Origin of the sequence: Coleofasciculus sp. B1-GNL1-01, from assembly GCF_040220235.1 — a bacterium.
Taxonomy (GTDB): Bacteria; Cyanobacteriota; Cyanobacteriia; order Cyanobacteriales; family Coleofasciculaceae; genus Coleofasciculus.
In genome coordinates this window covers 1-57,671 of the sequence record NZ_JAVJTO010000029.1, presented here as the reverse complement: position 1 = coordinate 57,671, position 57,671 = coordinate 1, and the positions used below count along the sequence as shown (strand labels likewise).

General features: G+C 46.7%; 45 protein-coding genes and 2 pseudogenes (1 of these 47 running past the window's edge). 25 read left to right on the top strand and 22 right to left on the bottom strand.

Annotation, left to right across the window (positions count from 1 at the left end):
- The 7 genes and pseudogenes from RID53_RS06735 to rsmH form a co-directional block, all read right to left on the bottom strand.
- Positions 1-629, bottom strand: partial view of a DUF928 domain-containing protein gene (locus RID53_RS06735; RefSeq protein ID WP_446387381.1) — the 5' portion only. 181 nt of this gene lie to the left of the window's left edge; 629 of the gene's 810 nt are visible here — the first part of the coding sequence; it begins with the start codon at positions 627-629; the stop codon falls past the left edge of the window.
- Positions 630-811: 182 nt separating this feature from the next.
- Positions 812-3,514, bottom strand: coding sequence for a CHAT domain-containing protein (locus RID53_RS06730; RefSeq protein ID WP_446387380.1), 2,703 nt, complete (start codon positions 3,512-3,514; stop codon positions 812-814).
- 132 nt (positions 3,515-3,646) lie between these two features.
- A complete protein-coding gene (locus RID53_RS06725; protein WP_446387379.1) occupies positions 3,647-10,153 on the bottom strand; it encodes a two-partner secretion domain-containing protein in 6,507 nt (2,168 codons plus the stop codon).
- 76 nt (positions 10,154-10,229) lie between these two features.
- Entirely contained in the window at positions 10,230-14,219 is a 3,990-nt protein-coding gene (locus RID53_RS06720; RefSeq protein WP_446387378.1) for a two-partner secretion domain-containing protein, read from the bottom strand.
- A 570-nt stretch (positions 14,220-14,789) separates the two neighbouring features.
- Positions 14,790-14,906, bottom strand: a pseudogene (locus RID53_RS06715) (glycine zipper domain-containing protein); the annotation flags it as partial.
- 157 nt (positions 14,907-15,063) lie between these two features.
- Positions 15,064-19,245, bottom strand: coding sequence for a PAS domain S-box protein (locus tag RID53_RS06710; RefSeq protein WP_446387377.1), 4,182 nt, complete (start codon positions 19,243-19,245; stop codon positions 15,064-15,066).
- A 481-nt stretch (positions 19,246-19,726) separates the two neighbouring features.
- Positions 19,727-20,602 carry a 16S rRNA (cytosine(1402)-N(4))-methyltransferase RsmH gene (rsmH, locus tag RID53_RS06705; RefSeq protein WP_446387376.1) on the bottom strand — a complete coding sequence of 292 codons (876 nt, stop codon included), beginning with the start codon at positions 20,600-20,602 and terminating at the stop codon, positions 19,727-19,729.
- A gap of 264 nt (positions 20,603-20,866) precedes the next feature.
- On the opposite strand from rsmH, the gene RID53_RS06700 reads away from it, so the two are divergent.
- Positions 20,867-22,051 (top strand): NAD(P)H-quinone oxidoreductase subunit H, encoded by a 1,185-nt coding sequence (locus tag RID53_RS06700; protein WP_446387375.1) that lies wholly within the window; start codon positions 20,867-20,869, stop codon positions 22,049-22,051.
- Positions 22,052-22,403: 352 nt separating this feature from the next.
- On the top strand, positions 22,404-23,693 hold the full coding sequence (locus tag RID53_RS06695; RefSeq protein WP_446387374.1) for an SUMF1/EgtB/PvdO family nonheme iron enzyme: 1,290 nt from the start codon (positions 22,404-22,406) through the stop codon (positions 23,691-23,693).
- Between the two features lie 333 nt (positions 23,694-24,026).
- On the opposite strand, the gene RID53_RS06690 is transcribed toward RID53_RS06695, so the two are convergent.
- On the bottom strand, positions 24,027-24,254 hold the full coding sequence (locus RID53_RS06690) for a hypothetical protein (protein ID WP_446387373.1): 228 nt from the start codon (positions 24,252-24,254) through the stop codon (positions 24,027-24,029).
- Between the two features lie 254 nt (positions 24,255-24,508).
- Between RID53_RS06690 and RID53_RS06685 the strand changes: the two genes are divergently transcribed.
- The 5 genes from RID53_RS06685 to RID53_RS06665 all read left to right on the top strand — a co-directional run bounded on the left by RID53_RS06685 (position 24,509) and on the right by RID53_RS06665 (position 27,788).
- Complete coding sequence (locus tag RID53_RS06685; RefSeq protein ID WP_446387372.1) at positions 24,509-25,144, top strand: hypothetical protein; 636 nt, start codon at positions 24,509-24,511, stop codon at positions 25,142-25,144.
- A 99-nt stretch (positions 25,145-25,243) separates the two neighbouring features.
- The gene (locus RID53_RS06680) at positions 25,244-25,594 is read left to right on the top strand and encodes a 4a-hydroxytetrahydrobiopterin dehydratase (protein ID WP_446387371.1); all 351 of its coding nucleotides are present in this window, start codon (positions 25,244-25,246) and stop codon (positions 25,592-25,594) included.
- Between the two features lie 170 nt (positions 25,595-25,764).
- Positions 25,765-26,730, top strand: a complete 966-nt coding sequence (locus RID53_RS06675) for a phosphoribulokinase (protein WP_446387370.1) — start codon at positions 25,765-25,767, stop codon at positions 26,728-26,730.
- Between the two features lie 328 nt (positions 26,731-27,058).
- Positions 27,059-27,535: a DUF6883 domain-containing protein gene (locus RID53_RS06670; RefSeq protein WP_446387369.1), complete on the top strand. Its 477-nt coding sequence runs from the start codon at positions 27,059-27,061 to the stop codon at positions 27,533-27,535.
- Positions 27,536-27,566: 31 nt separating this feature from the next.
- Positions 27,567-27,788: a DUF4926 domain-containing protein gene (locus tag RID53_RS06665; RefSeq protein ID WP_446387384.1), complete on the top strand. Its 222-nt coding sequence runs from the start codon at positions 27,567-27,569 to the stop codon at positions 27,786-27,788.
- 133 nt (positions 27,789-27,921) lie between these two features.
- Here the strand turns inward: RID53_RS06665 and RID53_RS06660 are convergent, their stop codons facing one another.
- The 3 genes from RID53_RS06660 to RID53_RS06650 all read right to left on the bottom strand — a co-directional run bounded on the left by RID53_RS06660 (position 27,922) and on the right by RID53_RS06650 (position 30,651).
- On the bottom strand, positions 27,922-28,929 hold the full coding sequence (locus RID53_RS06660; RefSeq protein ID WP_446387368.1) for a hypothetical protein: 1,008 nt from the start codon (positions 28,927-28,929) through the stop codon (positions 27,922-27,924).
- Between the two features lie 127 nt (positions 28,930-29,056).
- The gene (locus tag RID53_RS06655) at positions 29,057-29,614 is read right to left on the bottom strand and encodes a zinc ribbon domain-containing protein (protein WP_446387367.1); all 558 of its coding nucleotides are present in this window, start codon (positions 29,612-29,614) and stop codon (positions 29,057-29,059) included.
- Between the two features lie 92 nt (positions 29,615-29,706).
- Positions 29,707-30,651 (bottom strand): serine hydrolase, encoded by a 945-nt coding sequence (locus RID53_RS06650; RefSeq protein ID WP_446387366.1) that lies wholly within the window; start codon positions 30,649-30,651, stop codon positions 29,707-29,709.
- Positions 30,652-30,688: 37 nt separating this feature from the next.
- Here RID53_RS06650 and RID53_RS06645 point away from each other — a divergent pair, with 37 nt between their 5' ends.
- Positions 30,689-31,393 (top strand): C40 family peptidase, encoded by a 705-nt coding sequence (locus RID53_RS06645; RefSeq protein ID WP_446387383.1) that lies wholly within the window; start codon positions 30,689-30,691, stop codon positions 31,391-31,393.
- A gap of 157 nt (positions 31,394-31,550) precedes the next feature.
- Here RID53_RS06645 and RID53_RS06640 read toward each other — a convergent pair whose 3' ends face one another.
- The 4 genes from RID53_RS06640 to RID53_RS06625 all read right to left on the bottom strand — a co-directional run bounded on the left by RID53_RS06640 (position 31,551) and on the right by RID53_RS06625 (position 33,442).
- Positions 31,551-31,718, bottom strand: coding sequence for a metallophosphoesterase family protein (locus RID53_RS06640; protein ID WP_446387365.1), 168 nt, complete (start codon positions 31,716-31,718; stop codon positions 31,551-31,553).
- Positions 31,719-31,778: 60 nt separating this feature from the next.
- The gene (locus RID53_RS06635; RefSeq protein ID WP_446387364.1) at positions 31,779-32,504 is read right to left on the bottom strand and encodes a response regulator; all 726 of its coding nucleotides are present in this window, start codon (positions 32,502-32,504) and stop codon (positions 31,779-31,781) included.
- Positions 32,505-32,861: 357 nt separating this feature from the next.
- Complete coding sequence (locus tag RID53_RS06630; protein WP_446387363.1) at positions 32,862-33,206, bottom strand: type II toxin-antitoxin system PemK/MazF family toxin; 345 nt, start codon at positions 33,204-33,206, stop codon at positions 32,862-32,864.
- Positions 33,200-33,442 carry an AbrB/MazE/SpoVT family DNA-binding domain-containing protein gene (locus tag RID53_RS06625; protein ID WP_446387362.1) on the bottom strand — a complete coding sequence of 81 codons (243 nt, stop codon included), beginning with the start codon at positions 33,440-33,442 and terminating at the stop codon, positions 33,200-33,202. The genes RID53_RS06630 and RID53_RS06625 overlap by 7 nt, the downstream gene beginning before the upstream one ends.
- A 195-nt stretch (positions 33,443-33,637) precedes the next feature.
- Here RID53_RS06625 and RID53_RS06620 point away from each other — a divergent pair, with 195 nt between their 5' ends.
- Together RID53_RS06620 and RID53_RS06615 are read left to right on the top strand one after the other, a co-directional pair.
- Entirely contained in the window at positions 33,638-34,261 is a 624-nt protein-coding gene (locus RID53_RS06620) for a J domain-containing protein (RefSeq protein WP_446387361.1), read from the top strand.
- Positions 34,262-34,269: 8 nt separating this feature from the next.
- Complete coding sequence (locus RID53_RS06615; protein ID WP_446373421.1) at positions 34,270-34,542, top strand: DUF3143 domain-containing protein; 273 nt, start codon at positions 34,270-34,272, stop codon at positions 34,540-34,542.
- A 157-nt stretch (positions 34,543-34,699) separates the two neighbouring features.
- On the opposite strand, the gene RID53_RS06610 is transcribed toward RID53_RS06615, so the two are convergent.
- The 3 genes from RID53_RS06610 to lysA form a co-directional block, all read right to left on the bottom strand.
- Positions 34,700-35,440 (bottom strand): isoprenyl transferase, encoded by a 741-nt coding sequence (locus RID53_RS06610; protein WP_446387360.1) that lies wholly within the window; start codon positions 35,438-35,440, stop codon positions 34,700-34,702.
- Between the two features lie 19 nt (positions 35,441-35,459).
- Positions 35,460-36,383 carry a diadenylate cyclase CdaA gene (gene cdaA, locus RID53_RS06605; RefSeq protein WP_446387359.1) on the bottom strand — a complete coding sequence of 308 codons (924 nt, stop codon included), beginning with the start codon at positions 36,381-36,383 and terminating at the stop codon, positions 35,460-35,462.
- A gap of 188 nt (positions 36,384-36,571) precedes the next feature.
- Entirely contained in the window at positions 36,572-37,984 is a 1,413-nt protein-coding gene (lysA, locus tag RID53_RS06600) for a diaminopimelate decarboxylase (RefSeq protein ID WP_446387358.1), read from the bottom strand.
- Between the two features lie 77 nt (positions 37,985-38,061).
- Between lysA and rimI the strand changes: the two genes are divergently transcribed.
- The 3 genes from rimI to RID53_RS06585 all read left to right on the top strand — a co-directional run bounded on the left by rimI (position 38,062) and on the right by RID53_RS06585 (position 41,971).
- Positions 38,062-38,697, top strand: coding sequence for a ribosomal protein S18-alanine N-acetyltransferase (gene rimI / locus RID53_RS06595; protein ID WP_446387357.1), 636 nt, complete (start codon positions 38,062-38,064; stop codon positions 38,695-38,697).
- Positions 38,698-38,998: 301 nt separating this feature from the next.
- A complete protein-coding gene (locus RID53_RS06590; protein ID WP_446387356.1) occupies positions 38,999-41,473 on the top strand; it encodes an ATP-dependent Clp protease ATP-binding subunit in 2,475 nt (824 codons plus the stop codon).
- A 99-nt stretch (positions 41,474-41,572) separates the two neighbouring features.
- On the top strand, positions 41,573-41,971 hold the full coding sequence (locus RID53_RS06585) for an ExbD/TolR family protein (protein ID WP_446387355.1): 399 nt from the start codon (positions 41,573-41,575) through the stop codon (positions 41,969-41,971).
- Between the two features lie 1,016 nt (positions 41,972-42,987).
- Here the strand turns inward: RID53_RS06585 and RID53_RS06580 are convergent.
- Positions 42,988-43,491, bottom strand: a pseudogene (locus tag RID53_RS06580) (CIS tube protein); the annotation flags it as partial.
- Positions 43,492-43,872: 381 nt separating this feature from the next.
- On the opposite strand from RID53_RS06580, the gene RID53_RS06575 reads away from it, so the two are divergent.
- The 9 genes from RID53_RS06575 to RID53_RS06535 all read left to right on the top strand — a co-directional run bounded on the left by RID53_RS06575 (position 43,873) and on the right by RID53_RS06535 (position 51,118).
- Positions 43,873-44,148, top strand: coding sequence for a hypothetical protein (locus RID53_RS06575; protein WP_446387354.1), 276 nt, complete (start codon positions 43,873-43,875; stop codon positions 44,146-44,148).
- Between the two features lie 587 nt (positions 44,149-44,735).
- Positions 44,736-45,857 (top strand): RRXRR domain-containing protein, encoded by a 1,122-nt coding sequence (locus RID53_RS06570; RefSeq protein ID WP_446387353.1) that lies wholly within the window; start codon positions 44,736-44,738, stop codon positions 45,855-45,857.
- Positions 45,858-45,929: 72 nt separating this feature from the next.
- On the top strand, positions 45,930-47,651 hold the full coding sequence (locus RID53_RS06565) for a phage tail sheath family protein (RefSeq protein WP_446387352.1): 1,722 nt from the start codon (positions 45,930-45,932) through the stop codon (positions 47,649-47,651).
- Positions 47,652-48,460: 809 nt separating this feature from the next.
- The gene (locus RID53_RS06560; RefSeq protein ID WP_446387351.1) at positions 48,461-48,955 is read left to right on the top strand and encodes a phage tail protein; all 495 of its coding nucleotides are present in this window, start codon (positions 48,461-48,463) and stop codon (positions 48,953-48,955) included.
- 68 nt (positions 48,956-49,023) lie between these two features.
- On the top strand, positions 49,024-49,512 hold the full coding sequence (locus RID53_RS06555) for a phage tail protein (protein ID WP_446387350.1): 489 nt from the start codon (positions 49,024-49,026) through the stop codon (positions 49,510-49,512).
- A gap of 127 nt (positions 49,513-49,639) precedes the next feature.
- The gene (locus RID53_RS06550) at positions 49,640-50,134 is read left to right on the top strand and encodes a phage tail protein (RefSeq protein WP_446387349.1); all 495 of its coding nucleotides are present in this window, start codon (positions 49,640-49,642) and stop codon (positions 50,132-50,134) included.
- Positions 50,131-50,490 (top strand): hypothetical protein, encoded by a 360-nt coding sequence (locus RID53_RS06545; protein ID WP_446387348.1) that lies wholly within the window; start codon positions 50,131-50,133, stop codon positions 50,488-50,490. Before RID53_RS06550 ends, RID53_RS06545 begins: the two co-directional genes overlap by 4 nt.
- Before the next feature lie 173 nt (positions 50,491-50,663).
- Positions 50,664-50,981: a hypothetical protein gene (locus RID53_RS06540; RefSeq protein ID WP_446387347.1), complete on the top strand. Its 318-nt coding sequence runs from the start codon at positions 50,664-50,666 to the stop codon at positions 50,979-50,981.
- A gap of 8 nt (positions 50,982-50,989) precedes the next feature.
- Positions 50,990-51,118 (top strand): DUF6760 family protein, encoded by a 129-nt coding sequence (locus RID53_RS06535; protein WP_446387346.1) that lies wholly within the window; start codon positions 50,990-50,992, stop codon positions 51,116-51,118.
- A 95-nt stretch (positions 51,119-51,213) separates the two neighbouring features.
- On the opposite strand, the gene surE is transcribed toward RID53_RS06535, so the two are convergent.
- A complete protein-coding gene (gene surE / locus RID53_RS06530; protein ID WP_446387345.1) occupies positions 51,214-51,891 on the bottom strand; it encodes a 5'/3'-nucleotidase SurE in 678 nt (225 codons plus the stop codon).
- A gap of 284 nt (positions 51,892-52,175) precedes the next feature.
- On the opposite strand from surE, the gene RID53_RS06525 reads away from it, so the two are divergent.
- Entirely contained in the window at positions 52,176-52,799 is a 624-nt protein-coding gene (locus RID53_RS06525; protein WP_446387344.1) for an alpha-ketoglutarate-dependent dioxygenase AlkB, read from the top strand.
- A gap of 149 nt (positions 52,800-52,948) precedes the next feature.
- On the opposite strand, the gene RID53_RS06520 is transcribed toward RID53_RS06525, so the two are convergent.
- A complete protein-coding gene (locus RID53_RS06520) occupies positions 52,949-53,644 on the bottom strand; it encodes a sigma-70 family RNA polymerase sigma factor (RefSeq protein ID WP_446387343.1) in 696 nt (231 codons plus the stop codon).
- A gap of 457 nt (positions 53,645-54,101) precedes the next feature.
- On the opposite strand from RID53_RS06520, the gene RID53_RS06515 reads away from it, so the two are divergent.
- A complete protein-coding gene (locus tag RID53_RS06515; RefSeq protein ID WP_446387342.1) occupies positions 54,102-54,320 on the top strand; it encodes a hypothetical protein in 219 nt (72 codons plus the stop codon).
- A gap of 90 nt (positions 54,321-54,410) precedes the next feature.
- On the opposite strand, the gene RID53_RS06510 is transcribed toward RID53_RS06515, so the two are convergent.
- Positions 54,411-55,865 carry a YcjF family protein gene (locus RID53_RS06510; RefSeq protein ID WP_446387341.1) on the bottom strand — a complete coding sequence of 485 codons (1,455 nt, stop codon included), beginning with the start codon at positions 55,863-55,865 and terminating at the stop codon, positions 54,411-54,413.
- Positions 55,866-56,263: 398 nt separating this feature from the next.
- On the opposite strand from RID53_RS06510, the gene RID53_RS06505 reads away from it, so the two are divergent.
- A complete protein-coding gene (locus RID53_RS06505) occupies positions 56,264-57,505 on the top strand; it encodes a tetratricopeptide repeat protein (RefSeq protein WP_446387340.1) in 1,242 nt (413 codons plus the stop codon).
- Positions 57,506-57,671: the final 166 nt, after the last annotated feature.

Below are 57,671 nucleotides of genomic sequence, written 5' to 3'. Positions count from 1 at the left end.
GCAACCTGTTCTAGTGGTGTCGCTGTTTCTAATTGTTGAACTTGTTCTGGCTGCAGTTCAATGAATTGAACCTGTTCTTGTGCAAAAACATCTTCTGTTCGGGATTGGCGATCGCATATTATCGCGACTTTCCAGGTATAGGTTTTGTTGGGTTCTAGAGGCGGGGCTTCGGGGGGGAGTTGGAAGCTAATAATTCCAGCGGTTTGTTTCAGCGGAAATGTGGTTTGATAACTATACTCTTCCTCTTGATCCACCAGTGTAAATTCCGCTGCTTCAGCCTGGGTTGGTGGTAGGTAGATTAAGAAGGTTGGATACTCAACAGATGTTAATCGGGGGCGATTTGGGCTAATACTGGGTGTGAGTAGCGTCAGTCTTGAATGATTAGACGCACTGGATTGGGAATCCAGAGTTGAGCAATTGCCACGGGTAGCCCCCCCAGCGCTGGAACGCCCATCAGGTGCGCCAGGTGTTTCGGGTGGCGGGATAAAGGATAAGGTTGGTTCGGGTGTCACGGGGGACGGTTCAGCCAAAACAGGAGTCTGTAGCTGAGAAACGAAAGCCAGTCCCAAACTAAACGCGATCGCTAGATTTATCAGATTCAGAGATTGAGGGGTACTTTTTCTAGTCATGGTGTCTAGAGTCCTTCTGATCAAAAAGATGAAAAGCAGTTGTTCAGGAAATAACACGCTAAAGCATTATCTTTTTCCCATTGCCTCTGTATCAAACTATAGTAATTAAATGCATTGAGTGTCACTCAGTTAGCCTTACTTTTGCTATAAGAGTCCAATTTATTGTGAAGACAGAAAAAAAATTACAACCAATTGCCGACTAAGATAAACGGTGCCCAGTAGTAGGGATGGTTATAGCCTTGTTGCAATAAACTTAATTGGGCATAGCGCAAGGCAGTCGCTTTATTGAGAGTTCCCTGGTTCAGTTCTTTGTAAAACTCTACCATGAGTTGAGCGGTGGAATCATCTTGTACAGACCAGAGTGTAGCCAGGGTGCTGCGTGCCCCTGAGCGAGTGGCAATTCCAGCTAAACCGAGAGCCGCTCGTTGATCCCCTGTAGCAGTTTGGCAGGCACTCAGAACCAGTAATTCAATCGGATAGTCAGGTTCAGCTTGAGTGGAACGTAGGAGAGTCTCGAAGTCTTTGGCTTTAATTTTTTTATCCCACGCCAGAATAAATGTTTCCTCTGGATCAGAACTAAACTGACCATGAGTGGCTAAATGAACCACTGAAAATGGCTGGGTTTGGAGGTTATCAGTCAGGTTGACACTGGTAAAGTTCTGATTTAAAAGTTTTAAGGCGGAAACCTTATTGGTAATTTGCGACAATTCCCACTCAACGGCGGGTAGGGGCGAAAACCCGGAAATGGACTGACTCACGCCTGCGGTTAAGACTTGCAGCCGCTCTGAGATTAGGGGTTGCGGTGAGAGCAGGTGTAAACTGGGGGCGATGGCTAGACTATAGGTTTCTACCAGATAATGTTCACCATCGTATAAAGCTGCCATGGGTAGATTCCGCAAGGAACCATCTAGAACAAAGACTAACGTGGTGATGTCGCTTTGGGTTAATTCAGTCTCCGCCGGACGGATGAGCCAGTCGTAGAGGTTTTGCGCCAAGGTCAAACGCTCTTTTTTTAAAGAGGTGGGTCTAAAGGATTGGCGCATTTGGTGAATGATTTGTTCAACTTGGACAGAGGAAGCCTGAGTCGCATAGTGGCGTAGGGGTTGCCCCGGTAAGGACAAGATCACTTCTAGTCGGTCAGGTAAAATAATCGGATAGAAAACGGCGGCGGTGGGATCAATGTGATCAATTTGTTGGGGTTGACTGGTTAAACAGGCTTCTTGGAAGAAGTTATCCAGTTCTGCCAGTTGCAGGGATTCAATCACCTCACGGGCTTGTTTAAGGTGGGCTTGGCTGACTTCTTTTTCACCGGGAAGGGGTTGCAGGAGTAAGCCGACGAACTCCCGATAGACGGGTTCTACACTCTCGCGGAAGGAAAATTGAACGGTGTCGTTAATGGCGACTAAATCAGTACGGAGTGCTTGCAAAGTGTTCACGGCTTGGTCATAAGCTGCGATCGCACTTTGGGCATTGCTTTGAGCCTTGAGTAATCGCCCCAGTTGCCATTGCCAGCGATAGGCAAGTTCTGGCGCCTTGATGGATTGAGCTAAGGTTAAAGCCTGTTCGGTGAGGGTTTGGGCGTTAGCGAGTTGCTGAGTTTGTTCGTAGAGTTGACCCAGATAACCGAGGGCGTAGGCTTCCACCTGTCGATCTTTCAGGGTTCTGGCTTGTTGGGTAATGGTGGCGAGTAACTGGGCAATTTCTGGGGCGTTCCCAGATGCATCATGGCTCATCTGCATCAGGCTGCGGGCGACGTTAATCTGGGCATAGAGGGTTTGGCGACTGGCGGGGAGTTGGGCGAGTTGGGGTTGCAGTTGAGTCCACAACTGGCGGGCGGCTTGTTGCTGCTGGGTTTCGACGAATAAACTAAGCTGATTGGCTTGAGCCTGGAATTGGAGAGTTGGGGAAACCGTGGTGGCGGCGGCTTGTTGGTAAAATTGGATGGCGTCTTCGATTTGGTTTTGAGAACGGGCGGTATTGCCGAGACTAAAGAGGATGGCGGTACTATCTGGAGAGGAGGGTAAGGCTTTCGCGATCGCCAAACTTTGGTCTAGGATTTGTCGAGATTGGTTTAAGTCACCCGTAATCCGCAGCAGATCACCGAGCGATCGCAATCCGGCTATCTTAGTTAGGGAATCTGGCTGGGCGGCTAAGGTTTGCCGGATTTGGTCTAACAGGTTTCTCGCCCGCAGGTAAAGCCCTAAGGCTCTCATGGCGTGGGTTTGGTTGATTAAGCTGCGTGTGACGCCTGTTTCATCTCCGACTTGTTGATAGGTTTTCGTGGCTTGTTCCCAGGTAGCGAGGGCGAGTTCGGCTTGTCCTTGTGCCAGTTGCAGATGACCTTGGGTATTTAAGGCTTGAGCTAATATTTTTAAGGGGTTTTGGGATGTGTTTGGGTTTGGGGTGGAAAGTAAGTTAAGGCTGGTTTCAATCGCTTGATTGGCTTCATGCCATTGTCCCAACTGGCGATAGGCTAATGCCAGATTACTCAGCACCATCGCTTGATTTAAGGTATCACCTTGAGTTGTAAAGGCGTCTAGGGCTTGTTTCCAGACGGTTATCGCCGCCGCATAGTGTCCCGTTTGATAATCATTTTTACCTTGTTGTACGAGTTGGGACGTAGTTACTGTTAGGGACTCAATAACGGGTGAAGTTTGGGCAGTTGTCTCTACGTCAGTTACGGTTGCTACGGTTGGGGATATAGTCAGATTCAACAATAGCGTCATCAGAGTAACGCTGATTGCCAAACCCAAATACTTGAGGAATTTAGGTTTAAACCATAATGTCAAGAATTGCGAAATCCTTGTAGTGCGAGCATCTTGCTCGCTACCCATTCCCAATTTAAATGCGTGACAGCTTAAGCTTTTGTCTTCACTATTGCCCATTCCCCATTCCCGCTGCGCGTAGCGCTATAGTGTTTTCATTTGATTTGTGAACCCCACCCCTGCCCTCCCCTTAGCAAGGGGAGGGTTTGGGAGGGGTAATATTTTCACGTACAGCTTGGAACTGCTATATCCCTAGTAATCTGAACAATTCGCCGGGTTATTCCAGTTTCCAGAAGGTGTAGCTGTAGGAAATTCAGCCACTAAAATAATCTGTCCATCCGCCGTTTTCACCCAACCTTGAGCCTCAATAATTCGATTGGGGGAATCATTTTGTCCCCTCTCCGTTTCCCCCTGTACCTGCATCTGTGTCTCCTCTGACAGAGTTCCTAAATCATCTAAAACAGTATCCAAAGTAAGCACATCATCCGGAGTGGGTGGCACACCGCCTCGCCCTGTCACCACAAATCGACTACCACCATTCTTACCCATTGCGGGACAGCCTTGGATAATTTGTCCCGTCGGATCAACAAAATTGCTGGGTAATTCCGTCAATCCCCGACTAGGATCAAGGGGACTATTGAGGGTAACATTACCCGGAGAACCAAATTGGGAACTAGCATCAAGATCATTGCTGCGATTTCCCTCAATCGCTGGACGTTCTTGAATCCCGAAAATCCCTTGACCTGAGATAGTAATATTACCGCCGTCACCCTGATCAGCTTTGGCAATAATATCGCTACCATTCGCGCCGTCTGGGGGTAGGACAATTAAGTAGCGAGTATCAATATTGATATTACCGCCATCAGCATTACTAAAGGCTTCGGCAGAAATTAGGCTTTCGTTGCTCATCAGCAACACATCCGATAGATTTAGGTTGATATTTGCCCCTTCCTGGGCGTTAGTGCCTCCAGTTTCTGCTGTCAGCTTGCCTTGGTTGAGGCGTAAAAAATTGGTAGTAATTAGCAGATTTCCGGCTTGTCCAGAGGGACTACTAACGGTTACGGCGGCTTGATCCTGAACAGACAGTCGTCCTGTTTTAATGGTTAAGTTTCCTGCTGTACCGCCTTGAGTGGCTTCTACCGATAAACCTCCGTCTCCATTTAAGTCTACAGATTCGGTGGCATTGATGGTTAAGCTGCCAGCTTTCCCCGTTTGAGTCGATGCCGCAATCAGACTATTGTTGACATCTAAGGTGTCTAAACCTTGTAGGGTAATATCTTCACTTTCACCAGAGATATTGGAGGCGGAAACTTGCGAATTTTCCGTTAGGGTTAACTGTTGAGTATTTAGGGTGACACCGCCTGCTTTCCCACCTGCTTCTGTGGCTTCCACCGATAGGCGACTATTACTTAAAGATACCGACTCAACCGGATTTTCGGCTGAATTAATCCTGACACTTCCGGCTGTTCCGGTTTGGGTGGATGCGGAGAGTTCACTATTGTCCGTTAGCTCTACGTTCTCTAAGCCAGAAAGAATAATATCTTGGCTTTCACCAGAGATGTTGGAGGCGGAAACTTGCGAGTTCTCTGTTAGGGTTAACTGTTGAGTATTTAGGGTTACACCGCCTGCTTTCCCGCCTGCTTCTGTGGCTTCCACCGATAGGCGACTATTATTTAAAGATACCGACTCAACCGGATTTTCTGCTGAATTAATCCTGACACTTCCGGCTGTTCCGGTTTGGGTTGATGCTGAGAGTTCACTCTCGTCAGTTAGCTGTACGTTCTCTAAGCTAGAAAGAATAATATCTTGGCTTTCACCAGAGATGTTAGAGGCGGAAACTTGCGAGTTCTCTGTTAGGGTTAACTGTTGAGTATTTAGGGTTACACCGCCTGCTTTCCCACCTTCTGTAGTCGCGGCGACGGAGAGGCGACTATTATCACTCACTTGCACTAAATTAGCCGGATTGGAGTTAGTATTAATGGTTAAACTTCCCGCTTCACCCGTTTGAGTCGAGGCGGATATAGCACTATTGTTGCTAATTGTCAAAGTATCCAACCCTTCTAGGATAATCCCCTGACTGCGACTAAAGACATTAGATGCTAATATCTGTGCCTCATTCTCCAGAGTCAACTGCTGCGTATTAAGACGAACTTCTCCCGCATCGCCACTGCTTGTCGCCGCCGCCGACAGTTCCACGCCATCAGTGAGGGTAAGTTGGGGAGTCGTCACCTCTACATTCCCCGCATCCCCTGTACTCCGGCTTTCTACCGCTAACCGTCCCTGTCCCGTAATAGTAATCGCTTGGGGCGCACTGAGGATTAAATCGCCCCCTTTGCCACTTCCAGAGGTAGAAGCCGACACTTGGGAATCAGGCGCTAGGGTAATATCTAGGGTTGATTGATCCTGATAGGGTTTCAGGGTTAAGGTTCCAGCGGGAGTTGGTCCCTCAGTTTCAGCAAAGACACCCACAATTCCGGCTAAATTCATCGTGGAGGCATTTAACCTGATACTACCCCCTCCCTCTGTATTGGTGGCAGTTTCAGTAGCCGTGGCAGTGATACGGGCAGTATCAGAGAGGGTTAAAGTTGGAGTATTGATAATAATGCTGCCAGCTTGACCTGCGTCACGGGTTTCGACAGACAAAATCGGGGAAAAATCATCCACACCAATACCCAGATTCACCGCCGTGGGAGCATTAATAGTAATTGCACCGCTATCGCCACTCCCGTCGGTGAAGGCAAATACTTTGGCTCCCCTGGCAACGGTTAAGGTGGAGGTATCGAGGGTAATGCTTCCGGCGTTTCCCTCTGCTGTGGTTGAGGTGGACAGTTCAGTTTCTTGGATATCTAAATTTGTGCTGGTCATTTGAATGTTACCCGCATCACCTGCGCCTGAGGTTTCTGTGGTAATTCGTCCTTCTCCCTGAATCGTTACCGAGTCGGGAGCGATAATTGTTAAATTGCCTCCGGTTCCCTGATTAGAGGTAGAGGCAGAAATAGACGTATCCTGTTCCAGATTAATGTTTAGGTTTTCTCCATTGGGGTGAGATTGAAGGGTAATGTCTCCGGCATTGCCGAGATCGTCTGTTGTGGTGATGATATTGGCTCCATTTTGTAGGGTTAACGCTGGGGTGGTGAGGGTAATCCGTCCAGCATTGCCTTCATTGGTGGTGCCAGCAAATAGTCCGCCACGTTGAGGTTCGCCTGCGTCGGAATATACACCTTGGAACGCTATGCCTTCTCCAGCATTGATATCGATAGTTCCGGCATTTCCAATGTTACTGGTATTACTAATAATTTGACTGTTATTGAACGTGACTAAACTGGGGCTGCTTAACGTGACATTCCCTGCTTGATCACGACCATTGGTGTCACTTTCAATGGAACTATCGTTGACGGTGAGATTACCTGAACTGGTGACAGTGACATCGCCCGATTGTCCTTGACCACCAACCTCCAAGGTTATGGTTCCCAAAAATGGTATTTGCACTTCCACACGTCTGCTCGTCAGGATACGGGTATTGGCAATGGATAAATCTCCAAACCCATTGAACACAACATCTCCAGCTTCAGCAGAAGAGGATAGCGTTAAGATTTCCAGGTTGGTTATGTTGTTTTGAGCGGCTATCGTAACATTTCCACCCCTTCCTGCTGTGCCTTCCTGAGAGAGGGCGAAGGAAGACAGGAGTGAGTCTCCAGAGGTTCCGATAATATCGCCACCTTTAGCCATCAGAGAAATTTCTCCCCCATTCCTGGCATTTGCAAAGATCGAGAGTGAGCTGGAGTCCAACTCTTGGTTGGTCGTGATATCACCGGAGTCAGAAGAGAGAATAATTGCCCCCCCATTCCCAGCATCCCCACCGACAGCGAGCGAGGACGAGTCTAACACACCGTTGGTCGTGATATTACCGGAAACAGAAGACAAAGAAATCGCCCCCCCATTCTCAGTAAATCCATACGAGAATGATCCGGAGTTCAAAGAATCGTTGGTCGTAATATCACCGGAGTCAGAAGAGAGAATAATCGCCCCCCCATTCCCAGCAACGCCAGACGATCCGGAGTCCAACCGTTGATTGGTCGTGATATTACCGGAAACAGAGGACAGAGAAATCGCCCCTCCATTCTCCGCAACCTGATTCTGCGAGTTTGACTCCGATATCAACTGACCGTTGGTCGTGATATCACCGGAAACAGAAGACAAAGAAATCGCCCCCCCATTCCTGGCAAATCTCCATGAGAACGACGAGGAATCCAAAGAACTGTTGGTCGTAATATCACCGGAGTCAGAAGAGAGAAGAATCGCCCCCCCATCCCCAGAGTCCCCACCGTAAGAGTCCAACGAGTACGAGTTCAAAGAATCCTTGGTCGTGATGTCACCGGAAACGGAGGACAAAGAAATCGTCCCCCCATCCCCCAAGTCCGAGTACGAACTCAAAGAACCGTTGGTCGTGATATCACCGGAAACGGAGGACAAAGAAATCGTCCCCCCATCCCCAAAGTCCCAGTACGAACTAAAACCAGAGTCCGAGTACGAATTCAAAGAACCGTTGGTCGTGATATCACCGGAAACAGAGGAAAGAGAAATCGCTCCCCCATCCCCAGAGTTCGAGTCCGAATTCAAAGAACCGTTGGTCATAATATCGCCACTGGCTCTCAGAGTAATTGCCCCTCCCTTAACCGAAGAGGAAGAATCGATGGTTTCTACAGTGATACTGCCACTAGCATCAAGACTAATCGTGCCAGCATTAACAGGATGGTTCGTCTCCAAATTTTCCACACTGATGCTACCGTTGGTGGCATTGAGATTGATTGAGCCACTCTTTCCAGTAATCGGAGTTTTAAATATCAGTTGTGTCCCAATCGCTTCTCCCCAAGGTGCAGTATCACCAGCCCGGAATAACGTGCCAGAATCCCCACTATAATTATCAGTTACACTCAAAGTCCAAGTTCCTGTGGGATTCTCACCCTGAAAAACCGCCAATCCTCCAACACCTTCAGGTTGAAATGTTCCATTAGAAGAACCCAAATATATACTAATATTCGATACAGCACTAGCCGGATTAATACTCGTCGTCGCTTCATCATCGAGTAGGGTGTCCTGGAAATTATCATCGGAAAAATCAAAGGATTCCACACCACTGAACAACTCTAACTCTGTCCCACCTGGTGAGCTAAGAGAAACATCAAGATTGCTATGGCTAGTATGTTGTGCCGAAAACCGCACATCCAGATTCTCGACAGTTGACACCGAATCAGGCACAGTGAAGGTGAAGATAGTGGTTGTTCCATTGTCCGGAATTGGTCCACCTGCCTCTACATCTACTATTGCGATCAAGTCACCCCCCTCAACCGCACCTACGGTATCAATATGCCCCAAGGTCAAATTCGCCCCGGCAATCCCAATATCCCGTCCATTCGTATAGAGGGTATCTTTGAGAGTATCCTCCATCACCACCGAACCCACCCCGTCACTATCTGCATCGGCAGTTAACGCAATCCCCCCACTTCCAGAGGCAAAGACTAAAGCATCATCCGTTAAATCCTCAATCCGAATATCATTCGTTGCCTGTAAAATAACAGTCGTATCCCCCGATAACCCCTCCAACTCCGACTCATAAATTGTCGTCGGTGCCGCATCATTAATCTCACTCAATGGCGCACTCAAAATCGCCCCCGTCACCCCGGAATTATTCCCAGCAAACGTATCCGTACCATCCGCCGCACTATCCGCTGAACCATTGGCAATGACAATATTTGTCGGGTCAAGCAGCAATGTCCCCGATACCCCATTCACTGCCGTTGTATCCACCGTCCCCCGAACTATCAACTGTTCCTTTCCCGACACCTCGACAAATCCACCATGTCCCCCATCAACTCCCCCACGGGCGCTAATCGTGCCATAAAACCCTGTCACTTCATCTGCCCAAACGAAGACATTGCCCCCATCGCCCATTGTCAAAGCATCCGCATTAATCGTGACATCTGAACCAATGAAAGTACGCAACGCATTGGCAACATCACCCTTACCCTGAAACCCTCCGCCAATCAATACGGTTCCACCACCCGTTTCGGCAGACACATCAATCTCAGCATTATCTAACAGCCCCACCCGTTCTCCTAACACCTGAACTAACCCCCCTGGTGCGATGAGAGAACCCGTACTGGTAACAGTGCTGCCGAATAAAGTTACAGACTCTCCTGAATTGACCGCTAAATTTCCCTGATTAGAGATATTTCCTATCGGCGAATTCGTCCCATACTGCAATCCGGGTGTGATGTTAATCGTCAACAATGGCGGCGCTTGGGGATTCGTGGCGCTAAACTCACTGCCATCGGCAAAGGTAAAACGATTGGCTGTAGAGGCAAAAAAGGAACCACCAATATCCAACCAGGCATTCTCACCAAAAATCATCCCATTGGGATTGATTAAAAACAGATTCGCCGTGCCATTTGCCCGAATCAAGCCATCAATATCTGAAATACTAGAACCCGTCACCCGACCAAAGATAGTCTCAATATCCAAGGCATTATTGAAAAATGCCTCACCCCCCGTCGGCACAGAAAATTCTTCAAAACTATGGAACAGGTTCATCCCCCGTACTGTTCCCCCATCAATCTGGCAAACTGGACACCCCGTCACCTGAGAATTGACCGGAAGTGTATTATCAGGCACAATTTGAGCCGAAGCCGGACTAAAACTTGCCCAAACGCCGAAAGCCAGACTACTAATAATTGAAACCCGCCACCTCACCTGTGCCATAGCTGTTCAAAGATAGTGGATAACTATTACTATAATCCAAGTTGAATCTGTAGGCGATAAATTTACCTCCCTGCCTTTAATCCGAACAATTAGCGGGATTATTCCAGTTCCCGGAGGGCGTAGCCGTAGGAGATTCGGCAACTAGCATAACCTGTCCATCTGCCGTTTTCACCCAACCTTGAGCCTCGATAATTCGATGGGGAATTTGATTGAGTACCCTCTCCGTTTCCCCCTGTACCTGCATCTTTTTATCCTCTACCAGAGTCCCTAAATCATCTAAAACAGTATCCAAAGTAAGCACATCATCCGGAGTGGGTGGCACACCACCTCGCCCAGTAACTACAAATCGACTACCGCCATTCTTACCCACAGCGGGACAGCCTTGGATAATTTGCCCCGTCGGGTCAACAAAATTGCTGGGTAATTCCGTCAGTCCCCGACTAGGGTCAAGAGGTATATTGAGTGTGACATTACCCGGAGAACCAAATTGAGAACTGGCATCAATATCATTAGTGCGATTTCCGGCAATTGCTGGACGTTCTTGAATGCCGAAAATTCCTTGACCTGAGATAGTAATATTACCGCCGTCGCCCTGATCAGCTTTGGCAATAATATCGCTACCATTCGCGCCGTCTGGGGGTAATGTTAATAGAAATATGGTGTCAATAGTAATATTACCGCCATTCGCATTCCCAAAAGCTTGAGCAGAGATGAGGCTTTCGTTGGTCATCCACAGAACGTCTAAATCCTGTAGGTTAATATTCGCTCCGTCTCCAAGCTTACTGATTCCTGTTTCCGCCGTCAATTGACCTTGGTTTAACAGTACAGAATCCGCCTGAATCGTGAGATTTCCGGCTTGTCCCGAAGCACTGCTGACAGTAATTCGTCCTCCATCTCGAACCAATACTTGTCTGGCGTCAACGCTTAAGTTCCCGGCTGTACCTCCCTTTGTTGCTTCCACCGATAGAGTTCCTTGTCCATTCAAGTCCACAGATTCAGCAGCATTTATAGTTAGATTTCCGGCTGTACCTGTTTGAGTAGAGGCGGCGATAGAACTATTATTACTGACCTCTACATTTAATCCTTGTAACCGAATATCTCCGCCTTGACTTGAGCGGGTAGCGGCGGATAGTTGTGAACCATTCTCAAGCGTCAATTGTCTGGTATTAATCGTTAAGTTTCCCGACGCCCCCGTTCCCGTTGATTCAGTCAACACTCTCCCCTGATTATTCAGGAATACAGAGTCAGCCGCCTGAATTTGCACAAGTCCACCTTGACCCCTACCAGAGGTTAAAGCAGATACCTGAGATTGATCTTGGACAGTTAACTTAGACGTATTAATTGTTATATTGCCAGCCTCACTAATACTGTCCGACTGAGCAAATAATCCACTCGCCAGCACTCCATTGTTAACACTACGGGCTACATTTGGTGTATCAAGTGAAACTTGGAGAGTATACTCGCGTCCAATCAATGATGATCCTGACCAAGCCTGAATAAAGTAGATGCCAGGTTCACTAAAAACATATCGGAGATAGGGATCATTTCGAGTGCTTCCCCCTGCACCTAGAGATGGAGACGCAACCGTGTTAGATGCAATTCTATTGCCAACACTATCGAAAAGGTGTAGTCGCATCGCTCCAAATAATTGCGGAGTGCGATCAATATCAAAAATACCGCGAGTTCCGGCTGTTGTTATTTCAAAGGAATAATAATCTTCATCAATGCGTGTGTTGCCTATTCCGGCAATAGACACATAAGGAATTCTTGTGGAAAATTCGACATTGAGATTGGCATGATCTGGATTATCGAGAAAAAACTGATCGAGTTTCTGGGCTTGATTAATTGAGTCGTTTGGCTCTAATTCATTCAGCGCAAAAGGATTAGTGATGGGGATATTCCTAGATGGAATCGGGGTAAAATTAGAGTCAATCCCAGCGATAAAAACCCCTTCTATCGTATTGACAGTAATATCACCCGCCTTGCCATTGCCGGATGTCGTCGTCACCAGTTGAGATCCCCCGGTTAAGGATAAGTTTTGCGCTTCAATGGTGATATCGCCTCCATCCCCTACTGCTGTTGAATTGACTGCCGTGCTGATGTTACTAGCATTAGTAAGTGAAACAGCCTCCCCAGCCTTTACCGTGACATTTCCCCCATCACCTTGACCTGCCGTGATGCTGAAAATAGCGCTATTATTATCGATAAAAATAGAGTCATCTGCCTGAAGTAAAACATTTCCTGCATTTCCCTGACCAAAAGTAGCAGTATCGATAAAAGAAGCGTTAGTTAAAGAAATGGCTTGAGCATCAATTGTAATATCACCCCCCTTGCCAATTCCTCCGGCTTCTAACGAGGTAAAAAGGCGGCTGTTGTCGAGTGAAACTAAGCCATCACTGAGAATAGAAATATTTCCAGCCTTTCCTGTACCTACCGCCGTGGTTGCGAGTTCAGTATTCGTTAAAACAACCGATGCTGCATTAATTTGGAGATTACCACCACTACCCTTGAAAGCATTACTGATAATCAAGCCATTTTCCAACTCAAATGTAGCAGCCGGACTGGTTAGGGTAATATTACCTCCCCTAGAACCAGAAGCGTCAATACGCGGGGAGTCACTTTCAGGTGTAGGATTGATCGTAATTTTACCGTTAGTTGTCGTGAGAGCGATCGCGCCTCCATTACCTGTAGTAAAGTTACCAAAGATTACACTATTCGGAGAAGATCTGAGACTCTCTGTAGAGATGTCATCCCCTGCGGTGAGGCGAATTGCCCCCCCATTGCCAAAAAAGGAGGAGGAGTCTATAGGGGCTGTAGAGATCTTGTCCCCTGCACTCAAGGCGATATCTCCACCATTTCCAGAAAAAGAAGAGGAGTCGAGAACGGTTGTGGAGATATTGTCCCCTGCACTAAACGCGATCGCGCCTCCATAATCAGCACCCGATGCGTTAACTGATTCTGTGGAGATATTACCACCTGCATGAAAGGCAATATCTCCTCCATTACCAGAACCCGATGCGTTAACCGATGCTGTGGAGATATTACCACCTGCGGTGATAGCAATATCTCCCCCATTACCCAAAAAAGCGGAGGACTTAATATCTCTTGAGACGATATTACCGCCTGCTGTGATAGCGATATCTCCCCCATTACCACTACTCGAGAAAGAATCTATTCGTTCTGTAAACCTAGAGTCTACGCTGGTTTTGGAAACAATATTACCGTCTGCGGTGATGGTAATATTTCCCCCATTACCACTACTAGAGGAGGAATCTATAACAGTGAAGAAAATATGACCGCCTGCGGTGATGGCGATGTCTCCCCCATTGCCACGACTAGATAAAGAGAGTAAAGACTCTGTAGTGATATTGCCACTTGCACTCAGGGTAATGATTCCCCCATTGCCATCATAAGAAAAGGAACGCACAGCCCCTGTAATCATGTCGCCTCTGGAGGTCAAGGCAATAGTTCCCCCTGGCGCGGTTAGAGAACCTGTACTCGTCACTTGATTTCCAGATAAAGCGAGAGTTTGTCCAGACTCTACCGCTAAATTTCCCCGATTAGTAATATCTCCAATGGGTAGAGTTCCCCACTGTAATCCTGGTGTGATAGTAATGGTCAACAAAGGCGGTGCTTGGGGATTGGTGGCACTAAACTCACTGCCATCAGGAAACGTAAAGCTATTCGCTGTAGATCCGACAAAGGAACCACCAATATCTAACTGGGCATTTTGTCCAAAAATAATCCCATTCGGATTAATTAAAAATAGATTTGCCGTTCCATTCGCCCGAATCCACCCATTAATATCGGAAATCTTAGCACCCGTTACCCGCCAAAAGATATTTTCAATATCCAAGGCATTGTTAAAAAATGCTTCACCCCCCGTCTGTACAGAAAATTCTTCAAAACTATGGAACAGGTTCATCCCCCGTACTGTTCCCCCATCAATCTGGCAAACTGGACACCCCGTCACCTGAGAATTGACTGGCAGAGTATTATCGGGGACGACTTGGGCTGAAGCCGGACTCAAATGCGCCAAAAAAGCCAAAGCCAGACTGCTCATCATTGAAACTCGAAATCTCGCCTGTGCCATAGCTGATGAAATATGGGGGGTAAGCTGTCACGCATTTAAATTGGGAATGGGTAGCGAGCAAGATGCAAAGCCTGCGGCATGGCTTCGCTAAACGCACTACAAGGATTTCGCAATTCTTAACATTATGGTTTAAATGCCGAACAGCTTAACTAGGTTCTCCTCCTACTATAGTCCGGGTTAAATCTATCGGCAATAATTCAGAACTCTGCCTTTAATCCGAACAATTAGTCGGGTTATTCCAGTTTCCAGAGGGCGTAGCTGTAAAAGATACCCAAAAACTAAAACCCAATGTAGGGGCGGGTTTAGGAACAAAATTAATGGAGCCACCAATCACCTTTATACAAAACCCGCCCTGCCCCAATCTTTCACTAATTCCCTAAAGTCCCAATTTCGACATTTTTTTGGTGCGATCGCGGTTGAGAATAAGGTGGGTTTTGTTGTCCAGTTTGGGATTAATCGATTGCCGTTCGGTGGGGGAATGGACAGGTTTTGTTGTTCATTGATCGGTGGGGAGGGCGGGTTTTGTTGTTCCGTTAGTAGTGACTAGCTGAATTGATTCCCTAAACCCGCCCCTACAATTGTTCCTAAACCCGCCCCTACAATTGTTCCTAAACCCGCCCCTACAATTGTTCCTAAACTCGCCCCTACAATTGTTCCTAAACCCGCCCCTACATCTAATTTTTATACCCCAAATGCATTTGCTAATAAATTACGCAAATTTATTGTTTTTGTCCACAGTCCAATGAACCGAAAATGCGATACATCCTTTGAGGAGATCGGGGAATGGAATCAATAGCCATCCCCCTCTGTTGATCCTTTACCACTGGGGTAAATTAATCATTAACTGTTCTGCGGCTTGTCGATTCAATGGCTTAGAGAAAAAGTATCCCTGACCATATTCACATTGCCGCCCTCTCAGTTGGGCTAACTGCATAGTCGTTTCTATCCCTTCTGCCACAACATCCATGCCTAAATTGTGAGCTAACGTCACAATCGCTTGCACAATCTCCCCATTTTCTCCCGCATCCCCCATGCGACTGACAAAGGAACGGTCAATTTTTAAGGCATCAATGGGAAACTGATGTAAGCGACTTAACGAGGAATAGCCGGTGCCAAAATCATCAATGTACAACTGAATATTCAATGCCTTAAGTCGCTCCAATAAAGCCGCCGCCGAATCGGAATGTTCCATAATGCCACTTTCCGTAATTTCTAACTTGAGAGTGCTGGGATTGACCTCTGTCTCTTGAATAATTTGGGCAATTTGCTCAATTAAATTCGTTTGGGAAAACTGTTTCCCCGACAAATTAACACTCATGGTTAACGGAGGATAGTGGCGAAATTGTCGTTGCCATTGGCGTAGCTGATAGCAGGATGTTCGCAATACCCACTGACCAATGGGAATAATTAAACCCGTTTCCTCAGCTAAGGGAATAAACGCGCCCGGTGAAATCATTCCCTGTTCTGGATGCTGCCAACGCACCAGCGCCTCAAACCCGGTAATTTTACCTGTCCCCAGGGAAATAATCGGTTGGTAATACACCTCCAGTTCTTGGCGTTCAATTGCCCATCGCAGTTCAGTTTCCAAGCGTAACTGGGCAAGGGCGCGACCGGACATGGCGGTGTCAAACATGACATAACAAGCGGTTCCTTGAAGTTTTGCCCGATGCATGGCGGTATCGGCATCTCGGAGCAAATCTTCCGCTCGGTTATACCCCATACCACTCAGGGCAATCCCGATACTGGCTGTGGCAAACACCTCATACCCATCTAAGTTAAATGAGGATTCCAATGTTTGGTGAATCGATTTGGCGATATCTGTGGCTGCTCCCGTATTGGGGATATCATCCAGTAGAATCGTAAATTCGTCCCCCCCTAACCGGGCTAAGGTATCGCTGGGGCGTAAGCACCCTTGTAATCGCTCTGCGATCGCACTCAGCAGTCGATCACCAACCAGATGCCCTAAACTATCATTGATGACCTTGAAACGGTCTAAATCCAAGACAATCACCGCACATAAATAGTCCCAACGTTGCCCTGCCCGTCGCAACGCATACTCCAACCGATCCATGAATAATGCCCGATTCGGTAATCCGGTCAATACATCGTGGAAGGCATCGTGGAGTAACTGTTCCTCCATGCGTTTGCGATCGCTAATATCCACCACCTGACTAATGTAGTGTAGGGGTTGACCTTGAGCGTCTCTGACCAACACAACTTTCAAAATAGCATTGACAATCCTGCCAGATTTTGATATAAATCGCCGTTCAGTTTGCAAATGAGAGAGTTCCCCCTGCAACAAGGATTGGTGTTGGGTAAAGTGGAGTGCCCGTTCAGTCGGGTGGCTAATTTCGGTAAACGTGAGAGCCAACAGTTCTTGAGCCGTATACCCCAAGGCGTCACACAATGCCTGATTGACCTTGAGGAATTGACCCTCAAGGGAGGTCATTGCCATGCCAATGGGAGCCAGTTCAAAGGTGAGACGAAACTGCTCCTCACTTTTGAGTAAAGCCGCCTCTGCCTGTTTGCGTTTGGTCGTATCGGTAGCAATTCCATCCATACGAATGGCAGTACCTCTGTGATCGTAAATTAGGCGGGCGCGATCGCGTAGCCAACGCACTTCGCCATCCGGTCGTACAACCCTATATTCTATATCTTTACTCCCCTGGTGCATCATCGTTTGAGATGCTATCTCCACCCGTTGGCGATCATCAGGATGAACGACTAACTCCCAGAGACTGGGACAATCCACAAAGTCGGATATTGGGCGACCATAAACCCGTTCTGTCGCTGGATTCAGGTAAATAAACTGTTGAGTCTCCAGGGACGCTGACCAGACTACATCGTCTAGAGACCTGAGAATACTCTCCAGCTTTTCCTCACTCTGTCGCAGGGCTTCCTCTGCCTGCTTCCGTTTAGTAATATCGGTTTGAATCCCGACAAAGTGGGTTAAATAGCCATCCCCATCAAAGACGGGCGAAACATAGAGTTCATTCCAGAAAAGACTGCCATCCTTACGATAGTTCTGTAAAATGACATGGCACTCTCGTTGCTCTTGAATCGCTGTCGCTAACTTACTCACCCCGGCTTGATTGTAATCAGGTTCTTGCCAGAAACGACAATTATGTCCAATTACCTCCTGTGCGGTATAACCGGTCATTGACTCGAAGGCAGGGTTAACATAAATAACTGGGTTATCCGGTTGATTCGGATCAGTAATAATCACCCCATTATTACTCGCCGCGATCGCTCGCTGCATTAGATAGAGATTCGCCTCTGACTGCTTATGTCCAATCGCCAAGGCTAAAACATTGGCAACCGCCTGGAGAAAGTGAATGTCATCTTCACTAAAACGGCGCTGGCTGGTGGTATGCGCCCCTAAAACTCCAAAGGGTTGCTCCTGACCCGGAATCACCACACTCACACCACTGACTACGCGATGATTGTAGAGCAGAGGGGGTCCACTAAAGCGAGTATCAATCGGTAGATCTTCCACCACGACAGGTTCTTGAGATATCAGATTATAACCCGCCTGGGAATTCCTGTTCGCACCGACTAAAGCATACCCAACTAATCCCGGCGACCAACCCACACCCGCTTTGAGTAAAAACACATTACCATTGGGTAGGAGTTCTAACACTTTGCAATACTCAACCTCTAAGGTTTGAGCAATCGTACTCACCGCTTCGTTCATCAGGGTATTTAAATCCAGCCCCGAAAGCGCCCGTTGGCTCAATTTAGCGATAGTTGCTTGCTGACGCGCTCGTACTCTCAGTTCTCGGTCTGGCTGTTCTGGATGGGTAACCTCTCGAATCACCAGTTGGGTTGCCTCTTGACCTTGATAAATGGCAGGTAAACGGGCAATTTCCACATCAATGATCTGACCATCTAACTGTACCAGTTGTTCGGGAATAAATTTTGTGGGTAAGGTTAGGGTGTGAGGTGGATTCGACCTTCGTTTGTGATCAGAGAATTTCTCTGTATGCTCAGAACCAACAACTCGGTGATCTTGCCTATTTCTCTGATTTTCCTGATCCTGAGAGTTAAAGTCTGACCAAGGTTTACCGATAAGTTGGCTTTGACTAATGGCTCCCAGTAATTTGACCCCTTTAGGATTGATATAAACCAGGGTTCCCTGATGTTCGAGAGCGATCGCGTTGGGAGATTGTTCGACCAACGTCCGATAGCAAGCTTCACTGTCTTTGAGAACGGCTTCTGTTTGCTGATATTGGGTAAGTTGCTGGTAGGTATCGCTGATATCATGGAATACACTCAGAATTGCTTTTTCCTGATTGAAGGTCAACACCTGCATGGAAACTGTTACCCACAACGGCGTGCCATTAATTGTATGAACGCAAAGTTCCTCATTCTGGACAATACCATTTTGGTCTAATGTGGCTAACAGTCTTTGCCAGTCGGCAGGATTTTCATAAAAATCGGGCATTGAGCCACCGATTAACTCGGAGGTAGCGACACCAAACAGTATGTTCGCATGGGAATTACCGTAGACAATCGTGCCATCAGAGACTCGTGCGATCGCGACAGGTACAGGAAAGGCTTGGGTAATCGCCCGAAATTGTTCTTCTTGCTGTTGCAGTTCGGCGTTAGTGTGTAGACAGTTTGCTATCTCTTGCTTCAGTTCATCCGACTGGGCGATCGCGCTGCCTTTAGCGTAAAGTTTGCAAGTATAATATTCTTCCGAGTTAGAGTATGAAGGGGACAAAATGTCTAGCTTCTTGACCTTGGCAACAAACGGTAACCATTGCCATAAGCCGATCAACAGCAGTGCAAATCCCAGCAGATAGACCAGTGTCATTGGAATCGGCGTATCGATTAGATTCAGGTTTAGGGTGGTCAAACCAAAAGTACGGTTAACTAAATCCATAAACCCATCCAGACAAATTAAGCCGTAACCCGCCAGCATATAGAACCAGCCCGGTTTTCGTTCAATCTGTGATTTTGAGCCGATCCACCACAAATAACCAAGAATAGGCATCATTAGGGACACCCTGAGGCTCCCGATTACAATTTCCCTCATAATTCATTTAGGGCAAGCGTGAGTCATCAACAAAAGGAACAGTCTATTTTGGAAGATCCAAACGTTTGTCAGATGTTTTCTTAAAAACGAAATAACACCAAATATCCACGTTAACTGGCTCAAAGGAGAACTCCCTGATGTCAGATTAAGTTTTGTCCGATGCATCTGCCCTGATATTTCTTCGCCAGAGTGGTATATTCAGTAATTTTTCAGCAACATCTGCTTATTGACACCAACTTGGGGATAATAAGGAACAGTAGATTGGTGACGACAACTACGTCGCCATCTGTTTGTATCTTAGAACACTAACCTTGTCTTAATAGTTGACAAAGATGCCATACTATGCATGGAAAAAGCGAGTATTCTAGTCTGATTTTCCCAATCCAGTACCAGCGCCCATAGGATGACTTGACTGACTCTAGCCCTATAGTCTCTTGTCCCTTCAAAGACGCTCAGCCAATCTCAACTTGGCAGAACGAGCACGGGGGTTTTCATCCCGTTCCGTGGGTTGTGGAGTTATGGGTTTTTTGGTAAGCACCCGCAATATTGGTGAATCCCGCAAGTGGTGTTTAACCAGACGGTCTTCCAAGCTGTGAAAACTAATAATACCAATTCTGCCGCCTGGTTTTAACCATCTAGGCGCACAATTGAGAAATTTTTCTAGGGAGGATAATTCTTGATTAACGGCAATGCGGAGCGCTTGAAAGGTGCGCGTGGCGGGGTGAATCCTACCATAACGGTATTTTTTGGGAACGGATCGCGCGATCGCCTCGGCTAATTGGGTGGTTGTCTCAAAGGGGCGACGTTCCACAATTGCCCGGGCAATCCGCCGGGATAAGCGTTCTTCACCATACTCATAAATAATGTTTGCCAGTTGGGTTTCATCCCAGTGATTGATAATCTGGGCGGCGGTTAAGGATTGGCGTTGATCCATCCGCATATCTAGAGGGGCTGGATGGCGAAAACTAAAGCCGCGATCGGGAATATCCAGTTGGGCGGAACTAACGCCTAAATCAGCAACAATGCCATCAAATAACGAATCGGGCGGTTGATAGTCCACAAAATTCCCCCGCCAAAATTGGATGCGATCGCCATAAGAGGCTAACCGGGTTTGAGCGGCTGCGATCGCTTGGGCATCTTGGTCAATCGCCGTAACACGAACCTCCAGGCTCGCCGATAGAATTAACTCACTATGTCCACCGCCGCCCACCGTCGCGTCCAAATAATGCCCACCGGGACGAATCGCCAATCCAGCGATTAATTCCTTACTTAAGACTGAACGATGAAAAAACTGCGCTGTTTGCGCGTCAAAGTCCATATAATTAAAGGGATGCAACAAAAGTAAACATAAGCAAAGCGATCAGCGATGAGCAATAAAGGCTGTCAATCGGTAGGGTTGGTAAATTCAATCCAGAGATAGACCCAAATCAATAGACAATAGGGATATTCAGAAAAAGACTTGTGCTAATCGCGCTCTCTGGGACAGGATGCTATTGTACCGTTGTTCTAGACCATTACCTGATTACCTGAATGTCTATGTTAAAGCGTCATCGCTAAAAATTGGGGAAACCAGTACATCACTATGGCACAAATCGAAACTAGAACCGACCCAATGGTTCTCAACTTGGGTCCTCACCATCCGTCCATGCACGGCGTTCTCCGCTTAATCGTCACTTTAGACGGGGAGGATGTGATTGATTGTGAACCGGTTATCGGCTACCTGCATCGCGGTATGGAGAAAATAGCCGAGAACCGCACGAATATTATGTATGTCCCCTATGTGAGTCGGTGGGACTATGCAGCGGGCATGTTTAACGAAGCGATTACCGTTAACGCCCCGGAAAAGTTAGCGGATATTGAGGTACCCAAACGCGCCAGCTATATCCGCGTGATTATGCTGGAGTTGAATCGCATCGCCAATCACCTGTTGTGGTTAGGACCCTTTCTGGCTGATGTGGGGGCGCAAACGCCTTTCTTCTACATCTTCCGGGAACGGGAATTAATTTACGACTTGTGGGAAGCCGCCAGCGGACAACGCCTGATTAATAATAATTACTTCCGTATTGGTGGAGTAGCGGTTGATATTCCTTATGGGTGGGTTGACAAATGTGAAGACTTTTGTGATTACTTCGCCCCTAAAGTCGATGAATACGAACGCTTAATTACCAACAACCCTATTTTCCGCCGTCGTGTTGAAGGGGTGGGTACGATTACCCGTGACGAAGCAATTAACTGGGGACTTTCAGGTCCAATGTTGCGGGGGTCTGGCGTGAAGTGGGACTTGCGGAAAGTTGACCACTACGAATGTTACGACGACTTTGATTGGGACATCCACTGGGAAACCGCTGGGGATTGTCTCGCCCGATATTTAGTGCGGATTCGGGAAATGCGGGAATCCCTGAAAATTATTCGTCAAGCATTAAAAGGATTACCTGGTGGTCCTTACGAAAATCTGGAAGCCAAACGCATGGCGGAAGGAAAGAAGTCTAAGTGGAATGATTTTGATTATCAGTTTAGTGGTAAGAGAATTCCGCCAACCTTTAAGATTCCCCAGGGTGAACATTATGTTCGCTTGGAAAGTGGAAAGGGAGAATTGGGAATTTTCATTATCGGGGATGATAATATCTTTCCTTGGCGTTGGAAGATTCGTCCACCGGATTTCAACAATTTGCAAATTGTACCCCATATTTTGCGGGGAGTCAAGGTAGCAGATATTATGGCGATTCTCGGTAGTGTTGACGTAATCATGGGTTCAGTAGACCGCTGATTAAGTTATAGATAAGCTGTCATGCATTTAAATTGGGTATTAATAGCGAGCAAGATGCTCGCACTACAAGGATTTCATGATTCTTGATATTAAGGTTTAAATGCCGAACAGCTTACTGGGAGGAAGTGGCACGTTAGTTGATGTGCCACTTTTTTTTGCGATATTTATAGAACTTTTTTCTTCACTATTGCCCATTGCCCATTGCCCATTGCCCATTGCCCATTGCCTAGCGCATAGCGCTATATGTCTCCATTAATGTTGATGTACTCCCTACGACTCTTGCTTGTGAACCCGATTCACTGGACACTAGAAAAGTTGTGCCAAAACTCGTCCAGTTGAGGGGGAGAAAATTGTGACGTTTACTTCAATTCATGCTTGTCGAAAAAGCATCCGTCAAAAGATGGAAAAATGCCGCATCGGTACGTTAATGCTAATGGAAGGGATTGACGAAACCCGATTTTATCGCCAAGCGCATCCGGATTTTAGTCCTGTGGGTTGGCATTTGGGTCATATTGCGTTTACGGAAGCGTACTGGATTCTAGAACGCTATGCTGGCTTAAAACCCCTATTTCCAGAGTATCATCGGCTTTTTGCGGCGGATGGTTTACCGAAGTGCGATCGCCAAAAATTACCGTCCTTGGCAGAAATTCAAGATTATCTGGATATCGTCAGAACTCAAGTCTTTGATTATCTGGAAATTGCCCCCCTAGATCACCAAGAACGCTTATGGCGATGGTTAGTCCAGCATGAGAGTCAACATGGTGAAACCATTGCCCTTATTTTGCAATTACACCACCTATCGACTCAAGGTAATACCCTGTGCCAAACTGGACGCACACCTAGGTCATTCATTCTGACTGAATCCTTTGCACCTCAAGCAGATAAGACGCCGGATCAAGGACAGATGATTGAAATTCCGGCGGGTGAGTTTGAGATGGGAAGCGATGAGATTGATGCAATGGATAACGAACGTCCATGCGATCGCGTTTTTTTAGATACCTACTGGATCGATCGCTACCCCATTACCTGTCAACAGTATCGCGCTTTTATTGAAGCGGGAGGATATCAAAATCATCAGTGGTGGTCTATAGAAGGATGGAAATGGTTGCAAGATAATCCTGTCGCCTATCCCCTCTATTGGTCAGATGAACCCTTTTGGGATAATCATCCGGTCTATGGGGTGAGTTGGTATGAAGCCGAGGCTTATGCTAATTTTGTCGGCAAGCGATTACCCAGTGAAGCGGAATGGGAAAAAGCGGCAAGTTGGGATGTACAAAAGGGATGTCGTCACATCTATCCCTGGGGTGATACGGAACCCACATCTTATGTTTGTAACTACGATAATACGGTAGGACACACCACTCCGGTTAACGCCTATCCCCAAGGAAAAAGTGCATCAGGTTGCTACGACATGCTGGGGAATGTTTGGGAATGGACAGCTAGTTGGTTTGACGGATACAAAGGATTTGTCAGTTATCCCTATCGCGGCTATTCTCAAACTTATTTTGATGGCGAACATCGGGTTTTGCGCGGCGGTAGCTGGACAACTCGTCCGTGGGCGATGCGCTGTAGTTTCCGTAATTGGTATTATCCCAGTGTGCGTCAAATTTTGGCTGGGTTTCGCTGTGCGGCGGATGGATAATTCGTGAAGGGAGATGGGGTGAGGGGGTGAAAGGGTGATGATCAGGGCGGGTTTTGAATTGACGTTACAGTAGTTTGCTCTGCTATGCGGTACATTGTCGATCCCCCTAAATCCCCGTGCAAAAAAAGCGAAGCATCCTTTGGCTTCCCCCTTTTGAAGGGGGACGGGAGGGGGATCTGAAGGGGGACTTTGATCTACTGTACTTTATTACAGTGCAAAGAGCTGTATCATCAATAGCGAAACGTAATTTCCTAAACCCGCCCCTACAGACGCGATGCGCGAAACGTCTTTAACCCTAAAATCTATTGTTTTTATTTCTAAACCTTTACTCTATTAACGACTTCTACTATTAATTACCGCCGCAAACAACAGATAAAGCACACCAAAAGCGATGGCAACTTCTTCAGCCCATTTCGAGCCATAGATTCTATACCAGTTATCAAAACTTCTTAAAATACGAAGGATGGAATCTATACCCCAATCCAGAAGTTGAAAACCAATATAAATTAATGCCGCCACTCCTAATGCTTGTATAAAAGCATTTTTGAATAAATCATGCATGGGAATTATTTAATATATAGGTGATTTTATTATAACTGAGATAATATAGCATCGGCAATAATCTTAAGTGATGAGAAGGTGTCTGGTCAACTTCATGGCGGAATTGGCTCAAGCTTTCATGCGATCGCCTAAACCTATTGTGTATAGTTTTATACATTAAAGTTTATAAGTCTGAGCCGAGTTATAGAGACAGGTTAAACTTGATAAAAAAAAGCTAAACATTTTTCGTTTCTGTGATAACGGAGGGGATAAAAATGGATGAAGTTGTTAAAAAAATTGCCGCGTTGGGATTACCTGGGGTAATTTTGGTGGTGACGATGGCGGCTACAGGGTTGACAGGGGCGGCGGCTATCACGGCGGCTTTAGCATTGCTGGGGGGTCCGGCGGGAATGTTAGGTGGAATTGCGGTTTTGGGATTGACGGGATTGATTACGGATGCGTTAGCTGAGGTGGGGCTTGAGGATTTACTTACAGCAGTTTATTGTCAGCGGCGTCAGAGTGAACCTCATGGGAAGTTGATTGAAGAGATTGAGGCGCTTTCCCTATTTGATGGGGATATTAAGGATAGGTTAAAAGCGACGGTAACGGATGGGTGTGGTTGTGATACTGTAGTGAATGCTTACTTAACAGATGCAACTCAAGACGCGATCGCAATTTTAGAACGGGTTCCGGGTATGACTCCTGCACATCACCGCGATTTCAAGCAGTCTAATCCTATTATTCGACTCAGGGATGGTGCAGCAGTGAGAACCTGGAAAAATCCCTTAGGTGTTGACCATGTTTTTGTGGCGGATAGTCATGACAGCATGGTTTATGGGGGATATGTGGGTTGGATTCACAGTGAAGGGTTAAATTCTGCGATCGCCCAAATTAGACGAGATTTGACTTAATTTTTATTCTTTTATCGGATATCGGATTGAAAGCTTGTGTGATCGCATAACATTTATATAGACAAGGTGAAAGTGATGGCAGTAACAAGGATAATCACGATGGCTCAATTAAACCAACAAAAATGCGAAGCTTGCACCAAGAATTCATCCCCCGTTAGCCAAGAGGAGATCGCCCAACTGAAACCGGAAATCCCCGACTGGAACCTAATTCAGCCAGAAGGGGAAGCCCACTTAGAACGGTCTTATGAATTTCCCGATTTCAAACAAGCGATCGCCTTTACCAACCGTGTGGGTGAAATCGCCGAAGAACAAGGACATCACCCCGCTATTTTAACCGAATATGGTAAAGTCACTGTAACCTGGTGGACTCATGCCATCTCCGGCTTACACAAAAACGACTTTATCATGGCGGCAAAGACGGATGATATCGCTAGCCAGATGGCTGGATGAGGTTTAGGGAAGCTGGGGAAGCAATGTAGAGACGTGCCATGGCACGTCTGGAAGCTGGGGAAGCTAAGGGAGCAAATGACAAAGGACAAAGGACGAATGACAAATATCCCCTTCCCACCTAAAATTATACGAATCAGGAGTTCCCTAAATTTAGTAATCATCGAAGACCTATGACTCATCGCCCTATTATCCTCGGTATTGTCGGTGATAGCGCTGCTGGTAAAACAACGCTAACACGAGGAATTGCTCAAATCTTGGGCGAAGATGAAGTCACAATCCTCTGTACCGATGATTACCACCGCTATGATCGCCAGCAACGGGCGCAAAAAGCCATTTCAGCCCTTCATCCTGACTGTAACTATCTAGATATCATGCAGCAGCATCTGGGTTTGCTGCGAACGGGACAATCGATTCTCAAACCTATTTACAACCACAACACGGGTACCTTTGACCCCCCAGAGTATATTCAACCCCGCCGATTTGTGATTGTTGAAGGATTACTCGGCTATTCTACTCGCTTAGCGCGTGAGTGCTTCGATGTCAAGGTCTTTTTAGCCCCTCCAGAATCACTGCGGAGTGAGTGGAAAGTTAAGCGGGATACGCGCAAGCGAGGGTATACGGATGAACAGGTACTCGAACAGTTGAGAAAACGGGAACCGGATTCGGAGGAATTTATCCGTCCCCAGCGTAAGTGGTCAGATATTGTGGTTAGCTTCTACCCTCCTGACGAACTATCGGAGGAACAGAGTGATTTAATGCTGAATGTGCGGTTAGTCCTCAGACCGACAATTCCCCATCCAGATTTTACTCGACTCCTGAGTCCTAGCAAATCCCATCTGAGTACAGCTATTCGTCTCGAATTAGACCGAGATATGGGTAAACCTGTAGATGTTCTGGAAGTTGATGGTCATGCGACGGAGGAACAGGTACGGGAATTAGAACGGATTTTATGTAGCGAAATTCCTTACTTGGGTAAATACTGCACATTAGAAGGTGATCCTAATATTGGTAAGGTGACGGGAACCACAGGGGAAACACTCCAGAGTTATCCCTTAGCATTAACCCAACTATTGATTACCTATCACATGCTCAAAGCGGCTCATATTTATCAGTCCAGTGAACCCGCGTTAACCTGAAGTTCTCTCCAGCCGAAAACAGAGCTTTCCCATCTGATATTTACAGCAGTTTTCAAGTTAGTAGACTACAGACGATCATTGCGCCCAAAAGCAAGCCGATACAATTTTGTATTCCATAAACGTGAAAAGCGCTGTAAGCATCCCCTAAGCTGTCACGCATTTAAATTGGGAATGGGTAGCGAGCAAGATGCTCAATGTAGCGAGCAAGATGCAAAGCCTGCGGCATGGCTTCGCTAAACGCACTACGGCAAGGATGAGAGCAATTCTTGACGCTCTTTCTTTTGGGTGTACCTCATCTGTAACGGAAAGGCAATGTTAGTCCTGTGTGATGTTCAATTCAGATTCCGGCGAAAAAGCTAAACTGAAGAGAAGTCGCGATCGCTCTTTGTCCCCGCGATCGGGTAAGGGTTCCAAATACATTAGATCTCCAAAGGAGATTGAAACAGCACTTGATGCGTTAGCCTATTGCTATATGAAACTTCCCCATCCCGAACAAGCTATTATTGATGAGGAAAAACTATCAGGTTACTGTCTCAATCCGAGACATTCAGATGGTCAACACAAAGCGCGGGTTTTTCAATCGGCTTTAGGGATTGGAATTAATGATGCTGATGAGTTAAGAGCCGCACTGATGCAAGCTATCCAAACGACCGATACCGTTCTCGATAAACGCAATCCATACGGGCAAAAGTATAAAGTAGATTTTTTGATGGTTAGAGAGGACAAACAGGCAATGGTTCGCAGTGTTTGGCTCGTTCGCGATGAGGAAGATTTTCCGCGATTGGTTACTTGTTTTATCCTGTAAGGAGGAATGGGAAAGGACTATGAATCCACAAATTAAGTTATTAGACGTGGTGGCACTTCTGGAAGACTTGCCTGAGCTAGAATTATATCGAGGTCAAGTGGGAACAATTGTTGAAGTATACGAACCGGGAGTTTTTGAAGTTGAGTTTAGCGATATGAATGGTCGTGCTTATGCTATAGAGACATTCAATGCTAACCAATTGATGGTTTTACATCATTACAAATTAACCGAGGAAATGTTAGTTCAAGCTTGAAGTGATCGCTCTCGTAGAGCATCAAGACTTCATCCTCAGGATTTGAACAGAGGGCGACCCGACCCAATTGAGTGGAATGGCGTTGTTAATTTATGGACGCAGGTCGCCCCTACGGATAGAAATTGGCTAGGAACTAGAAATCAGGAAAGGTGTAACCGACGCCAAGGATAATCCCGATATCAGTCTCATCTTCGATAAAACCAATATTAATTGACCCGTTAGCGACAAACGATCGCGACAAGGGTACATCCACTCCCCCAGTGAGTAAAAATCCGATATTGTCATCGCTATCCGTTGACAAGGCGACACCTCCGCCTAAAAACGGCGCAAAGCGTACAGGTTCAAAGGGATCAACACGGGGAATCAGAAAGTCGTAAGTCAAGGGAACCATAAAAAGTGCATCATCGCCAATAATTACACCAGGTCGCAGGGATATATTACGAGACAAACCAATTTTGCCGTTTATAACAAACCCAGCATCCCCTAACGCCGTCTCACCCCCATCGTCAGCATCAGCCTCAGCGACATCATCTTCTTCGGTTAAACCAATGTTGATACCAATCCCCAAATAGTTAGGAACGCCGCGAGTTCCTCGGCGGATATCGAGGTCGGTTTGAGCGAGAGTCCGGGACTCATTCAACACGATTTCTTCATCCTGAGTCGGCTGTAGGGTCAGCGCATCAGCCGAGGAGTTCAGGGACTCGGGGACAGATTGAGTCGCGATCGCATCCTCTTGAGTGATACGCTTCACAGATGAGGCTGGAGAATCTGCAACCGTTGGATTCAGCGAACTCTGGGCGGTAGCTGAATTGTTGGTGAGTCCTTTACTCCAGGACACAGAGGGAGTCGGTGAGTCTACAGTAGCACTGGGTAGGGGTGTAGTTTCTGGCAGTGAAGACCCAGCCGGGAGATTGACTGCATCTTGAGTCAGTGCGGGGTCACCTGTCAGTCGATTAACCCAAGCATTGGCGGGTTCAGCCGTCCCCTCGGTGCGTACCTCAGCCGCAATGGATTCTAAGCGAGTCAATGATCCGCCGCCTGGACTGGAGACTTGAGCGTGAACGGGTAAGGGATGGTTCCCCATTGTGACTACCCCTAAACCAACGCCGTAAGTAACGGAGCGTAAAAGATTATGTTTCAAGGTCACTCCTCGACAAAAGATGTAAAGATTGAAATCAGCAAAACCGATTTGCTTATTATTGTCTAGGATTGCGGCTTCCTCGCCACTAAGTCAATATAGTTCCTAATTTTGCGGAAGATCGCGGAAATTAGTTGGCAAGAGTAATCTTAACTGGGTGAACTACTACACCCTCTATCCCGTTGCCAAAAGCATCTGGGACTACTTTACGAATGATGTTGTAACTGCCGTTGATGTCGGCGTTGAATTTGACGCCGATTTTTGATTGGTACAACCCACGCTTAACACGACGACCGCTAAATTTTGCTGTTTTCGCCTCTGGACTTCCGTGAACAGGAATACAATCTCCATCCAGGAAACTAGCAACCGACGTATAAGATTCTTCGGTGATGATGACTTTTATGCCAACCCGTTCAGCTTTATAGGTCAACATCTTGATTAATCTTGCATGGGGAACGCTGGTAAAGTTTTGATTGTTCACCTTGCGAGGCAAGGCACAATAAGACTCCTCTAGTCGCATTCGAGATGCCATCTCGTTGTAGGAGAGGATTTGATGGGTTTTAAAGAAATGTTGACGAATTTCGTAATTGGCTCGGTTGTAAAGATTTTTCGACTTGAAGGCTAAGTCATCAATCTCTTTCCATTTTCGAGTGCCTTGACGAACTACGTGCTTCTCAACAAGTTTCATTATCTTAGAGATGCGTAATCCAATAATTTTCTGCGGTAATTTTCCAGAACCTCTGTATAGATTACCGCAACTTGCCCTAATTTTCCGTATTCTTAATGAATGGAAACAATACTCATTGCTTGGACAACCTTTTGAGAAATAAACGGGAGAAGGTCTGGATTTTGACTCTGAGTTTTGCTTTCAGTGAATACAACCAGGAGATAGGGTAATATCGATGGTATCTCGATGTAAGCCGCATCATGGCGCACTTGAGATGAACAGGCGGATTTAGACCACAACTGAGCCTCTGGCGGAAGACCAGCGCCTAAGAATCCAGTAATTTGATGATTGGGGGTATCCTGAGTATCGGCAGGGTTCAGATTGCGTTTAAGCAGACTCATCATCACCTGCGATCGCACGGAGGATACCGCCACGCCACCCACAATACTATGGAGTAGCCGTGCTGTGGCATTGGTGGTTAACATATTCCGATTTTCCATCAAGGTTCCCATAAATAGCCGTTCCCGACCATAAGGTCCATCACTCCAGGTTTTTTGATTGACGTTAATCGATTCTAAGTCTTGCCAACCCAGAGATTGAAAGTAACGATTAACAATATTACGTTGTAGCTTCCAGGTTTCAAAGGGACCAGGGGTTAACTCAGGACCACTGGTGGTTCCACTCAAGACATCGACGACTAAACTTAAGGCATCATGGCTAGCGTCAACAATCATCGCCTTAATTGCCCGTTCCAGTTCATCCGATGATTCGACCATGGCGGTTTCTAACCATTCTTGGATGGCGACCAGATAAAATAGGGCAACCAAATCCGCTGGGTAAATTCGCTCAACCCCCCGATAACTAAAGCCTCGGACGGGATATTTCCAAAATTCATCCGCCGAAAGCGCCCCTCCAGTATTTACGGGGATGGGGGGATCATAAACCATCCAGGTGAAAGCAATTTGATTGCGGGCAAGTCCAGGAAACTCTAACCAAGCGGCGTCGAGAATCTCTGTACCAATTTTTTCGAGTTGGTCGTCCTTACGAAAGAATGTCATAATTTGCTCTCAACAAGTGATGTCAACGCTTACCAATATGGTGGTACTTCCAGAATTATCTGCATTAAAACATGGTGAGTACATCTGCCGTGTTAATTTAGACCTTTATGATTCTCCCGCTTGTGCGAGTTTAGCGACTCAAGCGGCGGCTGGACGCCATTTACACCCCTTGTTATCGACAGCCAGGGAACAGGCTGTCGAGGTGCAGTTATGTGAGGATGGATATCAGGCTTGGTTACGAGTCGAGGATATCAGTCACCTGGAAATCGCCCCTCAACCCTATCACGCGATCGCACTCTCCCGTCCTCAAATCCAAGACCGACTCCCAGAGGTGATAGCATTTACCCAAAAAGCGATGCAGCAGCCGAATTATTACCTGTGGGGGGGAACCGTGGGACCCAATTATGATTGTTCAGGATTGATGCAAGCAGCGTTTGCAGCATCGGGAATTTGGTTACCGAGAGATTCTTATCAGCAGCAGGCGTTTACTCAATCAATTCCTTTAGCAGAAGCGCAAGCGGGTGATCTAGTTTTCTTTGGCACACCTGAGAAAATTAATCATGTGGGTCTTTTTTTAGGCGATGGCTATTATATCCACAGTTCGGGAAAAGAAGATGGTCGAAATGGGATTGGCATTGACTGGCTTTCGGATCAAGGAGATAAAGTAAGTCAAACTTATTATCAGCGGTTTAAGGGAATCGGGCGAGTCGCTGTCAGTTATAGCAACCGCCATAGTGGTTAGGACACATCTTATGGTAGAGACGTTCCGCCGGAACGTCTTGAACAACAGTTTGCTTGTCCTAATCGATGTGTCTACTGCTATATTTCCCGTGATACGTTAAGCTGTTCGGCATTTAAACCATAATATCAAGAATTGCAAAATCCTTGCCGTAGTGCGTTTAGCGAAGCCATGCCGCAGGCTTTGCATCTTGCTCGCTACCCATTCCCAATTTACCTAAACAGACAATTTGATGACAGCCACAAGCTTCAATATCTGCCATAGCTGCTTGTAATCTAGGCAGATTTCCGTGAATATCCGAAATAATTGCCACTTTTTCCATAGACATAAGACGAATGACATAAACAAATGACATAAACAAATGACATAAACAAATGACAAACAACGACTAACTCAATTCCCAATCTAGGCAAAATTCTCCGGGACGCCCCCAGGGATAAACAGCACAGTTAATCCCATCACTGCCATGATAATACTGACAAACCTTACAAGGTTGAGACTGTTCTAATTTTTCCCGTAGATGACTCCAGTTTTTCTCAACTATTAGGCGGTAATGGTTAGCTTGTACGTGATTAGGTGAAATTGTCAAAGCTTTTTCAAAAGCTGCTAATGCCTTCTCATACAGTTTAATAATTTGGGAGCCATACTCAGTCCAAGGTTGAACACGACATTCATAGAGTTGAATAATCTTGAAAATAAGAATACCGTAATCTGTCCACGTATCAGCCGAAGCCATCTGTGGTTCTTTTTTAGTATCGAGTAAAACTCGTTTCAGAGTATCCAGTAATTCTCTAGGTTGCCAAGGTTTCCCGACATACGCCTCAGCGTGTTTGATCCCGTAAGACAGTGCTAATTGTTGCCCTTTCCCCGTTAAAAGCACGACAGGAATATTCTGGGTATGAGGATTTGCCTTTATCAGGCGACAAACTCTGTAGCCATCAATGCGCGGAATGACCAGATCTAATAGCACTAAATCAGGAGAATTGTGCTGAATTTGCCGGAGTGCTTCCACACCATCACGGGCTTGAATGACATTCCACCCACTCCACGTTAACTGCTGAGAAACGCATTCCCGCTGGCTGAGAGAATCTTCGACAACTAAAACAGTATTCATTGATAACAACCTGCTGACTGGAGGGAAGCTTTCGCGCGACTAGCACAGATTAGGTTAAGTGTACCCATTTCTTCCAGGTTTCTGATCACCCCTTATAGAATCGCAGTTTTAAGTAGGCGATCGCACAATTTTTGGGTATACTTTTCATCACAGACAAAACATCATGATTTGTAGGGGCGGGTTTTACCTTATCTGTTGCGACAAAACCCCTGATGCAATAAACCCGCCCTGACCACAACCATTAACTTATATACTCCAGTTGGCGTAGGTGTAGGGTAGGCATTGCCCACCAGAATACGAGGAGCGTGACATTCAGTTGAAAGCTGAAGCTTGGACGACAAACGACGCGATCGCCTGTTAGGTTACAAGTGTCTCTAATCTCGCTAGAATCTCATCCATTAACTTAGAGGGCGCTTTTTCCAGAAAAACCGCTTTTCTCGCGCTACAGTCAACGGCTCTAATCTGATCGACTAATACAACGCCATAAGTCTGCATCTGAGCGGGCAGTTCCACTTCAAAGGGCCATCCCTTTTTGCGGCTTGTAATCGGACAAGCCAGCACAATCTTAGACATTCGGTTATAGGTTAATGGTGAAATGATAATGGCTGGACGATAGCCTGCCTGCTCACTCCCAGTACGGGGATTCAGTTCCAATTGGATGATATCACCACGTTCTGGGACGCGCCCATCGATCTTTACCAACGTTCTTCTCCCATCGGCTCTCCCCAATCCACCGAATCATGCTGCATATCCGGAGTTACATCTTTCAGCAGTTCATCAAGGGTATACCTGGGTTTTGCCGGAGACAGAATGATCTTGTTTCCCTCAGTTGAAATGGTAACTAAGTCTCCTTGTTTTAATCCCATCTGTTGAATCAGGGTTTGCGGGAGCCTGAGTCCAAGAGAGTTACCCCACAGGCTGATTTTTTGGGTGATCATAATTGAGAATTACAATCCGATGTTTACACATTGAGTATACTACTGCTTTTTGGTCTACCGGAGGGCATTACCACTCCCAATCTGTTCCATCTTCCAGACGTTCCACCGGAGGAATCTCTACATCGCTACCCTATCTGCTCACCAACCGAGAGCGATCGCGTAAAATGTTAAAGACCGTTTGTTATACCAGCTAGGATGGCTCAAGACTGGGTAAAACAGAAGACTAGGACGAGTAAAGAGCTACAATCCATAACCTATTATGGGATTCTGGGGGTACACCCTAGCGCATCTGCTCTAGATATCCGTCGTGCCTATCGGGAACTGAGTAAACGTTATCATCCCGATACCACCGACTTACCAAAGGAAACAGCAAAGACGAAGTTTCAACAGCTTAATGAAGCCTACGCGACTCTGAGTAGTCCAGAACGGCGAATCCTGTATGATCAAACTATTCGCTATTCTCGTGTCAACGTCATTCAACCTCCACCCGGATTGAACCGTCCCGTTGGGCGATCGCGCGTTGAACATTCATCCTCGGCTTACCTTGACCCCACAGACCGTCCTCTCTCCGCTGGCGAGTTATTTGCCCTATTTATTTTGGGGATAACTTTCGTGGGATGCTTGGTACTGGCAATTGTAATTGGCTTAACCCGAGGAGACAATGCCTTTCAAGTTTCTGGGATATCTCTATCTAGTCGAGTCACCACGCCACCCCTAACTCAACTACAGCGAATCCCTCGATATCCCCTTTCTAACCAACTGTTCTCCCCATCTCATCCACCGTCAATCCCTCTTTTTGTTCCATCCCTCAATTTATGAAAACTTCTATGGTACTTCCCTCATCTGACACTCCCCTCTATAACCATCCCCTTCCTGAAATCGAAAATTGGCTCCGTTCTCAAGGATGTCAACAAGATAGCAACGAACTCAATTGCTGGCGTGTAGAACGACCAAATTGGCAAGCCGAACTCTGTCTGGAAGTTGAGGAATTAGCCGTGCGTTACATTAATGCGGCGGAAGGAAGACGTGACATTATGCGTTCTTTCAAGTATTCCCTCAGTCGCGAAGATGTAGAAGCAGCGGTTTTCTCTGGTCCTTAAAATTCTAAATTCTCAGAGTTAATTTTTGAATGATTAACTAACAATTCAGACGCGCCATTGCACGTCTGTAACAGTCAATCCCTTGATGAGTCAGTGTTTTTCTTCAAAGAAAGCCCATTGCCTATTGCCCATTGCCTAGCGCGTAGCGCTATAAATCTCAAACCTTCCCAAAACGCCGTTCTCGTTTTTGATAAGCAATTAAAGCTTGATGAAACGCTTCGCGGTCAAAATCGGGCCAAAAAGCGTCGGTAATATAAAATTCAGCATAAGCCATTTGCCAGAGGAGAAAATTGGACAACCGCATCTCTCCACTGGTGCGAATCAGCAAATCCGGATCACCAATATTGGCAGTATAAAGATGGCGAGAAAACAGCGCTTCGTCAATCTCCTCCGGTTGAATCTCACCCTGCTGAACCTGAGTCGCAATTGTCCGACAAGCCTGCAAAATCTCTTCCCGTCCACCGTAATTAGTCGCCACGGTAAATTGAATCCCGGTATTCTTTTGCGTTTGGATCATCGACCGTTCGATTTGGTTTTGCAGGGATTGGGGTAGCGCCGTTAAATTTCCCACAAACTGAATGCGTACATTCTCCTCCATCATCTCTTTGAGTTCTCGAATTAACACCCGCTCAAACAGCGTCATCAAAAACTCAACTTCTTCGATAGGACGTCCCCAGTTTTCGGTAGAAAAGGCATAAGCAGTCAGGGCTTGGATACCCCAATCATCACAACAGCGCAACAACTGTTTTAATGTGTCTACGCCTCGGCGATGACCCATAATCCGAGGAATGCCTCGACGTTTTGCCCAACGACCATTGCCATCCATAATCACCGCTACATGTTTGGGTAGGCGTTCCTGGTCGAGATCGCTCGGTAATTCTTTTAGTATCGTTTGCATAATAGTTGTATAATAATAGTCATTTCTTTTTTCGAGACGTGGATGACGGCAGACGCAGCAAACGCGAAATGAGTAGCCGTCCCTGAGACTTCACTTGGCGACCTAAACTGCGTAAACCGGGGGCAACTGCCTCACGGTCAACCGCTGTCGAAAATCGAGCCTCTAACAGTTCTTTGAGTTTACTACTGGTTAAAGGTCGGTTGAGTCCGCCGCGTTCCGCCAATGAAATTGAACCCGTTTCTTCGGATACAACAATACAAAGGCAATTTTCGACTCGCTCAGTAATTCCCATAGCCGCCCGATGGCGCGTACCCAGTTGTCGTGAAGCCGTTCGCTCTGACAGAGGTAAAATCACGCCCGCTGCTGCTACGCGAGACCCCCGAATTAATACTGCCCCATCATGGAGTAATGTGGTCGTCTGGAAGATGGTTTGCAGCAGTTCTTTAGACAGTTCAGCATTTAACTGTACCCCTGGTACAGAAAAATCTCGCTCGTCAATGGTTCCATTGGTTTCCATAATTATCAATGCGCCAATCCGATTTTGGGATAATTCTTTAACCGCATCGACAATTTCATCTGTAACGCTATCTGCTTTAGGCATAGGGCGGCGTTGGGATTGAAACAACTGCCGAATTTCTCCCCGCCCGACTTGTTCGAGAAAGCGGCGAAATTCTGACTGAAAGATGACAGCCATCGCCACAGCCGAACCAACTACCAATTTTTCTAACACAAAACTCAACAGGGTCAATCCTAGTTGATTACTGACCGCTGCCGCTAGCATCAAGACGATTAGCCCTCGAACCATCCACAAGGTACGACGCTCCCCGATAATGAGGAGAACCATATAGGTGAGGGCTAGAACCAATCCGACATCAACGCTGTCCAGCAATAAGGATTGAACCCAGCCAGAGTCAGGAAAAGAACCCGACGACGACGCAGGCATTGAACTTAATTAAACGTTTAGCAACTGAGAGCTTGACTCTGGCTTGATTGTAACGAGATTAGGCGGGGAGTTGCGACTGATTTGTCATTTGTCATTCGTCATTCGTCATTCGTCATTCGTCCTTGGCTTCCCCCGCTTCCCCAGCTCCCAGACGCGCCATGGCGCGTCTCTACATTGCTCCTTCATCCCTAATCCTGAGATACCAGTCGTTTCGGTAAATGATCAAACCGGATTAAGTCTTGATAGGTTTCTCGCTGCACAATTAATTCAGCCTTTCCATCCTTAACTAACACCGCTGCAGGTCGAGGTACACGATTATAGTTAGACGCCATGCTGTAATTGTATGCCCCAGTTCCCATAATCACGAGCAGATCCCCAGGTTGGGTTTCGGGTAATTGGGCATCTTTGAGTAAAATATCCCCGGATTCGCAATGTTTACCCGCAATCGTGACGGTTTCAGTTATCGGTGCTGACATGCGATTGGCAACGACTGGACGATAGACCGATTGATAAGTAATCGGACGTGGATTATCAGACATTCCCCCATCAACCGCCAGATAGGTTCGCGTTTGTGGGATCTCCTTACGGCTACCGATGGTATACGCCGTCACACAAGCGGGTCCAATAATCGATCGCCCGGGTTCGGATAATAACCGGGGTAGGGGTAACTGCTGCTGGTTACAGGCATTAACCACGGCTTCACAAACGCCCTTAACCCAAGCATCTATCGTGGGGGGATCATCGTCTTCGGTATAGCGAATTCCTAAGCCGCCACCGACATTCAGTTCTTGAATGGATAGATTGAATTGAGCGGCTTTCTGGAGATAATCGACCAAAACCGCTCCCAAGTCTTTGTGCGGTTGACGCTCAAAAATCTGTGACCCAATGTGAGCGTGTAACCCAATACAGTCGAGAATAGGGTTTTGGCGAATGAAGGCAAAAACGTTATCTAGAGTGTGGGGATCAAAACCAAACTTGCTATCCAGGTGTCCTGTGCGAATGTAGTCATGGGTGTGACACTCGATCCCTGGGGTGATCCGAATCATGATTCGCACCTGGGTATCCGGAGAGGTTTTTTGTGCCAAATCTGCCAGAGTTTCTAACTCCAACTGATTATCCACAACAATCGTGCAATGGCTTTCAATCGCAAGCTGGAGTTCGGCGATAGACTTGTTATTGCCATGGAAATACAGCTTATCGGCTGGGACTCCGGCTTCTAATGCCGTGTAGAGTTCGCCTCCGGATACGACATCAACACCCAAACCTTCCGATGCCGCGATCGCACAAATCGCTAAACAATTCCAGGCTTTTGAAGCATACAGCACTAGGGTATCTCCGGGATAATAACGGGCAAAAGCATCCCGATACTGGCGGCAAGCCGTTCTTACCGTGACTTCATCTAGAATATAAAGGGGAGAACCAAATTCCTCAACTAAACCTTTGACATCACAACCACCAATTTCCAGGCAGTCTTGGCTGTTAACGGTAGCCGTGAGAGGCAACAGTTCCTGATTCGGGGAGCGATCATCGCCATGAGAATTCGATGAGCGAAGATATCGCTGTCCGGAGTTTTGCACCTGAGTGGAGTCAGTCAATAGCATAATGTTGTGATTATCCTTGCGATGGATATGGGCAGGTACACCAAAAGCGTCCGTTATTTAGTGTACAATTGACTGCTGTGAGTGTCTTAGAGATCAAGCCGCTAACCACAGCACAACTCAATGCGGCTGTGGATCTGGATCAAATATGTTTTGGTGGGTTGTGGACGCGATCGGGCTACGAACGAGAGTTAAATAGCCCGAATAGTCAATTACTGGTTTTAGAAGCACACAACAACTTGGATAAGTGCCCATTGGGTTGCCATTCAGCCGTTGTTATGCCACCCAATCTACTGGGGGACGATTTACCCACGCATCCCCCTTTACCGAATGGCTTAGTGGGTTTAGGTTGTTACTGGTCAATTCTGGAGGAAGCGCATATTACGATTTTGGCGGTGCATCCAAACTACCAACATCAGGGACTGGGGCAATTTTTACTGTATGCCTTACTCAAGGACGCTAAACAACGTCAGTTGGAGTGGGCAACCTTAGAGGTTAAACCCTCGAATCACGCCGCCTTGTCTCTCTACCAAAAGTTTGATTTTATCCCAGCCGGACGACGCCGAGGATATTACCAAGATACGGGTGAAGATGCCCTAATTCTGTGGCGCAAGGGGTTACAACAGCCACAATTTGAGCAAACCCTGCAAGAGCGCTATGAGCAAATCGTCTCCCGCTTAACCCGTCAGGGTTGGCAACTATTCAGTTATCTGTGATTTGTCATTTGTCCTTTGTCATTCGTCATTCGTCCGTCATTTAGTCGGGGCGGGTTTAGTTACATCTGGGTGTAACTAAAAAGATAATAGTGAAACCCGCCCCTACATAATCTCCCCTATCTCCCCTATCTTCCCCATCTCCCCCAGCTTCCCCAGCTTCCCCAGCTCCCAAAATCTCTCCCCGGAGATAGAGAAAATTAAAGATTAATTTTAGACAGGTTGTTGTATAGGAGACAGCCTGACAAGTCTCCTATGCTAGAATCAGCGTACACGGGCACGCAACAGGTGATGGAAATACGCCATGTTTGAACGCTTTACAGAAAAAGCCATTAAGGTGATCATGCTAGCCCAGGAAGAGGCACGTCGCCTGGGGCATAATTTTGTCGGCACGGAGCAAATCCTTCTGGGTTTAATCGGGGAGGGAACTGGCGTCGCCGCCAAAGTTCTCAAGTCGATGGGTGTCAATCTTAAAGATGCCCGGATTGAAGTTGAGAAAATCATTGGTAGAGGTTCCGGCTTTGTCGCTGTGGAAATTCCCTTTACCCCCAGGGCAAAACGAGTCTTAGAATTATCGCTCGAAGAAGCCCGCCAACTGGGTCATAACTATATCGGAACTGAGCATTTACTGCTGGGTTTGATCCGGGAAGGCGAAGGGGTGGCGGCACGAGTTTTGGAAAATTTGGGTGTAGACCTGACCAAGGTGAGAACTCAAGTCATCCGGATGCTGGGCGAGACGGCAGAAGTCACCAGTGGCGCATCTTCGGGTCGCACGAAAACACCAACCTTAGATGAATTTGGTAGCAATCTAACCCAATTGGCGGGTGAAGGGAAACTTGATCCGGTAGTGGGACGCGCTAAGGAAATTGAGCGCGTTATCCAAATTTTGGGACGCCGCACCAAAAATAACCCTGTATTAATTGGGGAACCTGGGGTTGGGAAAACTGCGATCGCAGAAGGATTGGCGCAGCGAATTGCCAATAACGATATCCCAGATATCTTAGAAGAAAAGCGCGTCGTTACCTTGGACATCGGGCTACTGGTGGCGGGAACGAAGTATCGAGGTGAGTTTGAAGAACGCCTCAAGAAAATCATGGATGAGATCCGTCAAGCTGCCAATGTAATTTTGGTGATTGATGAGGTTCATACCCTGATTGGCGCAGGTGCGGCTGAAGGGGCTATTGATGCCGCAAATATCCTGAAACCCGCTTTAGCTAGGGGCGAACTCCAATGTATCGGGGCGACAACCCTGGATGAGTATCGTAAACATATTGAACGGGATGCGGCATTAGAACGGCGCTTCCAACCCGTAATGGTAGGTGAACCGTCTGTTGAAGAGACGATTGAGATTTTATACGGGTTGCGCGAACGCTATGAACAGCATCACAAGCTGAAAATTTTAGATGAAGCCCTGGATGCAGCGGCAAAATTGTCTGATCGCTATATCTCGGATCGCTATTTACCGGATAAGGCGATTGACTTGATTGATGAAGCCGGTAGCCGGGTGCGTTTAATAAACTCCCAACTTCCCCCAGCGGCGAAGGAATTAGATAAGGAACTGCGACAAGTCCTTAAGGAAAAAGACGACGCCGTGCGATCGCAAGACTTTGACCGGGCGGGTGAACTGCGCGATCGGGAAATGGAAATTAAAGGCGAAATTCGCGCGATCGCTCAAAATAAAAAGGCGGAAGCGGGAACGGATGATTCGCCGGTCGTCGATGAGGAAGATATCGCCCATATTGTCGCATCCTGGACGGGGGTACCGGTTAGCAAGCTGACTGAATCCGAATCCGAGAAGCTGCTGCACATGGAAGATACGCTGCATCAGCGCCTTATCGGTCAGGAAGATGCCGTGAAAGCGGTATCACGGGCGATTCGACGGGCAAGGGTTGGTTTGAAGAACCCCAACCGCCCCATTGCTAGTTTTGTCTTCTCTGGTCCTACCGGGGTGGGTAAAACTGAGTTAGCCAAATCCTTGGCGGCTTATTTCTTCGGGTCAGAAGAGGCGATGATTCGCTTGGATATGTCCGAGTACATGGAACGCCATACCGTCAGTAAGTTAATTGGTTCGCCTCCAGGGTACGTCGGTTATAACGAAGGCGGTCAGCTAACCGAAGCAGTACGTCGTCGTCCTTACACGGTGGTTCTATTCGACGAAATCGAAAAAGCCCACCCTGATGTCTTTAACATGCTGCTGCAAATCCTGGAAGACGGACGTCTCACGGATGCGAAAGGGCGGACAGTAGACTTTAAGAACACCCTCTTAATCATGACCTCTAATATTGGGTCGAAGGTGATTGAAAAAGGTGGCGGTGGTTTAGGCTTCGAGTTAAGCGACAATGAAGCTGAATCCCAGTACAACCGCATCCGTTCTTTGGTCAACGAGGAACTCAAGCAGTACTTCCGTCCAGAATTCCTCAACCGTTTGGATGAGATTATTGTCTTCCGTCAGCTTACCAAAGACGAGATCAAGGAAATCTGCGACATCCTACTGCGGGAAGTCTTCAAGCGTCTCACGGAACAGGGAATTACCTTGGAAGTCACCGATCGCTTCAAAGAACGGTTGGTGGAAGAAGGGTACAGTCCCGCTTACGGCGCAAGACCCCTACGTCGGGCAATTATGCGCTTGTTAGAAGACGTATTAGCAGAAGAAATCCTGGCGACTCGCCTGCAAGAAGGAGACAGTGCGATCGTCGATGTGGATGAAGAGGGCAAAGTGAAAGTCATTCCTGGGGAACCTGGGGAACAACGGGAACTTTTGCCTCAAGGTGCTGAGTAATCCACTTGATTCATAACTCCCTTATGGCGGTAGAGAAGGTTAGCCTTTTCTACCGTTTTTATCGCAGAAGGCAGAAGGCAGAAGGCAGAAGGTTGAGTTATGCGTCTACCTGATGATTCAGAAACACCGTTCCAGATTAATATCGTGCCGATGATTGATGCGATATTCGCAATCTTGGCATTTTTTATCATTTCAACCCTTTATTTAACCCGATCTGAAGGATTACCGGTTAATTTACCGACAGCGATAACCGCAGAAAGTCAGGTACAAGACCGAATAATTACAGTTACAATTCAGGCAAATGGGGTGATTTTTATTAACCAAGAACCGATTGAATTATCACAACTCGAAGCCGGGATAGAGTCATTAGTGACGGCGGATTCTCCATTCTTGGTGATTCTCAATGCTGATGAAAATGTCCCTCATGGTCGAGTGGTTAGCGTGATGGATCGCTTACGGTTAGTCGAAGGCATTCGTTTAGCGATCGCGACGCAGTAGAGGCAATGAGTTCACGGGGTGACAAGCTAGCTGAAGTGTTGAGCCATCCTGCTTTTAGCCCATTTCTTCTTGTCACAGATAGGGTCAAAGATAGCGGTTGTTTCTGGGGGACCAGCCCCCCAGACCCCCCGATGGGGGACGAGCGCCTCCCCCATACCCCCTGCGCAACGCTTCGCTAATCCCATATCTCATGGCTGTGGTCTTCATTCTTCAAGTTGAGAAGCTGCATCAGAGGCTTGAGAGGCAGCATCAGATGCCGTATCCGCCGCCTGGGATGCCGTATCAGAAACTTGGGAAGCCGCTTGGGAAGCTGCATCAGAAGCTTGAGAAGCAGCATCAGATGCTGTATCCGCCGCCTGGGATGCCGCATCGGAAACTTGAGAAGCTGCCTGGGACGCCGCATCAGAGGCTTGGGAAGCCGCATCAGATGCCGTATCCGCCGCCTGGGATGCTGTATCAGAAACTTGAGAAGCTGCCTGGGACGCCGCATCAGAGGCTTGAGAAGCAGCTTGGGATGCTGTATCCGCCGCCTGGGATGCCGCATCGGAAACTTGGGACGCCGCTTGAGACGCTGTATCAGCAGCTTGAGAAGCAGCATCAGATGCCGTATCCGCCGCCTGAGAAGCCGCATCGGAAACTTGGGACGCCGCTTGGGAAGCTGCATCGGAGGCTTGAGAGGCAGCTTGAGACGCCGTATCCGCCGCCTGAGACGCTACATCAGAAACTTGGGAAGCCGCTTGAGAAGCTGCATCAGAGGCTTGGGAAGCCGCATCGGAAACTTGAGAGGCAGCTTGGGATGCCGTATCAGCCACCTGAGACGCTGCATCAGAAACTTGGGAAGCTGCCTGAGAAGCCGCATCAGAGGCTTGGGAAGTCGCTTGGGACGCTGCATTAGCTGCATCTCCTAAAGCTCCCGTAGTCGGTGAACTTGCTGATGGTGCTGCCGGAGGCGAGGGACGTAACGTTGGTGAACTCGCACCAGAGCCTGATTTCAGCCGAGCCTTGCGACTTGACAAGCTATCTTGTTGGCGTTGACTGGCATTCGATGTAGGTGCGGACATACCCGGTTGAGATGTAGACTCATCAATCTCTTCTAACGTCAAGTTAATCTTGGCGCGTACTGGTGTCCCATCCGGCAGAAACATCGTCAGATTGTAATCGAGTTTGGTCACAAAGCAGCGAATATACTTTTGAGACCCCCAGGTAAATACATAAGTAGGTGGGCGTTTCTCTCGACCTGCTCCCGATTCGGCAAAATCAACCGCTTGTCGAAATGATTTGATATGCTTTAGAACACTCTCCCCTTGCTCGTAGGTATCAAAAATTAGGTCATTGATGGTAAGGATGACGGGTTCAGGATAAGCAAAGTTAACTTTAGGCAATCCCCTGCCTGTCCTAGCTCCACTACTTTTGGTGAGATTAATTTGCTGATTGAACGCCAACTGATTGGGATTAAACATAAATTCAATAGTTCCGCCACCATCAGTTGAAATCAGTTGCGCTTTGACCAGTTGTGACATGACCAGAGTCCTTACCTATATTAAGTTCTGTAAATAGCCCTTAAATCCTTACGAATGACCAATGACCAATGACGTAGCTTGCTTCTCGCGAAGCGAGTATGACCAATGACGAGCCTCGCCGTTAACTGTAATTGTCCCCACCGACTGAGTTTACTTTTCTTTACGATGTAAGCTAAATTAAACTAAAAAATGCTAAATAACCATCATAGCCCACAATCAAGCAAACTCTTTAAATCGGCACCGACAGTCCTAAACATTTTTTAATATTTAATTTATAATTTGTAAAGATATTGATGACAAATTTTTGACCCTAGTCTAATAAAATAACTAAAGTTAGCCTCTCTCATTACGCTGATCCGTACAGCCTAATCACAGACGGCCATGATTGCTGCTGTTGCCCTAACCCTGCTAGATGTCTTATCTGAGGGAAATCCCCGGATTTACAGAACGCTATTTGTTTTAACCCGATGGATCTATACTGCTTTAGATAAGCAATGGTTTTTCAAGGAGAGCTTAAGGGGGCCAGAGCTTTATCGCTGGTTGCTACAACAGGGAATGACTCCTGTACGAACAGGTTCTGACGTGCTATCACTGAAAAATATTATTCAGAGATTGGCTACAGCCAGCAGCATTACGGATTCAACAACCCTAACCTAGCTATCGCTCCTCTGTTAGGGATTGCCAGAGATAGGACTGGCAACGCAAGAGTTGAATAGACCATTAGCCGTTAACTGGCACGTACTTCCAGATACTTCCCCAGTCTGGACTATCTACAAACCTACTTGTTTAGGTGCTTTAAGAGAGGACATCTTGTTAACGGTGGTCGAGGGGACTGACAACTTTACACGAGAGGCTTATACCCATGATTCGTGTACCCGTTTTATCACCGAAAGGTAAACCATTAATGCCAGCTATTATTGCCTGCAATATGCACAAACAACTTCTTTTGTCAATATCTTCTAGAAGTTGACATTATCAGTTATCAGGTTTTTTTCTGTTGGCTGATTTAAATCTTAATTCAACAACCCTAACCTAGCTATCGCTCCTCCGTTAGGGATTGCCAGAGACAAGTCTGGTGACGCAAGAGCTGAATAGAACCGTTGAGCCGTTAGCTGATACGCACTTCCGGATACTTCCCCAGTCCGTGAACCCTGCAAGCTTACTTGTCATAAGCGCTTTAAGAGAGGACATTTTGTTAACGGTGTTCGAGGGGACTGACAACTTTACACGAGAGGCTTATACCCATGATTCGTGTACCAGTTTTATCACCGAAAGGTAAACCATTAATGCCAGCCAAAGCCAGCCGTGTTCGGCGATGGTTAAAGGCTGGGAAAGCTAAAGTAGTACATAATGACCTAGGCATCTTTCAAGTCCAGTTAGTTGAGGAACCATCGGGCAAAAAAACTCAGGACATTTTGACCGGAATCGATCCGGGTAAACTGTTCACCGGAGTGGCGGTTCAGTCAAAGGGTGAGACCCTGTTCCTTGCTCACCTTAACCTACCGTTTAAAACCGTGACCAAACGGATGAGCCAACGGGCAATGATGCGACGGGGACGGCGAGGGCGACGGATTAACCGCAAGCTACCTTTTAACCAACGCAACCACCGCCAGCGCAGATTCGACAACCGCAAGGGTCACAAGATACCCCCTAGCATTCGGGCTAATAAGCACCTTCCATTGAGGGTGATTCAGGAGTTGAACAAAATTTACCCATTCACCGATGTAGTGGTGGAAGTAATTAAAGCTAGAGGGGACAAAGGATTTAGCCCCGCCATGGTCGGTCAGCATTGGCAGATTGAACAACTTGCGTCAGCTGGTTACACCGTCCACACTCAAGAGGGATGGTATACATCTAACCTGAGAAAGTACCTCGGTTTACCCAAGTCCAAAAACAAAGCAGAGGAGTCACCCGCCGCCCATGCCGTTGATGGTATCTGCCTCGCCGCTTCCCAGTTTATGCGGTATCGCCAAATCAAAGGGCGAAGTGGCACCTTCTTAGGCTCTGTGGCGGTAACACCCTGTCCGTTCGCAGTAATCAGCCGCCCCCCAATTTGCCGCCGCCAACTACACCGAATGATTCCCAGCAAAGGAGGGCTGCGGCGAAACTACGGCGGCACCATTAGCCGCCACGGGTTCAGGAAGGGCGATTACGTCAAAGCTGTTAAAGCTGGAATTACCTACTACGGTTATGTTTCCGGCAATACTAAAACTGAAGTTTCGGTTAGTAACGCTAACTGGAAACGAATAGGGAGGTTTACCACTTCCAAAGTCCAATTGTTGCAGCGAAATACCGGGCTGATATCAACAGTTGGATTGTCAAACCTCACCACACTGAGCGAAGTCGAAGTGAGTGGCGCGGTTTGACCTCTATCCCCTTCCGACCTACTTCGTTGAGGTCGGAGTCCCACGAGATAAAACGATGGAGGAATATTACTCATGCCATTAGATTATTTTGCACCAGGAGTCTACGTTGAAGAGGTAGACCGTGGCAGTCGCCCGATTGAGGGCATTAGTATGAGTGTCGCCGGATTTATTGGGTTTACCGAGGATGTACGTGGTGATGCCGAATTATTTAAACCCATGCTGATTACCACTTGGGATCAGTATTTGCAGTCCTTTGCCAAAGAAGGATCTGATGGGTTTACGGACTTTAACGCCTATTTACCCTTTGCGGTTCAAGGGTGGTTTCTCAATGGTGGTGGTCGCTGTTGGGTGACCAGTATTGGTACTAAACTACCAGGTGCTGAACCGCCGCCAATCGAGCAAACGGGGACTAAGATTCTCACAGCCGGAAATCGCCCCTCTTTACAGTTCACGCTCAAACCAGCGGAATCAGAATCAGAAGAAGGGGGAGCCTTAGCGCTACCGGGTGGTGATGAACCTCGGCTGCGGGTGGTGATTCAAGAAAGTACACCCAAACCCTTACCGGAAGACGCGCCAGAGGATGCCGAACCTCCGTACAACACAGGCGAATTCTTTGACCTGATTGTGGCACGGGGCGAAGAGGAATTGGAACGGTATGACCACCTGACGATGAATCCGGAAGCGGAAACACAGGTGGCTGACTATGTAGTTACCGCTGTTGAAGATTCGGAATTTATCCAAGCGGTTGACATCTCCCAAAGCGGACAACCCCTGTCACGGCGACCCATGCAGGGAGCGTATGAGATTACACCGCCACCCTACATTTCTGACCCCGACCACTTCGCCCGCGATTTACAAGGACAACGGGATGACCGCACCGGGACACAGGGGATTTTTGAAATTGATGAAGTCGCCATGATTGCTTGTCCTGACTTGATGAAAGTGTATCAAGAGGGATTGATGAACTTAGAACAAGTTCACGGTGTCATGGAAATGATGCTGAGTATGTGCGAGAATTCCTTCCCTGGTCCCGCCTACCGGATGGCGGTTCTTGATGCACCCCCAGTCAAGCCGACGAAAGGAGATAACCCGGTTTCGGCTGACCAACAGAAGCCTCAAGATGTGGCGGCTTGGTTAAAACTATTTAACCGCCGTTCCATGTTTGGCGCTCTTTATTATCCCTGGATTAAAGTGGCGAATCCTCGCAATGGTGGGCGTCCCATGTATGTCCCTCCTTGCGGTCACATGATGGGGATTTGGTGTCGCACGGATGAAACACGCGGCGTGTTCAAAGCACCCGCGAACGAAACACCGCGAGGTGTAACAGGTTTAGCCTATGACACCAATATGCGGGAACAGGAACTGTTGAACCCGATGGGGATTAACTGTATCCGTAACTTCGCCAATTACAACCGAGGCTACAAGGTTTGGGGCGCTCGCACGTTGGTAGAACCGGATAACGTGCAATGGCGTTATATCAGTGTCCGCCGCTTACTCAGCTACATTGAGAAATCCATTGAAATTGGTACTCAGTGGGTGGTGTTCGAGCCAAATGACCAAATTCTCTGGGCGCGGGTACGCCGCACGGTTAGCAATTTCCTGGAACGGCTATGGCGTGAGGGTGCATTGTTTGGGTCTTCGCCGGGGGAATCGTTCTACGTTAAGTGCGATGGGGAAATCAATACCCATGAGACGATTATGCTGGGTCGTCTCTATGTAGAAGTTGGTGTTTGTCCAGTACGTCCGGCTGAATTTGTAATCTTCCGGATTAGCCAGTGGGCACCGAATCAATAGGTGACACCACAAATCTCTTACCCAAGCAGCGCATTGAGTAGGTATAGTAGGGGCGATTCGCTGATCATTGATGTCAACTTAAGCTCAACAAGAAAACAATACCTTGATCTGACTCCACCCTAACCCTCCCATTAGTAAACCCAACCAAAACCACCCCATTATAAGGGGAGGGAACTGGGAGGAAACGGGACTGTAACGTTTACCCCCATAAAAAGGGGGGATTAATGGGGGTTAACAAATTTGCGACGAGATTCTTTTGTCTCACACAGAAAACTTTCACCTTAAGTTGACAAGGATGAAGGTTTGTATTAAAGGACAACTCAAATCCACTTAACTTACTCGGGTCGCCGTGAATTTAGGCAAGGTAAATAATTGTAACGGAAACGGGGTGAGAAACATACAATAAAAAGGGAAGGGTGTGACAATTGCGGGTTAGAGATTGAGAGAGATTTCAACGCCTCCATGAATTTGGAGATAGCCGCCAGTTAGGTGGTTTTAGCCTGTGGACTGGGAAGGTGCCGACACCTTCAGAATGAAGCAGGAAGTAAGCAGCAAGCCTAGTCATGAGTACCTCTGCCTAGATTTGCATAAGTCTTATGTAACGGAACTCGAATTTCATCGAACGTTTAACAGCAACTTACAGACCTTGACATTTTGTAATCGCTCTGAGCGAAGATTCATGCTATAACAGAAGTCTCTAACTGTTAAAATGTCTGATTATGGCTTGATAGTTTTGTCAATTTGTTAAGTTCTGTATCGGAAACGCATCAAAACAAAACGTTGACAAGTGACTGTAAGGAGATAAAAATATGGCTGACCTACAAACACCCCTTGCCCCGAGTAGTTTTTCCATAGATCTTGATGGCACGGGTGTCCTCTCGCTTCAAAGTGTGAAAGTGCCTGAGTACAAACCGAAACTAGCAGGTGAAGCTGCCGTAGTTGGTTCCGGAAAAGACGGAAAATCAGAGCGGCAGATTAACTCGGCTGGCTTCGAGGAAGTCGTCACTTTTGATTTAGTATGCCTCTCTAGCCCAAGTCCCACCAGCGCTAGTGTAGCCATGTGGAAATGGTTCAAAGCTTGTCTACCTCCCACCGACGGTGGTGAGGGCAAATGGGCGGATAGCAAAAAAACAGGAAGCATCTTTGCTTACAATAATGCCAATGATATTGTAGCCCAATGGGACTTCAAAGAAGCGTGGCCCTCGAAAATGAGCATTGCTGAATTGGATGTCAATGGCAAAGATTATCTGAAAGAAACCTGGACGATAGTGTGCGAAAATTGCACCCGCGTCGGGGACGAGTGATGTAAAACATCTGGGATATTTGACTATCAGCAGCAATCTAATTAACTGAATGATCTGGGAGTTGAACCATGGCGGATATTGAATATAACACTAACGCAGCTTTCTACTTTGATTGTGATGGCATGGAGTTGGTCATCGAAAAATGTACAATTCCTCCAATTGAAATGAAAGTGGCGGCAGGAAGCGGAGCAATTGGTTGTGGAAGAGGGGGAAAAACCCAAACTCAAGCAACTCCGGGCGCGGTCGAGTATGGCTCAGGTCTGAAACTTGAATACGTAGCCGGTAATGAAGCGGATCAAAAGAAAGTAACCGATTGGTATAAGAAATGCCACGCCACTTCGTTCTCCGGCGGTGCTACTGAGTCGAGGAAAAACCGTAAAACGGCTTCACTCTTCATTTATGATATGAATGACAATATTGGGGCGCAGTATGATTTCATTGATTGCTTCCCCAGCACCCTTAACCAAACCAGTCAATTAGATGTCGGTAAGCCGGGAGAACTGGCGAAAGATACGATGGAAATTCGATTCACAAAAATGGTACGGGCAGACGTGTAATGTGAGTATTGTCTCCATTCGTAATCTAGTTTTTTGATCAACTGCCTTGGTGTTTCTTAAGAAAACACCGGGCAGTGTTTTGTCCATTTCCAGATGGCAGGAGAGGTACAGGCAAAGGAGGTGAACAGTGGCAGAAGTTGAAATTCTGACGCGATCGCGCTTTTATTTAGAGTTAATCTTAGATGGGAGTAATGATGCTGTAGATGGTCTGTTTGAGGAATGTAAAGGCTTTAAAGCAACTCAGGACATTGTTGAAGTCTGCGAGGTAACGCCGCAGAAGTGGGGAAAAAGTGGGAACGCTAGAGGGCGAGTGGTTCGCACAAAGGTTCCTGGGAATATCACCTACACCAATCTAACCTTGAAACGAGGGTTAAATATTTCCATGACTTTGTGGAATTGGCTGAATTCCGTACAGGAAGGAGCGGATTGGCAAGATCAACGGCGTAATGGTGCATTAGTCATCTATGATACCTCATCCACAGAGCAGTTTCGATTTGAATTTAAAGGCGCGTGGCCCGTTAGCTACCAAATTTCTGATTTAAATGTCAGAGGAGATGAGTATCAAATCGAAGAAGTCGAGGTGACAGTTGAACAGTTAAGACGGATTAAGCCAGGGACATGATTCAAACCGAGTTTGAATTTGATCTTCCCAAAGGGTATCTGGATGGGGAGGGAAACTTACACCGCAAAGGTGTAATGCGGTTAGCACGGGCGATCGATGAAATCGTTCCCATGCGTGATCCGCGTGTGAAATCGAATCCCGCTTACGCCACGGTGATTATTTTATCGCGAGTTATTTTGCGTTTGGGGGCTTTAGATGAAGTCACTCCCACAGTAATTGAAAATTTGTTTGCCTGTGATCTCAATTATTTGCAACAATTTTATCGGCAAATTAATGAATTAGAATCTGATAATGAAGTGGAATCGGCTTCCAATTTATCAGCGCAACCTGTATCAATTCCATCAGATTCTGAATGATATAAAATTACTGTTTTTTGTCTGCTATAATTCTCAATAAACAAGTTTTGATATAGGGGGTTAAGTCAAGGGCGACCCGAGCAAATTGAGTGGATACAGTTGTTGATTTATGCAGCGGGTCGCCCCTACAGGAAAACGAAGGACGAAGGACAAATGACTAATGACCAATAACTATGGACTATACCTATTTTGAATTTACTCTACCCAAAGGTTTTGTTGATACCAATGGTGGTATTCATCGGCATGGGATAATGCGTGTAGTCACCGGGAAAGATGAGATTGTAGTTCACAAAGATAGCCGCGTGCAGCAAGAACATTACTACCGCATTTTTGTTATTTTGTCTAGAGCTATCACCCGTCTTGGCAACCTTTCTCCGGTTACACCAAAGCTATTAGAACAACTTTTCTTAGTAGACTTAATTTACTTACAGAACTTTTTCAATCATATCAATCAGCATCAGGGAGGAATGGCGCGATCGGGGGAATATTAGGCTACCCCTTGGATCGTTTATACCAAGAGGTAGCCTTAATTGCCTTTCACTTTCACTGGTCATTAGACGATATCCTAAACCTAGACCATGAAGAACGGCTGCGCTGGGTTACAGAAATCCGCCGATTTGTAAAATGAATGAGGCATGATCAATGCCAAATACCTTCCAGTTTCGTGAAAATAACGAATGAAAAAGGACAAATGACGAATCCCGCATTTCTCAAATTTGTAACTCAAAGTGACAGGAGAGTCACCGCGATACTACCGCTAAAACAAATATCAACATCTGTACCCGGAGTGCGATCGCGTTTAGCATATTCGCCTTTATAGTAATAGTGATCCCCCTCTACAACATAGTTAACGGGTAACGGCTGAATACTCGGTTTACAGAAGACGATATCGGGTTCTGGAGAACTAGGTTCTAGGTGCGGTAAATTGACATTCCAAAACGTACCGGGAGGGGTGGGACGTTGAAATAACTCCTCTAATACCCTGGTTGTCCAACGGCTAGCCACTTGCCAATCAATCACCAAAGGGCGTTTAATCCAGTGAGAAATCGCAATCCCTGGAATTCCCAGAATTGCCGCTTCCCTCACCGCCGCGACAGTACCGGAAATATGCACATCTACTCCCAGATTACCGCCTGCATTAATCCCAGAAAGTACCCATTGCGGGTTCTGCACCAGTTGAGTCACAGCCAGACGGGTACAATCGGCGGGTGTACCTGCGACTGCGTAGGCAAATTCTGAGCGCTGTTGAACATGGATGGGCTGATGCGTGGTAACTTGATGACCACAACCGGATAAATGGGTTTGAGGCGCAACGATAACGCTTTTACCCTTAACCGCTTGCTGGAGTGCTTGAATCCCTGGAGCATCTATTCCATCATCATTGGTGAGAATTAAAGTCATCTTAGGGGCGTAACTGATACCACCAATGTTCTAGCATAGCGGTAAATCGTTGATTGTTGATTGTTGAGGGCTGACAAAACTGTGGCGGGTATATCCCTATCATTGAGAAAAAAGAAGTTCATAACCTGTCGGGTGGGTTAGGCGGGTATTTCCTCAAACCAATAACCTTTTAATCCGGTATCCGCCGTAACCCACCCATCAATATATTAAGATTCATTTTATATTTTTGATAGGTTAAAATCCCATGAGTTAATTATTCAATTATAGATTAAAATTTGCCCAAAATGATACCATCATCAAAAGCGCTAAATTTCGATGTAGACCCTAAATCAGACTTTATTGTGCCAGAAATACCTGGACTAAACTACATCCCCGATTATATCAATACCCAGGAACAAAATCAATTACTGGAGATTATCGACCAACAGGAATGGTCAACCCAATTAAAACGCAGAGTACAACATTATGGATATCGCTATGAGTATCAAAAACGGACATTAACCTCCGCCAGCTACTTAGGAGAATTGCCAAATTGGGCAAACCAACTGGGGCAACGACTGGTTCGCGATCGCATAACATCCATTCTCCCTGATCAACTGATTGTCAATGAATACTTACCCGGTCAAGGCATTACCAATCATGTTGACTGTGTTCCCTGTTTTGGCAATACTATTATCTCCCTAAGTTTGGGGAGTCGTTGTGTGATAAACTTGACCCACCCACCCACGCAAACCCAGATTCCTATTCTGCTATTACCGGGGAGTTTACTGGTTTTGCAAGGGGTTGCCCGTTATCAGTGGCAACATGGTATTCCTGCTCGCAAAACAGATCAGTATCAGGAAAAAAAATTAGTTAGAAGTCGCCGAGTTTCACTCACGTTTCGAGAAGTTGTGTTTCCGTATAAGTAGGTTGGTGGAAATAAACTTAACTAGATTAAGCTATGTAAACAAGCCTCAAACCCTTACTGTTCCCTGTTCCCTGTTCCCTAATCTCCACCGCTAACTTTAATTGTGTCCACCTACTTAAATAATTGTGGCAATGCACCCCTTCAAAAGTTTTACCACGCTTGAGTAGAGCGCGATCGCCGAACGTTTTGACCGCTTGTCGCTTTCAGTTGGAGTTGGATAGCTGCCGTTTGCAATAATCCCAACTCCTCAGCAAGACGTTCTAATAACTCCCGCCAACGTTTTGAGACAGCACCTTGACTTTTTAAGCCCAAATCAGCAATTAGTTCGACTTGGGTTTTACCTTGTAGTTTACCCTGCCATAGTTTCTGATACCCTCGATTAGGATAACGTTGATCGAGTTCTGAAATAGCGGCGATGGCTCGGTTGATTAAATCAGTACGCTCCACAGTATCTAGCACGTCAAATTCATCCTGGATGGTTTCCAATAACGATACATTTGTTCCGGGAATTGTTTGGTCTAAACTTGTACAGCGTCTTTGCTTTTCGTGACGCATCAGATCAATAATTGCCAAGCGAGCTACTTTTTTTGACCAGCGGTAGAATTGATTGATTTCCCCAGTACGAAACTTGCCAGCCATTACAGCTTGAAATAATTTGATATGGGCAGTTTGGGCGGCATCTTCCCAGTCAATCGCAGTTTCTCTGGTATTTTTCCGAGCAATTTTATCGATCATCTGGCGATAGTCTGGATGATTTAAAAGTTGGGCAAAAAACTGATTTGTCCGGTGACATGCATAATTATGGGGTTGAGCTTGAGTAATCCTAACTGAAGAAACATAGGTCATATAAAGCTAGGTTGAATTACAATTATGTTAGGTCTTGATAGTTTTAGTGTACTCGGCAAAATCAAAAGTTAATTTATAAGAATTGAGGATTAAAAGGAAAACGATTCCATTAAAACTTGGGTAAAATTCAGGAAAATTCAGTTACAGCAGATTTCAGGTTGATGAGGTACAGCCCTAAGCAAGATCCCCGACTTCTCCCAGAAGTCGGGGATCTATCTGTGTACCTCAGTTTTAAGCAATTCCCTATGAAGTCAGAAGCTGGAACTTCAACGAAGTAAGTTGCGGTAGTTCACTAAGGTAGCGGTACCAGGCACTCTATCCCGATAGCGCTGATGAAAGCTGTATCACTATATAAGACTGAAACATACTCTCACAGGGTTCTCTATCCATAATCTCAGCCCTGACTATCATGTACAGCCATTAGTTATGGGTCGTTGACACAAGGGGTTTTACAGAAATGAATTATCAAGACAAGTTGAGTCCGTGGAAAATTGTCCGCTTGCAGTCGAATTTGCAACATGTCATTGTGGGTCGCTTCCGTCGTCGTGGCGATGCTGAAGGTCATTTGCGTATTCTGAAGCGAATGATGCCTGACTTACAATTTGCGATTGTGTTTGATGTGGGTCACGCGGAGGAGTCTATTCCTTCCGTTTCTACGACTGAAGCAGAAAATTAATCGTGTAGAGACGTTGCATGCAACGTCTCTACGTTAACATTATCGGTAAAACCCACCCCTACGCCCATTTCTGTCGTCTGCCTTTTTGTCTTAGGATAAGCGGCTAGGTTCAGGTTTAGCGGAGTTTAAACGCAAACGTTTTACCGCTTGCTGCACAAACCCCTGTAAAAATACCGTCCGTTGATTTTGTTGGAAAACAGTTTGCAGTTTCTCTTTCAGGCGGTCAAGATTTAAGGGTTGATCGGTTGCTGTCGGTTCGCTAATCTCTTGGTCTTGGAAATATTCGATTAAACTCAACCCCGCTAATCGGGTAAGATACGCCGCGCTAACCCCTTGCACTGCACCGCCAGCGATATAGGTAAACGCATTGCTTTTGAGAATACCACCGATAGTTTGGGTGGAGAGTTCAACTAGACCGAGTTTAACCATTAAGCTACCCAAGGTTTTGGCAGCAGATTGGGCTTGGGATAGGGAAAATTTTTGTTGATAGATTCCGGCTAATTCAATCACTAATTGGCTACTAATTGCAGCCGTGGCAAGTAAATCTAAAGCGGGAACCGGATTCGCAAACGCGGTGGCGGCGGTAATCCACTGATATTGTTCAATTAGGGGTAAAGCGCGATCGCGTCTGGCTTGATTTAAGGCGGTTTTGGCTTCAGCTTTGAGACTAATCGCGGATCTGAGGGTGGTTCCCCAGATAAGTTGTTGGGCGTCTTCAGTTAAGATGGGCTGCAATCGTTGCGTCAAAGCGGTGACATCAGGTGTTTGCGCCTCTAACCATTCGTTGACTGATCCATCAGATTGATGCTGGCGCACTTTTACAGGAGTGGGAGACGCCGCGATCGCAATGATATCCTCTGGGGGGAAAAGTTTGGCGAGTCGGTGTCGCAGTTGTTGCAACACTAGCACTCGTTCTGGAGGTAAATACTGGTCTTGTTTATTAAAGATAAGCAGAAGTCGCTGATTCAGCGTTTTCAGATGCTGCAAAAGTTGAAACTCGGAATCTGTTAAATCACTGGTGATCACAAAGAGGATTAAATCTGAGTTGGGGATTGTATCCTGAGTGCGATCGCCTGCAACTAAGACCGTCGTTTCTTGTACAGTAACGGTAGGGAATTGTTCCGATAATCCGTTCGAGTTTAAAACTTGCACTAAACAGGATTTTCCGACGCCTTTACCGCCAGTGACAAGCAGTTGCAATTCTTGTCGATCCAATTGGGTGGTTAATTGGTTAACCTGCTGTCGTAATAATGTGCTACTTTCAGACTTCTCGACTTCTGTTTCTAGGTAGGAAATTGCGAGTTCCGCTTGAGCGATCGCCTCCTCTACCGTAGCGCGATCTAGAGGCGAGGATATCACAGATACCTCCACCGAACTTGACCCTCGCTTCTGAAACAACCATACCCCACTACCGAGTGCGATCGCGCCGAGGAGTCCAACCTCTCCCCACTCCGCCACTGACTGATGCACCGTCTCTAGCAGCCATAATCCAAAGGATAAAGCAATACCACCCACTAAAATAGGTCGCCGCAACTGAACCCCCATAGCTTTTTTTCTAACCTTACTTCCACTACGATAACGTTTTCGGGGGATTTACTGCGGTAAAGCAGGGAGAGCTGGGGAAGCTGGGGAAGCGGGGGAAGCGGGGGGAGCTGTTGGCGTTATTTCTGCCTTCTTACACTAGGCGGCTTTTAAGATTAGATTGGGTAGGGAGCATTGGTGTCGGAGAGACATTGCAGGCAAAGTCTCTATCGTTCCTGAGTTTTAATTTCTCTGAACAAAGGAAAATATTAACTTCAACAATCCCCATTCCTCTCCATCAACGGTGGACTCTAAATCCCAACTATCCCGCCCAAAATTTATCTATTTAGGAAGAGTACAGTCTAAGCCCTTGATAGCTAAAATAAAAAGTAGAATTGTTGTCGCGCCTTATCCGTCTGCCAATGTTGATCAATGAACGAAATTACGAGTGGGATTCCCTGCCTCAATCCCAAGAATATTCCAGCCCAACTTTAACGATTCAAAGCCCGTTACCATCTAATCATAAAACCGCTGAAGACAAAGCTAATTTAAAGGTTGAAAAAGCCGATACGCTAGCCGAATCAGGAGACTATGAAAGTGCAATCAATTATTATGATGAAGCGATAACGATTAAAACTGATTGTACCTCTGCTTGGTATCATCAGGGGGTGGCGTTGCAGCATTTAGACCGTGATGAAGAAGCATTAGCCAGTTTTGATAAAGCGTTAAAATTTAATTCAGATAATCCCAAAATCTGGAACTACCGGGGAATTACGCTCAAGAATTTAAACCGTTATGATCAAGCGATCGCCTCCTACGATAAAGCGTTAAAGTTAAATTCAGATGATGTCAAAGTATGGTATAACCGGGGCGTAGCGCTGCGGAAGTTAAAGCAGTATGAGGAAGCGATTGACTCATTCAATCACGCCTTAGCGCTTAATCCTAACTATGCGAAAGCCTGGATTGATCGGGGGAACACATTACGGAAATTAAATTGCCTGCAGGAGGCGATCGCATCATACAATCACGCCTTGGCAATTCAACCGGATGATGATAGAACCTGCTGTAATCGCGGTTTCCTGTTGTATCAGTTACATCGTTATCAAGAAGCGCTGGCATCCTTCGATCAAGCGATCAAGGTGAATCCCAACTCTGATAAAGCGTGGCATAATCGGGCGATGGTCTTAAATCACCTCGAACGTTACGAAGAGGCGGTTGAGAGTTGCGATCGCGCTTTGGAGATTAATCCTGATTATGAATTAGCCTGGAACACTAAAGCTGTTGTTCTGTTAAATTTAAAACGCTACGAATCGATGATTGAGTGTTATGATCACTCATTACAGATTCACCCCCAAAATTATTACACTTGGTATTTGCGCGGCAAAACCTTATTTAGGTTAGGGCGCTATGAAGACGCGATTGACAGTTATGATCAAGCCTTAGAACGTAAACAAGATTATCACTACTGGACAGAACGTGGAAATGCGCTTCAGGAATTACATCGGTATCAGGAAGCTATTACCGCTTACAATCAGGCGTTAAACTTGAACCCCAATGATGATGAACTGTGGATGCTAAAAAACCTGGCGACTAATCGTAGGCGTTGGCAAAAATGGCATCAAAAGCTAATGGAATTGTGGCAGAAAATTAAATCCTTGTTTTAGCAACGTCAAAGGAATAATGACTGTTTCTACCCTATTGCCTATTGCCTATTGCCTATTGCCTATTGCCTATTGCCTATTGCCTATTGCCTATTGCCTATTGCCTATTGCCTATTGCCTATTGCCTATTGCCTATTGCCTATTGCCTATTGCCTATTGCCTATTGCCT

What these genes read in the sequence shown, in the direction of transcription:
- RID53_RS06730 (WP_446387380.1), bottom strand. Translation starts at nt 3,514, where the DNA reads ATGGGCAATAGTGAAGACAAAAGCTTAAGCTGTCACGCATTTAAATTG.
- RID53_RS06725 (WP_446387379.1), bottom strand. Translation starts at nt 10,153, where the DNA reads ATGGCACAGGTGAGGTGGCGGGTTTCAATTATTAGTAGTCTGGCTTTC.
- RID53_RS06720 (WP_446387378.1), bottom strand. Translation starts at nt 14,219, where the DNA reads ATGATGAGCAGTCTGGCTTTGGCTTTTTTGGCGCATTTGAGTCCGGCT.
- RID53_RS06710 (WP_446387377.1), bottom strand. Translation starts at nt 19,245, where the DNA reads ATGATGCCTATTCTTGGTTATTTGTGGTGGATCGGCTCAAAATCACAG.
- rsmH (WP_446387376.1), bottom strand. Translation starts at nt 20,602, where the DNA reads ATGGACTTTGACGCGCAAACAGCGCAGTTTTTTCATCGTTCAGTCTTA.
- RID53_RS06700 (WP_446387375.1), top strand. Translation starts at nt 20,867, where the DNA reads ATGGCACAAATCGAAACTAGAACCGACCCAATGGTTCTCAACTTGGGT.
- RID53_RS06690 (WP_446387373.1), bottom strand. Translation starts at nt 24,254, where the DNA reads ATGCATGATTTATTCAAAAATGCTTTTATACAAGCATTAGGAGTGGCG.
- RID53_RS06685 (WP_446387372.1), top strand. Translation starts at nt 24,509, where the DNA reads ATGGATGAAGTTGTTAAAAAAATTGCCGCGTTGGGATTACCTGGGGTA.
- RID53_RS06680 (WP_446387371.1), top strand. Translation starts at nt 25,244, where the DNA reads ATGGCTCAATTAAACCAACAAAAATGCGAAGCTTGCACCAAGAATTCA.
- RID53_RS06675 (WP_446387370.1), top strand. Translation starts at nt 25,765, where the DNA reads ATGACTCATCGCCCTATTATCCTCGGTATTGTCGGTGATAGCGCTGCT.
- RID53_RS06670 (WP_446387369.1), top strand. Translation starts at nt 27,059, where the DNA reads ATGTTCAATTCAGATTCCGGCGAAAAAGCTAAACTGAAGAGAAGTCGC.
- RID53_RS06655 (WP_446387367.1), bottom strand. Translation starts at nt 29,614, where the DNA reads ATGAAACTTGTTGAGAAGCACGTAGTTCGTCAAGGCACTCGAAAATGG.
- RID53_RS06650 (WP_446387366.1), bottom strand. Translation starts at nt 30,651, where the DNA reads ATGACATTCTTTCGTAAGGACGACCAACTCGAAAAAATTGGTACAGAG.
- RID53_RS06645 (WP_446387383.1), top strand. Translation starts at nt 30,689, where the DNA reads ATGGTGGTACTTCCAGAATTATCTGCATTAAAACATGGTGAGTACATC.
- RID53_RS06640 (WP_446387365.1), bottom strand. Translation starts at nt 31,718, where the DNA reads ATGTCTATGGAAAAAGTGGCAATTATTTCGGATATTCACGGAAATCTG.
- RID53_RS06635 (WP_446387364.1), bottom strand. Translation starts at nt 32,504, where the DNA reads ATGAATACTGTTTTAGTTGTCGAAGATTCTCTCAGCCAGCGGGAATGC.
- RID53_RS06625 (WP_446387362.1), bottom strand. Translation starts at nt 33,442, where the DNA reads ATGATCACCCAAAAAATCAGCCTGTGGGGTAACTCTCTTGGACTCAGG.
- RID53_RS06620 (WP_446387361.1), top strand. Translation starts at nt 33,638, where the DNA reads ATGGCTCAAGACTGGGTAAAACAGAAGACTAGGACGAGTAAAGAGCTA.
- RID53_RS06615 (WP_446373421.1), top strand. Translation starts at nt 34,270, where the DNA reads ATGGTACTTCCCTCATCTGACACTCCCCTCTATAACCATCCCCTTCCT.
- RID53_RS06610 (WP_446387360.1), bottom strand. Translation starts at nt 35,440, where the DNA reads ATGCAAACGATACTAAAAGAATTACCGAGCGATCTCGACCAGGAACGC.
- cdaA (WP_446387359.1), bottom strand. Translation starts at nt 36,383, where the DNA reads ATGCCTGCGTCGTCGTCGGGTTCTTTTCCTGACTCTGGCTGGGTTCAA.
- lysA (WP_446387358.1), bottom strand. Translation starts at nt 37,984, where the DNA reads ATGCTATTGACTGACTCCACTCAGGTGCAAAACTCCGGACAGCGATAT.
- RID53_RS06590 (WP_446387356.1), top strand. Translation starts at nt 38,999, where the DNA reads ATGTTTGAACGCTTTACAGAAAAAGCCATTAAGGTGATCATGCTAGCC.
- RID53_RS06585 (WP_446387355.1), top strand. Translation starts at nt 41,573, where the DNA reads ATGCGTCTACCTGATGATTCAGAAACACCGTTCCAGATTAATATCGTG.
- RID53_RS06575 (WP_446387354.1), top strand. Translation starts at nt 43,873, where the DNA reads ATGATTGCTGCTGTTGCCCTAACCCTGCTAGATGTCTTATCTGAGGGA.
- RID53_RS06570 (WP_446387353.1), top strand. Translation starts at nt 44,736, where the DNA reads ATGATTCGTGTACCAGTTTTATCACCGAAAGGTAAACCATTAATGCCA.
- RID53_RS06565 (WP_446387352.1), top strand. Translation starts at nt 45,930, where the DNA reads ATGCCATTAGATTATTTTGCACCAGGAGTCTACGTTGAAGAGGTAGAC.
- RID53_RS06560 (WP_446387351.1), top strand. Translation starts at nt 48,461, where the DNA reads ATGGCTGACCTACAAACACCCCTTGCCCCGAGTAGTTTTTCCATAGAT.
- RID53_RS06555 (WP_446387350.1), top strand. Translation starts at nt 49,024, where the DNA reads ATGGCGGATATTGAATATAACACTAACGCAGCTTTCTACTTTGATTGT.
- RID53_RS06545 (WP_446387348.1), top strand. Translation starts at nt 50,131, where the DNA reads ATGATTCAAACCGAGTTTGAATTTGATCTTCCCAAAGGGTATCTGGAT.
- RID53_RS06540 (WP_446387347.1), top strand. Translation starts at nt 50,664, where the DNA reads ATGGACTATACCTATTTTGAATTTACTCTACCCAAAGGTTTTGTTGAT.
- surE (WP_446387345.1), bottom strand. Translation starts at nt 51,891, where the DNA reads ATGACTTTAATTCTCACCAATGATGATGGAATAGATGCTCCAGGGATT.
- RID53_RS06525 (WP_446387344.1), top strand. Translation starts at nt 52,176, where the DNA reads ATGATACCATCATCAAAAGCGCTAAATTTCGATGTAGACCCTAAATCA.
- RID53_RS06520 (WP_446387343.1), bottom strand. Translation starts at nt 53,644, where the DNA reads ATGACCTATGTTTCTTCAGTTAGGATTACTCAAGCTCAACCCCATAAT.
- RID53_RS06515 (WP_446387342.1), top strand. Translation starts at nt 54,102, where the DNA reads ATGAATTATCAAGACAAGTTGAGTCCGTGGAAAATTGTCCGCTTGCAG.
- RID53_RS06510 (WP_446387341.1), bottom strand. Translation starts at nt 55,865, where the DNA reads ATGGGGGTTCAGTTGCGGCGACCTATTTTAGTGGGTGGTATTGCTTTA.
- RID53_RS06505 (WP_446387340.1), top strand. Translation starts at nt 56,264, where the DNA reads ATGTTGATCAATGAACGAAATTACGAGTGGGATTCCCTGCCTCAATCC.